The sequence below is a fragment of the Streptomyces californicus genome, assembly GCF_000717645.1.
Taxonomy (GTDB): Bacteria; Actinomycetota; Actinomycetes; order Streptomycetales; family Streptomycetaceae; genus Streptomyces; species Streptomyces californicus.
Window position 1 is genome coordinate 169164 of sequence record NZ_JNZZ01000011.1, and the last position, 48668, is coordinate 217831.

General features: G+C 73.1%; 47 protein-coding genes and 1 pseudogene (1 of these 48 only partly in view). 23 read left to right on the top strand and 25 right to left on the bottom strand.

Annotated elements, in window-relative coordinates; all coding sequences use genetic code 11:
* The 3 genes from IF19_RS0116545 to IF19_RS1000000138680 all read right to left on the bottom strand — a co-directional run.
* Positions 1-219: the start of a hypothetical protein gene (locus IF19_RS0116545; RefSeq protein ID WP_030119011.1), read on the bottom strand. The gene continues 498 nt to the left of window position 1, outside the view; only the first 219 of its 717 coding nucleotides appear in the window; it begins with the start codon at positions 217-219; its stop codon lies off the left edge, out of view.
* Positions 220-255: 36 nt separating this feature from the next.
* Positions 256-825, bottom strand: a complete 570-nt coding sequence (locus IF19_RS0116550; RefSeq protein WP_030277800.1) for a helix-turn-helix domain-containing protein — start codon at positions 823-825, stop codon at positions 256-258.
* Positions 826-1172: 347 nt separating this feature from the next.
* Complete coding sequence (locus IF19_RS1000000138680; protein WP_257135506.1) at positions 1173-1295, bottom strand: hypothetical protein; 123 nt, start codon at positions 1293-1295, stop codon at positions 1173-1175.
* Positions 1296-1630: 335 nt separating this feature from the next.
* On the opposite strand from IF19_RS1000000138680, the gene IF19_RS0116565 reads away from it, so the two are divergent.
* Positions 1631-2551, top strand: coding sequence for a GNAT family N-acetyltransferase (locus IF19_RS0116565; RefSeq protein WP_030277792.1), 921 nt, complete (start codon positions 1631-1633; stop codon positions 2549-2551).
* A gap of 74 nt (positions 2552-2625) precedes the next feature.
* On the opposite strand, the gene IF19_RS0116570 is transcribed toward IF19_RS0116565, so the two are convergent.
* A complete protein-coding gene (locus IF19_RS0116570; RefSeq protein WP_030119016.1) occupies positions 2626-3351 on the bottom strand; it encodes a class I SAM-dependent methyltransferase in 726 nt (241 codons plus the stop codon).
* 110 nt (positions 3352-3461) lie between these two features.
* On the opposite strand from IF19_RS0116570, the gene IF19_RS0116575 reads away from it, so the two are divergent.
* The 3 genes from IF19_RS0116575 (at position 3462) to IF19_RS0116585 (ending at position 6429) form a co-directional block, all read left to right on the top strand.
* The gene (locus IF19_RS0116575; protein ID WP_078580575.1) at positions 3462-4115 is read left to right on the top strand and encodes a helix-turn-helix domain-containing protein; all 654 of its coding nucleotides are present in this window, start codon (positions 3462-3464) and stop codon (positions 4113-4115) included.
* Positions 4112-5368: an MFS transporter gene (locus IF19_RS0116580; RefSeq protein WP_030119018.1), complete on the top strand. Its 1257-nt coding sequence runs from the start codon at positions 4112-4114 to the stop codon at positions 5366-5368. The genes IF19_RS0116575 and IF19_RS0116580 overlap by 4 nt, the downstream gene beginning before the upstream one ends.
* A 179-nt stretch (positions 5369-5547) precedes the next feature.
* Positions 5548-6429, top strand: coding sequence for an alpha/beta fold hydrolase (locus IF19_RS0116585; RefSeq protein WP_030119019.1), 882 nt, complete (start codon positions 5548-5550; stop codon positions 6427-6429).
* 111 nt (positions 6430-6540) lie between these two features.
* Here IF19_RS0116585 and IF19_RS0116590 read toward each other — a convergent pair whose 3' ends face one another.
* Positions 6541-6897 carry a hypothetical protein gene (locus IF19_RS0116590; protein WP_030119020.1) on the bottom strand — a complete coding sequence of 119 codons (357 nt, stop codon included), beginning with the start codon at positions 6895-6897 and terminating at the stop codon, positions 6541-6543.
* A gap of 375 nt (positions 6898-7272) precedes the next feature.
* On the opposite strand from IF19_RS0116590, the gene IF19_RS0116595 reads away from it, so the two are divergent.
* The 4 genes from IF19_RS0116595 (at position 7273) to IF19_RS0116610 (ending at position 12214) form a co-directional block, all read left to right on the top strand.
* Positions 7273-8283: a peptidoglycan-binding protein gene (locus IF19_RS0116595; RefSeq protein ID WP_030119021.1), complete on the top strand. Its 1011-nt coding sequence runs from the start codon at positions 7273-7275 to the stop codon at positions 8281-8283.
* 220 nt (positions 8284-8503) lie between these two features.
* Positions 8504-9235 carry an HAD-IA family hydrolase gene (locus IF19_RS0116600; protein ID WP_373681602.1) on the top strand — a complete coding sequence of 244 codons (732 nt, stop codon included), beginning with the start codon at positions 8504-8506 and terminating at the stop codon, positions 9233-9235.
* Positions 9236-9336: 101 nt separating this feature from the next.
* Positions 9337-10137 carry a phosphotransferase gene (locus tag IF19_RS0116605; RefSeq protein WP_030119023.1) on the top strand — a complete coding sequence of 267 codons (801 nt, stop codon included), beginning with the start codon at positions 9337-9339 and terminating at the stop codon, positions 10135-10137.
* A gap of 208 nt (positions 10138-10345) precedes the next feature.
* Complete coding sequence (locus tag IF19_RS0116610; RefSeq protein ID WP_030119024.1) at positions 10346-12214, top strand: leucine-rich repeat domain-containing protein; 1869 nt, start codon at positions 10346-10348, stop codon at positions 12212-12214.
* 128 nt (positions 12215-12342) lie between these two features.
* On the opposite strand, the gene IF19_RS01000000134795 is transcribed toward IF19_RS0116610, so the two are convergent.
* Both IF19_RS01000000134795 and IF19_RS0116620 read right to left on the bottom strand, forming a co-directional pair.
* Positions 12343-12972: a TetR family transcriptional regulator gene (locus tag IF19_RS01000000134795; protein WP_050491093.1), complete on the bottom strand. Its 630-nt coding sequence runs from the start codon at positions 12970-12972 to the stop codon at positions 12343-12345.
* A gap of 307 nt (positions 12973-13279) precedes the next feature.
* Positions 13280-14092: a TetR/AcrR family transcriptional regulator C-terminal domain-containing protein gene (locus IF19_RS0116620; protein ID WP_050493815.1), complete on the bottom strand. Its 813-nt coding sequence runs from the start codon at positions 14090-14092 to the stop codon at positions 13280-13282.
* 142 nt (positions 14093-14234) lie between these two features.
* Here IF19_RS0116620 and IF19_RS0116625 point away from each other — a divergent pair, with 142 nt between their 5' ends.
* Positions 14235-15392, top strand: coding sequence for an ATP-binding cassette domain-containing protein (locus IF19_RS0116625; RefSeq protein ID WP_078580571.1), 1158 nt, complete (start codon positions 14235-14237; stop codon positions 15390-15392).
* Positions 15385-16224: an ABC transporter permease gene (locus tag IF19_RS0116630; RefSeq protein ID WP_030119030.1), complete on the top strand. Its 840-nt coding sequence runs from the start codon at positions 15385-15387 to the stop codon at positions 16222-16224. Before IF19_RS0116625 ends, IF19_RS0116630 begins: the two co-directional genes overlap by 8 nt.
* A gap of 163 nt (positions 16225-16387) precedes the next feature.
* Here the strand turns inward: IF19_RS0116630 and IF19_RS0116635 are convergent, their stop codons facing one another.
* Genes IF19_RS0116635 through IF19_RS0116645 form a run of 3 tightly spaced genes read right to left on the bottom strand, consistent with a single transcriptional unit; the run spans position 16388 to position 19356 of the window.
* A complete protein-coding gene (locus IF19_RS0116635; protein ID WP_030119031.1) occupies positions 16388-17641 on the bottom strand; it encodes a GNAT family N-acetyltransferase in 1254 nt (417 codons plus the stop codon).
* 24 nt (positions 17642-17665) lie between these two features.
* A complete protein-coding gene (locus IF19_RS0116640; RefSeq protein ID WP_030277786.1) occupies positions 17666-18652 on the bottom strand; it encodes an asparaginase in 987 nt (328 codons plus the stop codon).
* Between the two features lie 50 nt (positions 18653-18702).
* Entirely contained in the window at positions 18703-19356 is a 654-nt protein-coding gene (locus IF19_RS0116645) for an RsiG family protein (RefSeq protein ID WP_202479640.1), read from the bottom strand.
* Positions 19357-19471: 115 nt separating this feature from the next.
* On the opposite strand from IF19_RS0116645, the gene dtd reads away from it, so the two are divergent.
* On the top strand, positions 19472-19921 hold the full coding sequence (gene dtd / locus IF19_RS0116650; protein WP_030119035.1) for a D-aminoacyl-tRNA deacylase: 450 nt from the start codon (positions 19472-19474) through the stop codon (positions 19919-19921).
* Positions 19922-19940: 19 nt separating this feature from the next.
* Here dtd and ygfZ read toward each other — a convergent pair whose 3' ends face one another.
* The 3 genes from ygfZ to IF19_RS0116665 all read right to left on the bottom strand — a co-directional run bounded on the left by ygfZ (position 19941) and on the right by IF19_RS0116665 (position 22098).
* Positions 19941-20906 (bottom strand): CAF17-like 4Fe-4S cluster assembly/insertion protein YgfZ, encoded by a 966-nt coding sequence (ygfZ, locus tag IF19_RS0116655; RefSeq protein WP_030119036.1) that lies wholly within the window; start codon positions 20904-20906, stop codon positions 19941-19943.
* A 9-nt stretch (positions 20907-20915) separates the two neighbouring features.
* The gene (locus tag IF19_RS0116660) at positions 20916-21404 is read right to left on the bottom strand and encodes a Fur family transcriptional regulator (RefSeq protein WP_030119037.1); all 489 of its coding nucleotides are present in this window, start codon (positions 21402-21404) and stop codon (positions 20916-20918) included.
* A gap of 121 nt (positions 21405-21525) precedes the next feature.
* Positions 21526-22098 (bottom strand): heme-binding beta-barrel domain-containing protein, encoded by a 573-nt coding sequence (locus tag IF19_RS0116665; protein WP_030119038.1) that lies wholly within the window; start codon positions 22096-22098, stop codon positions 21526-21528.
* Between the two features lie 399 nt (positions 22099-22497).
* Here IF19_RS0116665 and IF19_RS0116675 point away from each other — a divergent pair.
* Positions 22498-22821, top strand: a pseudogene (locus IF19_RS0116675) (DsrE family protein); the annotation flags it as partial.
* Between the two features lie 45 nt (positions 22822-22866).
* Here IF19_RS0116675 and IF19_RS0116680 read toward each other — a convergent pair.
* The 8 genes from IF19_RS0116680 to IF19_RS0116710 all read right to left on the bottom strand — a co-directional run bounded on the left by IF19_RS0116680 (position 22867) and on the right by IF19_RS0116710 (position 28786).
* Positions 22867-23124: a DUF3099 domain-containing protein gene (locus tag IF19_RS0116680; protein ID WP_030119040.1), complete on the bottom strand. Its 258-nt coding sequence runs from the start codon at positions 23122-23124 to the stop codon at positions 22867-22869.
* A 186-nt stretch (positions 23125-23310) separates the two neighbouring features.
* Positions 23311-23598, bottom strand: a complete 288-nt coding sequence (locus IF19_RS0116685) for a DUF1416 domain-containing protein (protein WP_003968135.1) — start codon at positions 23596-23598, stop codon at positions 23311-23313.
* Positions 23599-23640: 42 nt separating this feature from the next.
* On the bottom strand, positions 23641-24480 hold the full coding sequence (locus IF19_RS0116690) for a sulfurtransferase (RefSeq protein ID WP_030119041.1): 840 nt from the start codon (positions 24478-24480) through the stop codon (positions 23641-23643).
* Between the two features lie 184 nt (positions 24481-24664).
* Complete coding sequence (locus IF19_RS1000000138930) at positions 24665-24745, bottom strand: putative leader peptide (RefSeq protein ID WP_350797220.1); 81 nt, start codon at positions 24743-24745, stop codon at positions 24665-24667.
* A 301-nt stretch (positions 24746-25046) separates the two neighbouring features.
* On the bottom strand, positions 25047-25736 hold the full coding sequence (locus IF19_RS0116695) for an LmeA family phospholipid-binding protein (protein WP_030119042.1): 690 nt from the start codon (positions 25734-25736) through the stop codon (positions 25047-25049).
* 215 nt (positions 25737-25951) lie between these two features.
* Positions 25952-27595 (bottom strand): hypothetical protein, encoded by a 1644-nt coding sequence (locus IF19_RS0116700; protein ID WP_030119043.1) that lies wholly within the window; start codon positions 27593-27595, stop codon positions 25952-25954.
* A 10-nt stretch (positions 27596-27605) separates the two neighbouring features.
* Positions 27606-27860 carry a MoaD/ThiS family protein gene (locus IF19_RS0116705; RefSeq protein WP_030119044.1) on the bottom strand — a complete coding sequence of 85 codons (255 nt, stop codon included), beginning with the start codon at positions 27858-27860 and terminating at the stop codon, positions 27606-27608.
* Between the two features lie 59 nt (positions 27861-27919).
* Positions 27920-28786, bottom strand: a complete 867-nt coding sequence (locus IF19_RS0116710) for an alpha/beta hydrolase (RefSeq protein ID WP_032748512.1) — start codon at positions 28784-28786, stop codon at positions 27920-27922.
* 426 nt (positions 28787-29212) lie between these two features.
* On the opposite strand from IF19_RS0116710, the gene IF19_RS0116715 reads away from it, so the two are divergent.
* From IF19_RS0116715 to IF19_RS0116735, 5 genes are all read left to right on the top strand, one after another.
* On the top strand, positions 29213-30076 hold the full coding sequence (locus IF19_RS0116715) for a response regulator transcription factor (protein WP_030277776.1): 864 nt from the start codon (positions 29213-29215) through the stop codon (positions 30074-30076).
* 24 nt (positions 30077-30100) lie between these two features.
* Complete coding sequence (locus IF19_RS0116720) at positions 30101-31144, top strand: LacI family DNA-binding transcriptional regulator (protein WP_030119047.1); 1044 nt, start codon at positions 30101-30103, stop codon at positions 31142-31144.
* A gap of 234 nt (positions 31145-31378) precedes the next feature.
* The gene (locus IF19_RS0116725; protein ID WP_030119048.1) at positions 31379-32476 is read left to right on the top strand and encodes a S1C family serine protease; all 1098 of its coding nucleotides are present in this window, start codon (positions 31379-31381) and stop codon (positions 32474-32476) included.
* A 78-nt stretch (positions 32477-32554) separates the two neighbouring features.
* Positions 32555-33295 (top strand): response regulator transcription factor, encoded by a 741-nt coding sequence (locus IF19_RS0116730; protein ID WP_030119049.1) that lies wholly within the window; start codon positions 32555-32557, stop codon positions 33293-33295.
* A 272-nt stretch (positions 33296-33567) separates the two neighbouring features.
* Entirely contained in the window at positions 33568-34965 is a 1398-nt protein-coding gene (locus IF19_RS0116735; RefSeq protein WP_030194464.1) for a HAMP domain-containing sensor histidine kinase, read from the top strand.
* Between the two features lie 59 nt (positions 34966-35024).
* Here IF19_RS0116735 and IF19_RS0116740 read toward each other — a convergent pair whose 3' ends face one another.
* Positions 35025-35954 carry a phosphatidylinositol-specific phospholipase C gene (locus IF19_RS0116740; RefSeq protein ID WP_030119051.1) on the bottom strand — a complete coding sequence of 310 codons (930 nt, stop codon included), beginning with the start codon at positions 35952-35954 and terminating at the stop codon, positions 35025-35027.
* A 470-nt stretch (positions 35955-36424) separates the two neighbouring features.
* On the opposite strand from IF19_RS0116740, the gene IF19_RS1000000135425 reads away from it, so the two are divergent.
* Positions 36425-40246, top strand: coding sequence for a DNRLRE domain-containing protein (locus IF19_RS1000000135425; RefSeq protein WP_050493817.1), 3822 nt, complete (start codon positions 36425-36427; stop codon positions 40244-40246).
* Positions 40247-40369: 123 nt separating this feature from the next.
* On the opposite strand, the gene IF19_RS0116750 is transcribed toward IF19_RS1000000135425, so the two are convergent.
* Positions 40370-41011 carry an SMI1/KNR4 family protein gene (locus IF19_RS0116750; protein ID WP_030119053.1) on the bottom strand — a complete coding sequence of 214 codons (642 nt, stop codon included), beginning with the start codon at positions 41009-41011 and terminating at the stop codon, positions 40370-40372.
* 277 nt (positions 41012-41288) lie between these two features.
* The gene (locus IF19_RS0116755) at positions 41289-41930 is read right to left on the bottom strand and encodes a maleylpyruvate isomerase family mycothiol-dependent enzyme (protein ID WP_030119054.1); all 642 of its coding nucleotides are present in this window, start codon (positions 41928-41930) and stop codon (positions 41289-41291) included.
* Between the two features lie 304 nt (positions 41931-42234).
* Between IF19_RS0116755 and IF19_RS0116760 the strand changes: the two genes are divergently transcribed.
* From IF19_RS0116760 to IF19_RS0116770, 3 genes are all read left to right on the top strand, one after another.
* The gene (locus IF19_RS0116760; RefSeq protein WP_030119055.1) at positions 42235-42708 is read left to right on the top strand and encodes a hypothetical protein; all 474 of its coding nucleotides are present in this window, start codon (positions 42235-42237) and stop codon (positions 42706-42708) included.
* 508 nt (positions 42709-43216) lie between these two features.
* Positions 43217-44542 (top strand): LPXTG cell wall anchor domain-containing protein, encoded by a 1326-nt coding sequence (locus tag IF19_RS0116765; protein WP_030119056.1) that lies wholly within the window; start codon positions 43217-43219, stop codon positions 44540-44542.
* Positions 44543-44779: 237 nt separating this feature from the next.
* Positions 44780-45292, top strand: coding sequence for a hypothetical protein (locus IF19_RS0116770; RefSeq protein WP_030119057.1), 513 nt, complete (start codon positions 44780-44782; stop codon positions 45290-45292).
* A gap of 51 nt (positions 45293-45343) precedes the next feature.
* Here the strand turns inward: IF19_RS0116770 and IF19_RS0116775 are convergent, their stop codons facing one another.
* Positions 45344-46360, bottom strand: a complete 1017-nt coding sequence (locus IF19_RS0116775; RefSeq protein ID WP_030119706.1) for a GlxA family transcriptional regulator — start codon at positions 46358-46360, stop codon at positions 45344-45346.
* Positions 46361-46548: 188 nt separating this feature from the next.
* Here IF19_RS0116775 and IF19_RS0116780 point away from each other — a divergent pair, with 188 nt between their 5' ends.
* Together IF19_RS0116780 and IF19_RS1000000138275 are read left to right on the top strand one after the other, a co-directional pair.
* Positions 46549-47130, top strand: coding sequence for an isochorismatase family protein (locus IF19_RS0116780; RefSeq protein ID WP_030119060.1), 582 nt, complete (start codon positions 46549-46551; stop codon positions 47128-47130).
* A 623-nt stretch (positions 47131-47753) separates the two neighbouring features.
* On the top strand, positions 47754-48668 hold a 915-nt coding region (locus IF19_RS1000000138275), incomplete at its 3' end, for a hypothetical protein (RefSeq protein WP_248782505.1).

Sequence of the window (48668 nt, forward strand, 5' to 3'; positions counted from 1 at the left end):
GGCCTGGGCCTCCTTGGCCTGCGTGGTCACCTTCTCCTGCACGGCCTTGGGGTCGGTGTTGCGCACGGCGTCGATCCGCTCGGGCGCCTCGGCCCGCAGCTGCTCGATCAGCGCCGGGATCTTGAGCGCCTGCTGCACGGCCAGGTCGGCGGTGCCGGCGGCGAAGTAGAGGGGGGTGGGGTCGGTGAGGGTCTTGCGCAGGTCATCGGTGATGGCCATGACTGTGGTCCTCCCGGATCATCGAACCAGCCGCTGTCAGCTGTGAGGGTCGTGGTCTTTGCCGGCGTCCGCGTCGGGCCCGGCCTGTACGTGGGGCCCGGCGTGCGTCCCGGGCGCGGCTTCCGCGCCGGAGCCGGCTTCCGCGTCAGCGCCGGCCTTCGTGTCGGAGCCGGCCTTCGTGTCGGAGCCGGCCTTCGTGTCGGAGCCGGCCTTCGTGTCGGAGCCGGCCTTCGTGTCGGCTTCCGTGTCGGGCGCGGGGGCGTACCCGTTCTCGCGGCGGAAGGAGTCGTAGATCTGGAGCAGAACGCTCTTCTGCCGCTCGTTGATCGACGGATCGGCCAGGATGACCGCCCGCGTCTCCAGCTCCTCCCGCTCCCGCTCGTCCAGAATCCCCGCACGCACGTACAGGGTCTCGGCCGAGATCCGCAGCGCCTTGGCGACCTGCTGGAGCACGTCCGCACTGGGCTTGCGCAGACCGCGCTCGATCTGGCTGAGATACGGGTTCGACACCCCGGTCGCATCGGCGAGCTGCCGCAACGAGAGCTGCGCCGCACGACGCTGCTCCCGCAGGTACTCCCCGAGATTGCCGACGTTGAGTGATGCCATGACTCGATACTGCACACCCCTGCTAACTATTGCAAGCAGCCGCTTGCAAAAGTGTCCCACGCCACGGTGTGAGGCGGCGGCGACGCGCAGCGGCGGTCGGCGCTTCGCAGGGGATTTCCGTCAGCGGTCGACCGGCCACTGCCCCGCTGTCGGCTCGTGGTCCGCCGTGGCCGAGGCGCTGGATCGGATCGGGATCGATCGACCGCCCGGATTCACGCACGAGGTGGTCTTTCGCCGGTGCCGCTCCTGCCGGAAGCTCGACATCGTGCGGGAGGAGGACCTCGTCTGCGTCTTCTGCGGCGAGGACCTGCCGAGGGAGTGGAACATGGGGGAGCACGGGTGACTGGTCAGACCGCGAGGACCGCATCGCTCTGCGCGTGCGGCGGCATGGCCGTGCGGCGGGTGAACCAGTTCGTCCTCCAGGACGAGTTGTGGTGGGACTCGGAGTTCTCCTGCGGGTCCTGTGACACCCACCTGTGCGAACACGCCGGCCCGGGACCGGCACCTGATCACGTGCGCGAGGCTCTCCTCGCGGCGCACGGGCCTGCCAGGCTGCGGTTGGCCGGTGCGGTTCCCAGCCCCGTCCCCGCTCTGAAGGTCTTACGGGAGGTCACTGCGGCCTCGTTGTCGCGGGCCCGTGACCTGGTCGGGGAACTGAGCCGCGATGGCCTGGTGGGGACGTTGCCGGAGATGGAGTTCCTGATGGTCCGACTGCGGGCGCGTGGCGTCCCCGTCGACATCGACGGGCCGCCGTGCCCCGGAGCCGCGTCCGGTGCCACGGGTCCCTCGTGATGGGATGAGCCGCATGGGCGAACCGACTCTGCGTGACCGCATCGAGCTGTACTACGCCACCGTGCCGTTGGGGTTCGCGGATGCGGAGGAGTTCGGGCCCCTGCGGCTCTTCGTACGGAAGGGGGAGGGCGCCCCGTACTACGGCGGCCCGAACCACGCGTACCCCGTCCCCGCCGGTCCGGCCCCCGTCTCCGCCGGTTCCGCTTCCGGTGGTCCCGCCACCTGTTCCGCTTCTTCCGGTCCTGTGGGCACGGGCATCACCGCCGCCGATATCGCCCGCGTGCGCGCCCGGCAGCGCGAGCTCGGTGTGGCGGAGTCGTTCGAGTGGCTCGCCGAGGTGACACCGTCCCTGCGCGCTCTCGTCGAGGCGGCCGGGCTCCCGGTGGCGGAACGTCCGCTGATGGTTCTCGACCCGCACCACCCGCTCCCCCCGCAGCCCCTGCCCGAGGGCGTCACCATCCGGGTCCTGGACGCGGACGACCTGGGCCTGCCCGCCGTGCTCGCGCTCCCCCGGCTGGCCTTCGCGGACGTGGGTACGGCGGTCGGTCCGGCAGGCCGGGCCGAATTGGCGGCTGTGGCCGAGAAGCTCGTGGCGGACGGCACGGTGGAGACGATCCGCCCCACGCTCCTCACCGGCCACAAGGTCCTCGCCGCCGCCTTCGCCCCGGACGGCACGCCTCTCGCTGCGGGCCACTACCACCCGGCGCGGGGCATCACCGAGATCGGCGGGATCGGCACGCTTCCCACCGCCCGCCGCCAGGGCCTCGGCGCCGCGGTCATGGCGGCCCTGGCCACCCATGCCCGCGAGCACGGCGTGCACACCGTCTTCCTCGCCTACGCGGAGGCCGCCGTCGCCCGCATCTACGCCCGCCTCGGCTTCCGGCCGGCGGGCACCACCCTGCTCATCGCCGACCAGCCGGCCCGGGGACAGTAGCCGTGGCGCGGTGGATCCGGCAGCGGTGAGCGCGCCGAACGCGTAACGGGAGCGGCACCCCCGCCGGCACCGGCTCACGGGCGGCGCGCGACGAAGACGAACTCCTTGCCCGGCCGGTCGGGTGCGTCGCGTACGTCCTCCACCGTGAACCCCTGCGCGGTCAACTCCGCCTCGCTCTCCTCCCGTTCGCGGAAGCGCAGCGTGGAGTCCGAGATCAGCGTCTCCCCGTCGGCGGCGAACACGTACGTCCAGCGGAACGACACCAGCGGCTCGTTCACCTCCGTCACCTCCACCCAGCTCTCGACCGCGCCGACGCCCGGGATCTGCGTCACGCGGCGGGACGCGTCGCGGTTCCAGCCCTCCCAGGCGCGCACGGCCGGGTTCCGGGTCTCGAAGACCAGGCGGCCGCCGGGCCGCAGCACTCCGTACGCGCCGCGCAGGGTCGCGCGCCACGCCTGCGGATCCGCGATCTCCTGGGCGACGTTCGCCGTCATGGTCGCCAGGTCCGCCCGCATCGGCGCAACGTCCGTGGCATCGCCGCAGATCCAGCGCACGCGCTCGCTCCCCGGTTTGGACCGCGCCACGTCGATCGACGCCAGGGCGGGATCGACGCCCACGACGTCGAGCCCGCGGCGGGCCAGCAGCAGGGCGAACTCCCCTGTCCCGCAACCGATGTCGAGCACGCGGCGCGCCCCGAACTCCTCCGCCATCGCGTCGTACGCGTCGAGGTCGCCGCGGTCCGGGTAGAGGTGGTCGTAGATCGCGGCGAGCCGTGGATGCCCGAAGCATGCGTCAGCCATGGGTCCGAACGTAGGGCCGCCGAGCCGGAAGGCCCACTCGTTTTCCTCGCCGGTCGCCATGGTTCACAACATCTCTTTCGAAACAACTGTTGCAGGTTTAGTCTGCCCCCATGACCTCCTCGCCCGCGCCCCCCGACGACTCCGCCCCGGAAAGCACCGAGAACGCTGAGAGCACCGAGAGCACCGGGCACAGCGCCCGGCTCGACACCGCCAGGTTGCGCGTGCTCGCCCACCCGTTGCGCGTGAACGTGCTGACCCTGCTCCGCCAGCGCGGCCCGTCGACAGCGACCCGGATCGCCGAACAGCTCGGCATCAAACCCGCCGCAGCCAGCTACCACCTGCGACGCCTCGCCGCGGGCGGGCTCATCGTGGAAGCGCCGGACCGCGGCACGGGACGCGAACGGTGGTGGAAGTCCGCGCACCACCAGTCGATCCACGATCCGGCCACCGAGCCCCCGGAGCAGCGCGAGGCCGGACGCGCCTACGCGCAGGCCGTCGCCCTCGCGTCCGTGGACCGCCTGCACCAGGCCGCCCAGGAGGTGCCGTCGCTGCCGGCGCAGTGGTACGAGGCCGCCGTGTACGCCGACTTCGCCCTGTGGCTGACCCCGGAAGCCGTCGACCGGATGCGCGCAGAGATCTTCGACGTGGTCGCCCGCTACCGGCACAGCGAGGCCGAAGCGCCGCCCGGGGCCTCCCCGGTGTCCCTGCAGGTGCAGGCGTTCCCCGTACCCGGCACCGTGGACCTGGACACGGGCGGCCGATGACCTCCTACGACATGGCGGCGCCCGGAATACCCGCGTACCGGGACCTCAACGTCCTGCGCTGGCTCGCCGCCTACACCGCCTCCGTCATGGGCGACGTGGTGTACTTCCTCGTCCTTTCGTGGTCGGCCACGCGGGCGACCGGACCGTCGCAGGCCGGACTCGTCATCGCCACCGGGGCGTTGCCCCGGGCGGTGCTCATGCTCGGCGGCGGAGTACTGGCCGACCGGTTCGGGCCGCGCCGGGTGGCCGTCGCCTCCGACGCGACCCGCTGCGTCGTCATCCTCGCCGCCGCGTTGTCCGTGGTGCTGATGCCGCCGAGCCTCTGGCTGCTCGTTCCGGTGGCCCTGGTGTTCGGCGTGGTCGACGCGGTGTTCATGCCGGCGGTGGGCGCGCTCCCCCCGCGTATCACCGCCCCGGAGCAACTCGCCCGGGTCCAGGGGATGCGCGGACTGTCCATCCGGCTGAGCAATGCCGTGGGCCCACTCCTGGCGGGCGTCGCGCTCGCGGCCGGAGGGGCCGCGGGCGCGTTCGCGACCGCCGGCACGCTGTTCGCCCTCTCGCTGGCCGTCCTGCTCACCGTACGGGTGTCCGCTCTGCCGCCGACGGACCGACGAGCCGCCGGGCGGGCCGAGTTACGCGACGGGCTGCGCTACGTCCGCCGTCACCGCGTGCTCGCGCCGCTGATCGCGGTGATCGGTCTGAGCGAGATGTGCTTCAGCGGCCCGGTCGCCGCCGGCCTGGTGCTCCTGGCGGACGAACGCGGCTGGGGCGCCGCGGGCATGGGGTGGATCGCGAGTGCGTTCAGCGTCGGAGCCGCGGCCGCCGCGCTCCTCCTCACCGTGCGCGCACGCGTCCCGCGCGCCGGGCCCGTGTTGTCCGGCGCGTTGTGCGTCACGGCCGCGGGGGCGGTCGCCCTGGGACACGCACCGGCTCTCCCTTCCGCTGTGGCGTTCGGCGGGCTCATCGGGCTGGCCAACGGGATCACCGCGACGGTGACGGGCGCCCTGGTCCAGACGGAGACCGACCCCCGGTACCTGGGCCGGGTCACCTCGGTCACGACCCTGTGCTCCCTGGGCCTCGCCCCGGCGCTCTTCCCGCTCGTCGGTGTCACGGTGGCCGTGTGGGGCGCGGCGATGTTCTTCACCGTGTGCGGGGGCATCTGTCTGGTCGCGGCCCTGTTCAGCGTCTCCGCGCCCGCGCTGCGCCGGGCGGAACTCCACGGCCCCGGGACCGAACGGCCGCCGGAGCGGTGACCGTTCCCCTGTCGGCCTGCCCGGACCACCGGCCGATCGGCACGTCAGCAGCTCGGCACATCGGCAGGTCGGCAGGTCGGTCGGCAGCTCGGTCGCCCGGTGGGTCAGCCGGCCGACCGGCCGCACCCCCTCGCGCCCCGGACCTTGTCCGGGTGATCGTTCTGTTGGGAGGGTGAGGCATGCAGACATCGCCGACCTTCGTCCTCGTCCACGGAGCCTTCGCGAACTCCTTCTCCTTCGCGCCGCTTCAAGCCGAACTCGCCCTGCTCGGGCACCGGTCGGCCGCGGTCGACCTGCCCGGCCACGGTTTCGGGGCCACCTTCCCCGCCGCGTACCAGACTCCGCAGGACCTCGTGGGCCTCGCCTCGGAGCCCGGGAGCATCAAGGGGGTCACGCTCGCCGACAACGTCGCCCGGGTGATCGAGGCCCTGGAGCGGGCCAGGCGGAACGGACCCACCGTCCTGGTCGGCCACAGCAGGGGCGGTGCGACCGTCACCGCCGTCGCCAACGCCCGGCCCGACCTCATCGACCGCATCGTGTACGTCTCCGCGTGGTGCCCCGTGGAGCTGGACGTGGCGGGCTACTACGCCGAACCGGAGATGGCCGACGTCGACGCGGGCGCCTTCGCCTCCGCTCTTCTCGGCGACCCGGGCGAACTCGGCCTGCTGCGGGTCAACTTCCGCACAGCCGACCCCACGGCGCTCACCGCGTTCCGGCAGGCGTTCGCCGCCGACCTCACCGACGACGAGTTCCGCACCTTCCTCAACACCTTCCAGCCCGACGAGAACCTCGACGCCGGGACGTCCGCCGACCGGGCGCAGGCCGCGACCTGGGGCACGGTGCCCCGGACCTACGTACGCCTGGCCGCCGACGCCAGCCTGCCGCCCGCCGTGCAGGACCGCATGATCCGGGAGGCCGACGCGCTCACGCCCGACAACCCCTTCGACGTGCACACCCTCGAAGGCGGCCACCTGCGCTGGCTGGTCCACCCGAAGCCCGCCGCCGAACTGCTCGCCGGTCTCGCGGATCTCACCGGTCCCACGGACCCGGCCGGGTCCTGACGCCGGGTCCTGACGCCGGTCCCGCCCTCCGAGCCGTCACCGGCCCGCCGCTCACGTGGGCGGCGGGCCGGGACCGGCCGCGTCAGGCAGACGCTCAACTCTCCCGGTGAGTCACGGAACTTCGGGGAGGGTCAGCGCCTTGGCGTACGGCATCCCCGCGCGTTCCGCGTACGTCATGCGCTCGCGGACCTCGAACAGCGTGCGCGGGCGGTATCCCGGGCCGCCGCAGCAGCTCTTGTGGAACCGGACACCCGCGTTCAACAGCACCGAGAGCGTCCGCCAGGCCGCCCGGTCGCGGCGCGGAGGCGCGGCGAACGCCGATCCCACGTGGATGAGCGCCCCGGCGCAGCGCGGGCACACCCGCGCCCGGCGCGGAGCGTGCGGCTCGTGCCGCACGGCGGGCTCGTAGGGCTGCTTGTACGAGGCCCGGCACGGCAGGCAGACGTACGAAGTTTTCGACGGCGGCATGCCGCGATCGTAGGCGGCGTTCCACGGACGGCCCCAGCGGTTTTCGCCTCATCGGTTCACCTCATCGGCTTTTGCCCCACCGGCCTTCGCCTCACCAGGTTCGCCCCATCGGCTTCGACCCACCGGTTTTCGGCTTCGGCCCCGGAGCCCGCCCCTCTCGCCCGCTGGCCCTGCCCCGGTGGGACCCGCCCCCCCGGGCCCTCTCTGGGCCCTGCGCTGGGCCCTCTCTGGGCCCCGCCCTGGGTCTGTGGGCCCCTGACAGACCCGCCGCCTCCACCTAGCGTCTATGCGGGTAGACCCCCGCACCCGTCGCCCCGCACCCCCGTGCCCGTACGTGGCTCACCCCCACGCCCCGACCGCTTCGAGGGAGATCCGATGTGCCAGTCCTGTGCGGCCTCCGCCGCTCCCGCCCCTCTGCACGCTGACGCGTCCGGCCCGTTCCGAGGGCTGTCCCGGCGCGGGCTGCTGGCCGGTGCGGGCCTCGGCGCCCTCGCCGTACACCTGCCGACCGGTAGCGCGGCAGCCACGGAACCCGAGGCGGCGGCGGAAGCCGAGGCAGCGGCGTCGGCCAGAAACGGGGCCTGGGCCTGCCCGGCCCTCGGGCGGTTCCCGGCCGGGGGACACTACGGCGCACCCCGGGGCGGCGCTTCCCACGCCGGGCAGGACGTCAGCAACTCCACCGGCACCGCCGTCCACGCGGCCGCCGCCGGCACGGTCGTCCGCCGCTCGTGGGGTGGCGGGCTGCCGGGCCGGACGGGCAACGCCCTGGTGATCGCGCACGGCGGCGGCCAGTACACCTACTACGGGCACCTCAGCGCCTACCGCGTCGGGCTGAACGCCGAGGTCGGAGCCGGTCAGCGCATCGCCGACATGGGCGCCACCGGCAACGTCACCGGCCCCCACCTCCATTTCGAGACGCACACCGGCCGCCTCGGCACGACGGTGAACCCGGTCTCCTTCCTGGCCGCCCGGGGCGTGGACCTGTCCGGCGGCTGGTCGCGGATCGACCCGGGGGCGAGCGGCGCGACGGTCGTCGTGATCCAGCACCTGATGAACCGACGCGGCTACGGCCTGGTCGTCGACGGGGCGTACGGTTCCGTCTCCGCCGACGCCGTCAAGCGGTTCCAGCGCTCCCAGGGGCTGACCGCCGACGGGCAGGTCGGCCCGGCCACCTGGCCCGAGCTCGTGTACACGCTGCGGCAGGGCGCCGACGGCTCCCACGTCCGGGCGCTCCAGACCGCGCTGAACAAGCGCGGCGCCGGGCTGGCGGTCGACGGCGGGTTCGGGTCCGTCACCAGGAGCGCCGTACGCGCCTACCAGAGCGTCAACCGCCTGGTGGTCGACGGCGAGGCGGGCCCGGTGACCTGGCGGGCGCTCACCGGCTGATCCGTTCGACGACGCGGGGCCCGCCGCCCCGCCCAGCAGACATGGGACGGGCGGCGGGCCGCCCGACCGACGTGGGGCCCATGGTGACGCGTGGTGCCTCGCGGGGCCGCCCGGGAGGGCGGCAGTGGTCGGCCCTGAACGGTCCGGCGGCCGTTCAGGGCCGACCGTGTCCCCCGCACCACCGTCGCACCACGGCGACGGCCACCGCAGGAGCCCCGGCATGATGACACCCATGATCGACGCCCCCGACCCCGCCCGTTCGGCCGGCACCCGGGCCGCCGAACGCGCCCCCGCCCCTCGCGCCTTCGACGCCGTGCTCTGCGATCTCGACAACGTCGTCCGCTTCTACGACACCGCCCCGCTGGCCGCCCTGGAGCGGGCCGCCGGTCTGCCGGAGGGCACCACCGAGAGCGTCGCCTACGCGCCCGAGGTCGATCTCCCCCTGCTCCTGGGCCGGATCACCACGGACGCCTGGGTCGAGTCCATCACCGCCGGGCTCACAGGCCGCGTGGGCGAGGAGCGTGCCCGCGCACTGGGCCGGGCCCTCGCCGACGCGCCGTTCCGGGCCGACGAGGAAGCCGTGTCGCTGCTGCGCCGGGCCAGGACCCATGTGCCGTTGGTGCTCGTCACCAACGCGACCCTCCAACTGGAGCACGATCTCGCCCTGTTGGGGCTGGCCGATCTCGCCGACGCGGTGGTGAGCAGCGCGGTGGAGCGGGTGGCCAAGCCCGATCCGGCCATCTACCGCATCGCGGCCGAGCGGGCGGGCGTACCGCTGGACCGGTGCCTGTTCGTGGACGACCGGCAGGAGAACGTCGACGCGGCGGCCGCCCTCGGCATGACCGGCGTCCTCTACCGCGAACCGGGCGACCTGCGACGGGCGTTGGGCCCGTGCGCGGAAGCGGCGGAGGCCACGGGGACGGCGGCCCCGCGCCCGGAAGGAGCGCGCTGACCGTGGCCGGACCGAACGCGGCGGCGGGCGAGCCCGGGAAACGAAGGCCGGGGACACGGAACCCCGGGACACCGGACCCGGCAGCAGGCGAGGCCGAGGTCCTGGCGGGCGGGACGGCCAACGCCGGTGCCGTCCTCCGGCGCGGTGACGCCGTCGAGCGCCCCGCCCCGCCGCACGCCCACCTCCTCCACGCCCACCTCCGGGCCCTGCGCGACCGGGGGTTCGCGGACGTTCCCGTACCGCTGGAGGTCTCCGGGCGGCACGAGCGCCTCTCGTACGTCCCCGGCGAGGTCGCCGTCGCCCCGTACCCGGCCTGGGCCTGGAGTGACGCCGCCCTGCACTCCGTCGGGGCGTTGCTGCGGCGGATGCACGACACGGCGGCGGCCCTTCCGGCGGACCGGTCGGCGGGCTGGCCCACCGAACTGGCGGACCCCGAGCCGGAATCGGACCCCGAGCCGGTATCGGGCCCGGGCGGGGAGGCGGGCCCCGGGCCGGTGGTCTGCCACAACGACGTGTGCCTGGAGAACGTGGTGTTCCGGGACGGCCGCGCCGCCGCCCTCATCGACTTCGACCTGGCCGCGCCGGGCCGGCCGGTGTGGGACGTGGCCATGACCGCCCGCTACTGGGTCCCGATGCGCGGGCGCGGCGGCCTCGACCCCGCGCACCGCCTGCGCGTGCTGGCCGACGGCTACGGGCTCGGACGGACCGGCCGGGCCGCGCTGCCTGGAGTGATCGAGCAGGCCACCGCTGTGTGCCGGGCGTTCGTCGAGCGGCGGGTGGCGCAGGGGGACGCGGCGTACACGGCGGCGTACGAGGAGAGCGGGCGGGCGGTGTGGGACCGGCACCAGTCCTGGCTGACGGCCCACCGCCGTACTCTGACCACCGCCCTGCTCGCCGACTGACCGGCCTCCCTCCCGCGCCCGGCGGACGCACCCCGCGCGGGAACGAGGGAGGCCACCGGCGCCCGATCGGAGAAGTCCGCCGACGCCCTCCCGGGACCGGAACCAGCGGGACGGCTGGGCGGCTGGGCGGCTGGGTGGCGGCCTGAACTCCGCTCGCCGCCCCGCCTGTTCGGGCTGTTGTCAGTGCGGGCCGGTAAGGTCCCCGCGCATGACCTCCCCCACCGGTGCCGAGCACCCGCACGACCTCGTGGCCGCCTACTCCGAGCTCCTCGGATCGGCGAAGCGCCCGCAAGCACGCAAGGCAGTACGGGAGTTGGCGGTGATCGCCGACGACGGGGCCGCGCTCGAACTGGCCGCCGCGTTCGCGCCGGTCGCGGCGCTCACCTCGGACACGCTCGTGCGGCTGTGGCCGGAGGCCCATGACCCGGACGGCTTCGCCGCCTCCCTCCTGGCACCGGCCTTCCGCGAGGAGGGCCGCACGGAGTTGAAGCTGAAGCGGGTGGCCTCGCTGACGGGTCTGCGGCACCTCGTCATGCTGCGGGCGCTGACGGTGGAACGCTGCAAGGAGATATCCGACCTCTCGGAGCTCGCACCCCTCACCGAGCTGCGCTCCCTCGACCTGAACGGCTGCGCGGGGATCGAGGACCTGACACCGCTCAGCGGACTGACCCGGCTCACCTGGCTGAGCCTGCACCGGTGCCGTCCGGTCTCCGACGTCAAGCCGCTGCTCACCCTCAGCGGGCTGCGCCACCTCGATCTGAGCATCACGCGGGTCACGTCGGTGGACGGGTTCGCGGAGTCGTTCCCCCTGCTCGAAAAACTCGACCTGCGCGGCTGCCGGTCGTTCCGGTCCCCGTCCCAGCTCTCCGGGCTGACCCGGCTGACCCACCTCGATCTGGGATGGACGGCCCTGCGCGACCTGAGCGGCCTGACGAACGTGCCCGCGCTCACCTCCCTCCACCTGGCGAGCTGCAAGCAGCTGCGCGACCTGACCGGCATCGCGGCGGCGGCGAACCTCTCCGAACTGGTCGTCGAGGAATGCCCCCGGCTCCTGTCCGTCCAGGGCTTCGGGCACCACCCGCACCTGACGGCACTGGAGTTCACGGGCTGCGAGAACCTCTCGGACCTGCGCGGCCTCTCCACGCTGTCGCACCCGGCGACGCTGTCGGTCTCGGGCAGCGAACGTTTGTCCTCCCTCACGGGCCTGGGTCCGCTGCCCGCGCTGACGCAGATCTCCTTCGAGGACTGCCCCCGGCTGGCCGACTTCACCGGCCTGACCGGCCTCGCCTCGGCGTACCGGCTGCACCTGGCCGGCCTCGGCCTGATCCGGGACCTCTCCCCCTTCGCCTCCCTCCCCGGGCTCCGCGGCCTCACCCTCGACCGGTGCCAGGGCCTTGCGGAGCTCACCGGGCTCGACGAGCGCAGCGGCCTGGAGGAGCTGTCCGTCAGCCGCACCGGCGGCTTCAGCAGCCCCGGTGACCTGGGCGACGCACCCGACCTGCGCGCACTGGAGCTCCGCGACCTGCCGGCGCTCACCGACCTCGGGCTCCTGCGCGGCCTGCCCGCGCTCGCCGCGGTCCGCGTCGAGGAGTGCCCCGCGCTCACCGACATCAGCGCTCTCGCCCGGACGCCGGTCACCGAGGTCACGCTCCACCGGACGCCGGCACTGGACTCGCTCCAGGTGCTGGAGGAGTGCCGCGACCTGCGGGTCATGAGCGTACGGGGCCTCCCCGGCCTCCTGACCTTCCCCGCGCTCCCGTCCCTGCACGAACTCGACCTGTCCCGGCTGTCGTGGAAGGACCTCACGCCCCTCACCGGCCTCGGGGCGCTCCAGCGCCTCCGGCTGGAGAGCCTCGACGACCTGACGGACATCAGCGCGCTGACCGGGCTGCCCGAGCTGTCCGAACTGCTCCTCGGCAGCCTGCACTCCTTCACCGAACTCGGGCCCCTGTTGGGCATCCCGTCGCTGCGGCAGCTCACCAAGTCGCCGCAGATGAACGCGGAGATCCTGCAGGGCCGACGCGATCCCGTCCTGGTGGAACTCGCCCACCGCGACGTCGTCTTCGACCGGCGCTGAGGGGCTACCCGGGCGGAACACACACGTCACGCGCTACGAGCGTCACACGCGCATCAGGCGCATCAGGCGCATCAGGCGCATGACATGCATCGGGCACATCGCCCGTGCCGCACGCCGGTCTCCCTCGCTCAGCCGTCCGTCGCCGCGTCCGGGTCCGTCCGCGCTGCCGCGTCCAGGCCCGTCCGGAGCTGGGCGAAGGCCGCGTCGGCCGCCCGTGCCGCGCCGACGCGGACCGCGTCCGCGCTCTCGCCCGCGTCGATCCGCCGCCAGTTGTCCAGGGCCAGGATGCGCAGGACCGCGACGATCTGCCCGGCCGCCAGCCGTGCGGGCAGCCCGCCGCCGAGGGCGTCGGCCAGGGCGGCCTCGGAGCGCCCCTGGTAGGCGTACATCCGGGCGACCAGGGCGGGCGTTCCGTACAACAGCCGCATGAACGCCAGCACTTCGGGGGCGTCGCAGAGGCCGGTCACCGGGTCGCGGCGGTCCAGGCCGTCGAGGAAGTGGCGGTGGAGGGCGTCCAGCGGGCTCTCCCCGGCGGGCCGGGCCGCCACCACCCGGGCGGACTCGTCCTCGTGGTCGGCGAACCGGTGCAGGACCAGGTCCTCCTTGGCGGGGAAGTACCGGAACAGCGTCGGCTTGGAGATGTCCGCCGCCGCCGCGACCTCCGCCACGGACACCTTGTCGAAGCCGCGCTCCAGGAACAGCGCGATGGCCGCGTCGGAGACCGCCTGATACGTGAGCTGCTTCTTGCGCTCCCGCAGACCGACCGGCGCCGACGAACCCTCCCGCGCACGGGCCGAGACCGCGCGAGCCGCGACCGCACGGGCCGAGACCGTGCGCGCGGAAGCCGGCCGACCGGGGGCGGCAGGGTCGGAGACCGTACGGCCGGAGGCGGCAGGACCGGGAGTCTGCCGACCGGGGGCCCCGCCGTCCACGAAGCCGTCCCCCAGCCCGTTCCCGGAACCCGCACCGGGACCCGCCCCCGCTCCGGAGCCCGCCCCGGTTCCGGTTCCGTCCGCGCTCCCGGCGTTCTCTCCGTTCATGACCATGAAGCGTACGCCCTTGGCCTCAAGCGGACTTGGCCCCGTCGCCCCGGTCCTCCGGGCCCCCCGCCCCACCGGCCGCCTTCCGGATCAGCGCCTCCACCCCGCCCAGCAGCACCTCCATGCCGAAGGTGAACTCGTACTCCGGATCGTCCGGCTCGCTCATCACCCCGGTCTCCAGCTGCCGGGCGATCCCGGGGTGCCGCTCGGGGTCGACGAGCCGTTTCAGGGTGCGCTCGTGGGAGGCCATCAGCTCGTCGGACGTCACCCCGCGCGCGACGACGGCGGCCGCGAGGTCGCTCATCATCAGCGCCTCGCTGCGGACGAAGTTGGAGACCAGCAGGATCACCGAGGTCTTGTCGCCCTCACCGAGCCCGCTGTCCTCCAGCGCCTGGAGCCCCTGCTCCCACCACGCGACCGAGTTCGGGGTGGCGGGCGGGCCGCCGATGGGGATCCGGAGCGCCCAGAGGTGCGCGTGGTAGCGCTCGCGCTGCGCCGACGCCCACTCGGTGAGCGCGGCCCGCCAGCCCGCCCCGTTCTCCAGGGCGGCCAGCGGTCCCGGCGCGCCCAGGGCCGACTCCTGCATCAGCACGTACAGCTCGTCCTTGGCGGAGACGTACCGGTACAGCGACATCGTGGACACGCCGAGCTCCTGGGCGACCTTGCCCATGGACACCGCCCCGAGGCCGTCCGCCGCCGCGATGCCCACCGCCGCCGCCACGATCCGCTCCAGGCTCAGACCGGGCTTCGGGCCCTTCGCCGGGCGGTCCCGCAGCCCCCAGGCCGCCTCCAGGCTCGCCGGCAGGTCGCCGCCGGCCGCGCCGTTCTTGTCCGTCACCGCACCGTCACCGCATCCCCTTCACCCGGCGCCCCGGCCCATGCCCACGCCTGCCCGCGCCCCCGTGCGCCTTGACCCCATCCTAGAGATGCGTAACACTTACGCAGTAACGCGTATGACATACGCAGAAGGGGGTCCGGAGATGACCGAGCCGATCCGGCCGAACGGGTACGCACCCGCCGCGCCCAGCACCACCACGACGGGCACCGCCACCGCCGCACCCAGCACCACCACGGCGGCCACCGGCCCCGCCGCCATCGAGGCGCACGGCCTGACCAAGTCCTACGGAAAGCCCGCCGTCCGCGTGCTCGACGGCCTCGACCTCCGGGTCGAACGCGGCGCCGTCTTCTCCCTCCTCGGCCCGAACGGGGCCGGCAAGACCACCACCGTGCGCATCCTCGCCACGTTGACCGAGGCCGACTCCGGCACCGCCCGCGTGGCCGGCCACGACGTCGTCGCCGAGCGGGGCGCGGTACGCCGGTCGATCAGCCTCACCGGCCAGTTCGCCGCCGTAGACGAGACGCAGACCGGCGAGGAGAACCTGCGGATGATGGCCCGGCTCACCGGGCAGTCGCGCTCCGCCGCCAGGAGCCGGGCGGCACAGTTGCTGGAGCGCTTCGACCTCACGGCGGCCGCCCGCCGCCCCGTCCGGACGTACTCCGGGGGGATGCGCCGCCGTCTCGATCTGGCGGCGGGGCTGGTCGGTTCACCGGAGCCCGGGGTGTTCTTCCTGGACGAGCCCACCACCGGGCTCGACCCGCGCAGCCGCCAGGAGCTGTGGGAGGTCGTGCGGGAGCTGGCCGCGCGCGGCGCGACGGTGCTCCTCACCACCCAGTACCTGGAGGAGGCCGACCGCCTCGCCGACCGGATCGCCCTGCTGAACCAGGGCCGGATCGCCGCCGAGGGCACCGCCGCCGAACTCAAGTCCCGCGTCGGCGGCCACCGTCTCGACCTGGTCCTCACCAGCCACGACGCCTATCTGCGGCTCGCGTCGCTGGCCGTCCACCACTCCCCCGAGACGCTGACCCTCGGCCTCCCCACCGACGGCTCGGCGGCCCAGGTGCGCGCCCTGCTCGACGGGCTCGACCCGGACGGGCGGGACGTCGAACGCTTCAGCCTGCACTCCGCGACCCTCGACGACGTCTTCCTGACCCTGACCTCGCCCGCCCCCGCCGGGACGGCCGGAGAACCGGCCGCCGGCCGCGCGCCCGCCGCCCGCCCGGCACCGGCCACGGGCACCGCTCCGCGCCCCGCCACCGAGGACGCGTCCACGAACCCGGAGGCACCGACCCATGTCTGACACCGCCGTCCAGCCCCGGAGAGCCCCGGCCCGCCCCACCGGCACGGTCTCCGGACCGCCCGGCCGCGCGCCCGGCCCGCTCACCCACACCGCCGTCATGACCGCCCGCGCCCTGCGCCTCAGCAGCCGCAACATCGACGCGCTGATCACGTCGCTGGCGCTGCCGATCATGCTGATGCTGATCTTCGTCTACTTCTTCGGCGGCGCGATCGACACCGGGTCGGAGTACGACACGTACGTCATGTACGTCGTCCCGGGCGTCCTGCTCCTCTCCGCCGGGTTCGGCGCGGCGACCACCGCCACCGCCGTCAGCGAGGACATGAAGGGCGGCATCATCGACCGCTTCCGCTCCCTGGACGTGGGCGGTACGCCGGTGCTCGCCGGGCATGTGGCGGCCAGCACCGTCCGCAACCTCTGCGCCACCGCCCTGGTCTTCGGCGTCGCGCTGCTGATCGGCTTCCGCCCCGCCGCCACCTGGAGCGGCTGGCTCCTGGCGGCCGTCGTGCTGATCGCCTACATCGTGGCCCTGTCCTGGCTCTCGGCGGCGATCGGCCTGCTCGCCCGGACCCCGGAGGCGGCGAGCGGCTTCACCTTCTTCATGTCGTTCCTGCCCTATCCGAGCAGCGCGTTCGTCCGGACCGAGTCGATGCCGGACTGGCTGCACGGCTTCGCCGACCACCAGCCGATCACCCCGGCCATCGAGTCCCTGCGCGGACTGCTGCTCGGCCAGGAGATGGGCGGCACGCCCTGGATCGCGCTCGCGTGGGCCGCGGGCATGCTCACCGTGGCGATCGCGGCGTCCGGGACCCTGTTCCGCATCCGGACGCGCTGACCCGCACCGCCGGAACGGCCGGGCGCACCCCGCCGGGGACCGCCCGCACGGCTCCCGGCCCGGACCGCTCCACGGAGACCGGCTCCCGACCCCCGGCCCGGACCGCTCCCCGGAACCGGCTCCCGGCCCGGCGGGCCGCCCCCGGCGCACACGGCGACCGGGCTCAGAACACGTCCGGGCACCACGGTCGCCGGCCCGTACGGAACACCGCGTCCGCCGTCGTCACCGCACCCGCCCGCAGCTCCTCCGCCCGGCCGAGGTCCGCCAGCCGCCGCACGGACTCGTCGCCCAGGTACAACGTCGCCAGCTCCTCCACGCCCAGGGCGAGATCGGCGCTCCGCGTGGTCGGGACGCACCGCGCGCCGTCCTCCGCCACCTCCAGCAGGAACCGGCCCCCGGCCAGCCCCGCCCCGTCCCGGACGTCGAGGACGAGGGAGGCGCCGACCGCGTACGTCCGGGCCTCCAGCGCACGCGGCACGTCCAGCAGGCGCAGCCACAGAAAGTCCGAACCGCCGACCAGGCGGGCCGCACGGGGGTCGGGGAGCAGCAGCGGGAGCAGGTCGTCGGGGGCGCGGTCGCCCGAACGGACCGCGGTGACCCAGTCGACCGAGCAGAGGTAGTGCCACAGGGCCCGCTCCGCCGCCGGGTTCAGCGCGATCATGTCCCGTACGGAGGCGGTGTTCTGCGGCTGGTTGCCGTCGCCCCACTTGTCGTCCGTGCCGTAGATCATCAGGCCGTCGACCTCGCCGTCGGCGGCGCGGTGCATCACGTAGAACGGTTCGGTCCAGGTCTCCTGGGGCGTGCGGGGCGCGACGCCCGTGGCCTGCCGCCACCAGCGTTCGCCCCGGCTGACCACGCCGGGGCGCCGGGCCGCCAGCGCCGCGTGCACCTCGGGGCCGGCCTTGCGGACGTCCTCGCCGTCCACCATCTCGATCCGGCCGCCGTCCGCCGGCTGTCCGGAGCGGCGCGGGTCGAGCCCGGCCCGGGGTACGGAGACCTCCCACTCGGCGGTCCAGGCCGCGGGGCCGAAGCCGTACCGCCCGTAGATCGGGTACTCGGCGGCGATCAGCGAGGCGACCGGCTCGCCGCGCTCCTTGGCCTCCGCCAGGTCCGCGGCCATCATCCGGCTGAGCAGTCCGCGGCGGCGGTGCGTGGGCGCCACGGTCACCCCGGTGATCGCGTCGGACGCCACGGTGGCCCCGCCGACCACGGTCAGCCGCTGCTCGAACGAGCGGAACGTCGCCACGCACCGCCCGCCGTCGAACACGCCCTGCACGCGGGAGAGGTCGACATCAGCGCGGCGGTCCTCGACCACCTCGTCGCTCGGCAACCCCCCGGCGGTCAGGAAGCCGGCCCGCACCGCCCTCATCCAGCCGGGGAACTCGGACGGGGCGACGGTGCGGACTTCAAGGCTCATCCCTCCACGCTAGGCGGGCTCCGCTCAGAATGTCGCGCGAATTTCCCCGACCTCGGCCGCCCCGCCGAACAGCGGCGACCGTCCGATCCGGGCGACCACCGGGGCGTCCACGCCCAGCAGCTCCAGGGCGCGGGCGAGCACCGGGCCGAGCGCGCGGGCGGAGCCGTCGTCGATCTTGAAGGCGAGGGCCCGGCCGTCGGCCAGGGCCACCGCCTGGACCGCCTCGGCGCCCATCTTGGAGAGCGTCCCCGGCACCTCGCGCATCAGCCAGGTGTCCGGGCGCCGGGTGCCCGCGACGTACTCCGGGTGGGCGCGCATCGCGTCCGCGACCCGGCGCTCGGCGCTCCCCGGCGCGGCCAGCACGAAGGACCGGAAGGCGCGCGCCAGGCCGGTCAGGCCGATCGCCATCAGCGGGGCGCCGCAGCCGTCCGTGCCGAGCGCGGCGACGGGCTCGCCCGCGGCCTCGGCGACGACCTCGCCGACGAGCCGCTGCAGCGGGTGGCCGGGGTCGAGGTAGGTGGCGGTGTCCCAGCCGTTGCGGACGCAGACGGCGAGCATGGCCGCGTGCTTGCCGGAGCAGTTCATCGTGATCCGCTCGCGTACGTTCCCGGCCGCGAGGTACGCCTCCGCCTCCACCGGGTCCAGCGGCAAGTCCGGCGGGGTCAGGAGGTCGTCGGTGCTCAGCCCGTGCTCGGCGAGCATCGTGCGCGCGAGGTCGAGGTGGAACGGCTCGCCGGAGTGGCTCGCGGCGGCCAGCGCCAGCCGCTCGCCCGAGAGGTCGAGGCCGGCCCGGAGGATCGCGGCGGCCTGCATCGGCTTGTTGGAGGAGCGGGGGAAGACCGGCGCGGCCGGGTCCCCGATGGTGTGCTCCACGGTGCCGTCGGCGGCCAGGAGGACCAGCGACCCCCGGTGGTGTCCCTCCGTGAACCCGGAGCGCACGATCTCGGCGAGGACGGGCGGTGCGGGTACGGGGGAGGTCGGTATGGCGGACGGGGCGCCGGTGGACGTCATGGGGGCCTTCCGGGGACGGGGGTGCGGGACCCGCGCCCGGAAGGATCGCTTCAGGCGAGCAGGTCGTCTACTTGTGCTTCCCCGTCACGGTACCTGCGGGCGATCTCCGCCCCGCACCCGTCGGCGGTGCGCTGGAGTTCGTGACGGCGGCGCGAGACCTGCTGCTCGTAGCGGACGAGCCGGCCCATCGCCGTGTGCAGCTCCTCGTCCGTCCGGGCGTCCAGGTCGGACAGCTCGACCTCGGCCAGGGTCTCGGCGGCCAGTCTGCGGAACTCGTCGCCGCGCGGCGTCGTCAGCGTGACGTGCCGGGCGGAGGTGCGGTGCCGGGACGGGGTGTCGGCCAGGATCTCCGGGAGCCGGCTCACCACCGCCGCGTCCTCCACCGGGGCCTCCGGGCCGTGCCGCCGGGCCAGTTCGGCGCGCAGGATGTCGATCCGGCCCTGCACCAGCCGCCGTACGTAGCTGAGATCGGCCTCGTCGCGCTGGGCGTCCCGGCGCAGCGTCCGCAGCTCCGGGAGCCGCAGCCCGCCGAAGCCCGCGTCGCCGCCGGCCTGTCCGGGCACGGTGGCGGGCGTGGACGCCGCCGCCGGCCGTGCGGGAAGCTGTCCCGGCAGACTGCGCTGTACGGGTGAGCGCAGGGTGCCGGAACCGGTGCGGGCCCCCGGTACGCCTCCGGGAGAATGTCCGGCTCCATAGGTACTCATGCTGTTCCGTCCCCTCGACCGGTGCGTCGGCACACCGACATCGTGCATGGTGCCACCCATCCCCGTGCCCCCGCTGACGTCTTGTACCCGTTCAGCCCAAGATAGGTTGGTCTGTATGCGTGCAGTGGTACAGCGAGTCGATGGCGCCGGCGTCTCCGTCGCCGGTGCGACGGACGACCCGTCGGCGCCCGGGGTCGTCGGGGAGATCGTCGGCGAGGGCCTGTGTGTGCTGGTCGGGGTGACCCATGACGACACCCCGGAGAAGGCGGCGCGGCTGGCCCGCAAGCTCTGGTCGCTCCGCGTCCTGGAGGGCGAGAAGTCCTGTTCGGATGTGAACGCCCCCCTTCTGGTGATTTCTCAGTTCACTCTCTACGGGGACGCCCGCAAGGGCCGCCGCCCCACGTGGAACGCGGCGGCGCCGGGCGAGGTCGCCGAGCCGCTGGTGGACGAGGTGGTGGCGGAGCTGCGGGCGCTGGGGGCGCACGTGGAGACGGGCCGGTTCGGGGCGGACATGCGGGTCTCGCTCACGAACCACGGCCCGTTCACGGTGATCGTCGAGGTGTAGGGCGGTACGGGGCCGGGGGCTACGGTTCGACGACCGTCTCCTGGGCGGCGGCCGTGTCCCCGGCGAGCAGCTCCGCGTCCACGGGAACGTTCCGCTTGACGAGGGCCAGGGCGATCGGGCCCAGCTCGTGGTGGCGGACCGAGGTGGTGACGAAGCCGAGCTGGCGGCCCTCCTCGCCGTCGGAGGCCAGCCGTACCGGGGTGCCGTGGCCGGGCAGGTGCACCTCGCTGCCGTCCAGGTGGAGGAAGACGAGGCGGCGCGGCGGCTTCCCCAGGTTGTGGACGCGGGCGACGGTCTCCTGCCCCCGGTAGCAGCCCTTCTGGAGGTGGACGGCGGGGCCGATCCAGCCCAGCTCGTGCGGGATGGTGCGGTGGTCGGTCTCGAAGCCGACGCGCGGCCGGTGCCCCTCGACGCGCAGCGCCTCGTACGCCAGGATCCCGGCGGCCGGGCCGTGCGCGGCGGCGAACGGCTCCAGCTCGGCGCGGGGCAGGAACACGTCCCGGCCCTGCGGGGTCTCCCGTACGGTCGCCCCGTCCGGAGCCTCCGCGATCGAGCCGGCCGGGAGGTGGACGAGGGCGGTGTCCCCGGTGCGGTCGGCGACCTCGACGCGGTAGAAGAACTTCATCGACTCCAGGTAGGCGATCAGAGCCTCCTGGCTGTCCGGCTCGACGTGCATCCACACCGTCGTCCCGTCGTCCACCAGGTACATCGCGTGCTCGATGTGCCCGTTGGCGGAGAGGATCAGGGCCTCGGTGGCCCGGTGCGGGGCGAGGTCGCTGACGTGCTGCGTGAGCAGCAGGTGCAGCCAGCTCAGCCGGTCGTCGCCGGTGACGGTGACGACGCCCCGGTGGGAGAGGTCGACGAAGCCGGTGCCGTCGGCGAGGGCGCGTTGCTCGCGGAACAGATCGCCGTAGTGCGCGGCGACACCTTCGTCGCGGCCTTCGGCGGGGACGGCGCCGGGCAGGGACAGCAGGGGGCTCTTCATGCGCCCAGCCTACGACTTGGCGGGGGCGTCCTCCCCGGCCGTCTCCGCGCCGGCGTGCGCGGTCGCCTTCTCGGCCGTCCGCGCCGCCGTGCACTCCGCGCAGCGGCCGAAGATCGCGAAGTGCTTCATGTCGGTGTCGAACCCGAAGTCGGCGCGCAGCTTGTCGGTGAAGTCGGCGACCACGGAGAGGTCCGCCTCGATGACGTCCTTGCAGTCCCGGCAGACCAGGTGGATGTGGTGGTGCCGGTCGGCCAGGTGGTAGGTGGGCGCGCCGTGGCCGAGGTGGGCGTGGCTGACCAGCCCCAGCTCCTCCAGGAGCTCCAGGGTCCGGTACACCGTGGAGATGTTCACCCCGGAGGCGGTCTTACGCACCTCGCAGAGGATGTCGTCCGGGGTCGCGTGCTCCAGGGCGTCGACGGCCTCCAGGACGAGCTGGCGCTGCGGCGTCAGCCGGTAGCCGCGCCGGCGGAGGTCGGTCTTCCAGTCGGTGGTCACCACACGCCCCAGTCTAGGGCGTGCGGCCGGGCGCCGAAGGGGCCCGAGGCTGCACGCGGAAGCCGGCCCGCCCGCCGGCCCGGCGTGGAGAACCCGCCGGGCCTACTCGAAGAATCTGGCGGGCCTACTTGAAGAAGGCGATGCCGTCGTCGGGCATGTCCTCGAGGTTGCGCGCCATCTCGGCGACCTCCTCGGGGGTGACGACCTTCTTCAGGTGCGCCGACATGTAGGGGCGCAGCTCGACCTCGGGGGTGGCCTTCTCGCCGACCCACATGAGGTCGCTGTTCACGTACCCGTAGAGCCGCTTGCCGCCGCTGTACGGGCCGGAGGCCGCCGTCCGGGCCACCGCGTCGGTGACCAGGTCGATCTGCGGCTTCTGGTCGGCCAGCTCGCCGTACCAGATCTCGATGACGCCCTGGTCGCGGGCCATGACGACCTCGACCTTGCGGTCCTTGTCGATGCGCCAGTAGCCGGTCTCGGTCTCCAGCGGCCGGACCTGCTTGCCCTCGCCGTCCAGGACCCAGGTGCGGGAGCTGTACTCCAGGAAGTCCCGGCCGTCGTGGCTGAAGGTGACTTCCTGGCCGAAGTTGCACTTCTCGGCGCCGGGGAAGTCGGACACGCCCGCGCCCGCCCAGTTGCCGAGGAGGAAGGCCAGCGGGACGAGGTCCGGGTGGAGGTCTGACGGAATCTCGATCATGGGCGCTCAGGCGATCTGTGAGGGTGCGGGGAGGTGGGGAACCGGGGCGGCGGAGGTCAGCGCTGGCCCTGGTACAGCTTCTTCACGGTGATCGCGGCGAAGGCGGTGACGCCCACGCAGACCAGGACCAGAAGGGCGGTGAAGAATGCCTCAAGCACAGGGGGCTCCTCGTGACGAGCGGGTGGCGGCGGCCACAAGGCCGGGCCCCCAGCCTAATGGGTGGGCGCCCGGCCTTCTCGTTCAGGTGGGCCCGGGGCGGGGCCGGACGCCGGGCGGGTGGACGGGCCGCTGAGCCGCTGAGCCTCCGGGCCTCCGGGCCTCCGGGCCTCCGGGCCTCCGGGCCTCCGGGCCTCCGGGCCTCCGGGCCTCCGGGCCTCCGGGCCTCCGGGCCTCCGACCCGAGGCCGCCGAGCGCTGCTCGCAGGCGTTCACCGTGGCGGCCGTGGGCGTCGCCAGCGGGGTCGAGGTCTCGCTCTGGCTGACCGGGGAGTCGTCGTGGTTCGCGCTGCCGGGCCGGGCCGCCGAGTTCGAGCTCCCGCACGCCGCCCCGCTGCCCGACCTGCTGGACTCGCTGCTGGCGGGCGGCCGGGTCACCCTGTGCACCCAGTGCGCGGCCCGGCGGGACATCACGGAGAAGGACGTGCTGGAGGGCGTACGCATCGCGGGGGCGCAGGTCTTCGTGCAGGAGGCCATGGCGGACGACGCCCAGTCGCTCGTCTACTGATACCGGCTTCCGTTCGTTGATACCGGCTTTCGCCCGGCGACGGTCTCAGCGGCGCTTCCTGCCGTCCAGCTCGTCCCACCACTCGTCGGACTTCGGATCGCCCGAGGGGTCGTCCCACCAGCGGTCGTCCGGGCCGCGCCGGTTGGCGACCATCGCGGCGACCGGCGGGATGACCATGGCGACGACGCACATGCCGATGGCCACCGGCATGGACCACAGGCGCACGACGGCCCAGGCGGACACGAAGAGGACGACGCATCCGCCCATCATCAGGAAGTAGTTCCGCCTGCGTCGGGCGTACATGCCTCCAGCGTAGGACCGCGGGCCCCGGACGGCAGCGGTGCGGAGGACGTCGCGGACAGCACGGAGGGCCGCACCCCGCGTCAGGTGGCGTCCAACCCCCTGGGGTGCGGCCCTCCGGCCGGTCCGTGTGCCGTAACGCGACGGGCGTGCCCGGGGCGCGTACGGCGTGCCGTGGATCCCGGGGGATCAGACGGCGATGGCGACCTCGGAGAGTCCGCCGGTCTGCGCGACGACCGTGCGGTCGGCGCTGCCGCCCGGCACCAGGGCGCGGAGCGTCCAGGTGCCCTCGGCGGCGTAGAACCGGAACTGACCGGTCGCGGAGGTCGGAACCTCGGCGGTGAACTCACCCGTCGAGTCCAGGAGGCGCACGTAGCCGGTGACGGGCTCGCCGTCGCGGGTCACGCTGCCCTGGATGGTGGTCTCACCGGGCTTGATCGTCGAGGCGTCGGGGCCGCCGGCCTGTGCTCCACACATGGTGTTCTGTCCTTCGGGTCGAAGCGGTGCTGGTCGGGCGGGTTACTTGGCGGGGCCGAGCTCGATCGGCACGCCGACGAGGGAGCCGTACTCGGTCCAGGAGCCGTCGTAGTTCTTGACGTTCTCCTGGCCCAGGAGCTCGTGGAGCACGAACCAGGTGAGCGCGGAACGCTCACCGATGCGGCAGTACGCGATGGTGTCCTTCGACAGGTCGACCTGCTCGGCCTCGTAGAGGGCCTTGAGCTCCTCGTCCGACTTGAAGGTGCCGTCGTCGTTGGCGTTCTTCGACCACGGGATGTTGCGGGCGCTCGGCACGTGGCCGGGGCGCTGCGACTGCTCCTGCGGGAGGTGGGCCGGGGCGAGCAGCTTGCCGCTGAACTCGTCGGGCGAGCGCACGTCGACCAGGTTCTGGTTGCCGATGGCCTTGACGACGTCGTCGCGGTAGGCGCGGATCGACTCGTCCTGCGGCTTGGCCGTGTACTGGGTGGCCGGGCGCGTGGGGACGGCGTCGGTCAGGTCGCGGGAGTCCAGCTCCCACTTCTTGCGGCCGCCGTCGAGGAGCTTCACGTTCTCGTGGCCGTACAGCTTGAAGTACCAGTAGGCGTACGAGGCGAACCAGTTGTTGTTGCCGCCGTAGAGGACGACCAGCGTGTCGTTGGCGATGCCCTTCTCGCTGAGCAGCTTCTCGAAGCCGGCCTGGTCGACGAAGTCACGGCGGACCGGGTCCTGGAGGTCCTTCGTCCAGTCGATCCGGATCGCGTTCTTGATGTGGTTCTTCTCGTACGCCGAGGTGTCCTCGTCCACCTCGACGATCGCGACCTGCGGGTCGTCGATGTGGGCCTCGACCCAGTCGGCGTCTACCAGGACGTCGCTGCGGCTCATGCTGTTCTCCTCCGGGGCAGTCTGCGGCGGGGTGGTGCGAGATGCGGAGTTGCGGGGTGCGGCTGTACGCGCGGAGGCACGGAACGCGGCGCGTACGAGGCACGGGGCCGGCCGGGTGACGGTCGGGGGCCGACGGTCGGAGGGCCGGGGAAACGGGACGGCTGCGGTGGTACGAGCGTCCCGCTCAGAGCGCGCGACAGAGCATGGCGGCGACGCGGCACAGGTCTACTGCCCGCCGCTTCGTGAGATCCGCCTGTCGCTTCATGCGTCCGATCGTAGGGAGGTACGGACGGAGATGTCACCGTCGTGTCGGATGGTGAGACGGGATCATCCGCGATGCGAGACGCGAGCGGGCCCGGGGCGGCTTCCGTCCGCTCCGGGGCTCCGGTGAGCCTTCCCCGTATCTACGGACCGGACGCGGGCGTCTCACTATCCGGATCGGGGCGTGCGCGGGGGCTGCGAGAGGGGCCGTGGGGCCGGTGGGGGGCGGGTGGTGGGTCGCTGAGCCGGTCGGGCGGTCGGCCGGCCGGGAGGTCGGCCGGTTAGCCGCTCAGCCGGTCAGCCGGTCAGCCGGTCAGGGAGACATTCGAGCCGGTCACGGTGATCTCCAGGCCCTTCTCGGTCACCTCGACCTCCTGGAGCTCCAGCCCCTTGGGCAGACCGTCGATGTCGCCCTCGAAGTCGGTCCGCTTGCGGATCAGGTCCTCGACGCCGGGAATCCCCTCGCCCGGGACCTTGTCCGCACGCACCTTGACCGTGTGGCCGTCGACGCGGGTCACGGTGGAGAGCACGCTGCGCGAGATCGGGCGGCCGAGGATCTCGACCGTGCCGGTGACCTTCGCCTTGCCCTTGCCGCCGTACTCCACGACGACGCCGTCGCTGGCCGCCGCCGTCAGGTCCTTGTAGGTGACGAGCGCGGTGCCGGTGGCGCGGGCGGCCGTGGCGGTGCGGTAGCCGGAGCCGAGCTTCACGTCGTGGAGCTGGGCCCGGACCTCGCTGACGCGCACCGCGCGACCGCCGGCGCTGGTCTCCATCCCGGTGAGTTCGAGATCGACCCGGTCCAGGCGCGACGCGGCGACCTGGGTGAGGAAGGGGAAGCCCTTGATCGAGATCTCGGTCGAGGCCGCGCCGTCCGCGCTCATCGCGACCCGGTCCTCGGCCTCCGACTCGGCGAAGTAGACCGCCGCGCGGTCCACGGCGAGGAAGAGCCCGCCGAGCAGCACCACCAGGACCAGCAGTATTCGCAGTGCGCGCATGTGTGTCGTTCCCCCACCCTGAGCCGTCGGTCCCCCTGGCGACCGTGAAGCCTACTGCGGCTGGAGTGGACGCCCCCGGGTGATCGACGTACGACGGCCCCCCGGTGGTTCCCGGGGGGCCGTCTGCGGTCGGGCGGAGCGGGCGGTGACCGAGGTGATCACCGTGGTCACCCTGATCACCGTGACCGCCGTGGTCACTGATCGCCGTGGTCGGATCAGAGCAGCGTGCGACCGAGCAGGTAGACGGCCGGGGCCGCCAGGGTCAGCGGCAGCGCGACGCCCGCCGTCATGTGCACGAACCGGGACGGGTAGTCGTAGCTCGCCACCCGCAGCCCGATCACCGCGCACGCGCCGGCCACCAGGCCGACCAGCGCGCCCTTCGTGCCGAAGTCGGTCAGCGCTCCGACCGCGAGCCCCCCGCCCGCGCCCGCGAGGAGCGCGACCGCGACGGAGACCGCACCGGGCAGCGGGAGGGCGCGGACCAGCGTGGCCGCCGCGACGGCCACCCCGCCGACCACCACCGCGTCCGAGGCCGCCGCGAGGTGTCCGCCGGCGAGCACCGCGAGGGACGCGGAGACGACCGTGGCCATCAGGCCGTACATCCGCTCGTCGGCCCCCGCGTGGCTGCGGAGCTGGAGCACGACGGTGAGCAGCACCCACACGCCCAGCGTGCCCAGCAGCGCGGCGGGGCCGTGCTCCCGGCCCGCCGCGAGCAGGACGACGTCGGCGACCAGGCCCCCGGCGAAGGCGAGGGCGATGCCCTGGCGCGCGGGCCACATGCCGTTGAGCCGGAACCAGCCGGCCGCGGTCACCGCCTGGAGCAGCACCACGGGCACGAGCAGGGCGTACGCCCCGATCGCCGCGCCGCCCGCGAGCAGCAGGCCGAGTACGGCGGTGAGCGCGGCGGGCTGGATTCCCGGCGCGATGATCGGGGAACGCCCCTCGGCGCGGGCGCGCTGGGCGTCGGTGATGCGGGCGTTGCCGAGCGTGGTGGGCGTGCTGTACCCGGTGTCGTCGGGCCCGGCCTGCGCGGCGGGCCCCTCGGACCCCGGTCCGGCCCCGGGCGCCGACGCGGAAGCGGAAGCGACCGGCGGGGCGGGGGTCACGGGCGGCGCGGGGGCGACCGGCGCGGGGGCCGGGGCCTCGGGCGGCAGCGGCATGGAGAGCGAGGCCCCCTGCGGCGGCAGATGGGCGGTGTCGGCCGCCGCAGGGGTCGCGGGAGTCGAGTACGGCTCCTGCGGGTGCGGGTGCGGGTGCTGGTGCTGGTGCTGGTGGGGCTCCGGGGACGGCGAGGGCTGCTGCCCCTGCTGGTAGTGCTGGTACTGCGGATACTGCTGCTGCCCCTGCGACTCCTGGTACGCCTGCGGCTGCTGGTACTGGAGATGCGGCTGCGGCCCGTGTCCCTGCCCCGGCCCCTGGAAGTGCGCCTGCGACTCCGGTGCCCCGTACGTGCCGGGCTGCGGAGCCCCGTACGAGCCGGTCTCCGGCGCCCCGTACGTGCCGGGCTGCGGGGCTCCGTACGGGCCGGGTCGGGGTGCCGCGTGCCCCTCCGGCTGCGGCGGGGCGCTGTCCCGGCGGATCGTCGGCTGGTACTGCGTGTCCCAGGTCGGCGCCTGCCACGTCTGCGTCGCGCCCTCATCGAACCCGCCGGGCTCCCCGTGCGCCGAGGGCTGCCCGGCCGAGGTCCCGTCGGGCCAGTGCGGGGACGCGGGCGGTTCGGGGGCGTACGGCCGGTGCTCCGCGTCGTACGGACCCGGCCGCGCGTCGGAGCCGTACGGCTGCGCCTGCCGACCGGGTTCGTGCGGCTGCGGCCGGGGCTCGTACGGATACGGGTACTGCTGATCGCTGCTGCTGCTCATGGCCTGCGGTTCACCCTCCTGCGAACGGCGGGAGCACCTCGACCGTGCCGCCCTCGGCAAGGCGTACGGTCTCATGCCCGCGCGTCCCCACGGGATTCCCGTCGATGAGGAACGAGCACCGCCGGAGCACCTGGCTCAGCTCGCCCGGGTGCCGTTCGCGCACCGCGTCGAGCGCCTCGGCGAGGGTCGCCGCCGCGTACGGTTCCTCCGCGGTGCCCGCGGCGGCCTTGGCCGCAGCCCAGTAGCGGATCGTCCCCGCTGCCATGGCGCCACTCCTTCGGTCGGTTCGTCCGACGCGCTTGTGCGTCAGCTCTCCATGATGGGTCACGCCGTCGTCCCGTCCGTCGCCCAGGCGGCGATGCGGTCCAGCAGGGCGTCGTCCGCCGCGTTCTCCGCGTGCCCCATCCCCCGCTCCACCCACAGCTCGGCGCCGTCCGGACCGGCCGCCTCCGCCAGCATCCGCGGGTGGTCCAGCGGGAAGTAGAGGTCCCGGTCGCCGTGGACGAGGAGCAGCGGGGCCGGGGCGATGCGCGGGACGGCGGCGACCGGCGGGAGCGGGACGGGGTCCCAGTCCTCGGTGGCGATCCGGGTCCGGAACCCGTACCGCCCGACGAAGCGGCCCGAGGGCCGGGTCACCACCCAGTGCAGCCGGCGCATCGGGGCCGTACCCCGGTAGTACCAGCGCGCCGGGGCGCTGACGGACACCACGGCGTCCGCGTGCGCCCCCGCATCCGCGTACGCGCCCGGATCAGCCGAATCCGTACCCGGCCGCGCGCCCGCGTGCGCCGGGGCGTCGTACAGGGCCCCGTGCCGGAGCACCACCGAGCCGCCCATGGAGAACCCGACCGTCACCACCCGCCGGTGCCCCAGCTCCCGCGCCCAGGCCACCGCCGCCGCCAGGTCCAGGACCTCGCGGTCGCCCACGGTGGAGCGCCCGCCGGAGCGCCCGTGGCCCCGGAACGAGAACGTGACCACGGCCGCGTGCCGGGCGAACACCCGCGCCGCCCGGCGTACGGCCGGGCGGTCGACCGCCCCGGTGAACCCGTGTGCGACCACGATCGCCGTGGTGTCGGCGGGGCCCGGTGCGGAGCCCTCCGCCGTGGTGTCGGCGGGGGCCGCGCCACGGGACCCGGAACGTCGCGTACACGGCTCGTACACCGCCTCGACCGGCACGCCGTCATCCGTCAGCAATGTCACGCATTGCGGGGGTGGCGTGAGCAAGGAAACAGAGGAACGGCGGATTCGCCCCTCGGACGCGGAACTCATGTGGGCTATTCTGCTGCGATGAGGACCTGGGCAATGCAGCCCCCGGGTCCTTTTGTGCTTTACCGGCGTTGTTACGGCGACGTTTCCACAACCTCAGCGGTTCCGGGGCGCGGAAGATCACCGGGAATGACGCCAGGACGTTCGACGCGGAATGTCCGAAGCTTGACGCAGGACCGCGGGACGGCAGGACAGCAGGACCGCGCGATGCAGGACGCAGGACGTACGAAGCAGTGCCGCATACTCCCCCGGGCCGGGCCCGGGAGTGCCCCTCTCGCAGGGAACGAGGAGGACCGACGTAATGGGCGAGCGAACCGTGCAACACGATCGACCGAGCCAGGCAGGTGGGCGGCGATGAGTTCACTGCTGCTTCTGACCAACGCACTCCAGCCGTCGACGGAGGTGCTCCCCGCCCTCGGACTTCTGCTCCACAGCGTGCGGGTCGCCCCCGCCGAGGGCCCGGCCCTGGTGAACACCCCGGGCGCCGACGTGATCCTCGTGGACGGGCGCCGCGACCTTCCGCAGGTCCGCTCCCTCTGCCAGCTGCTGCGGTCCACGGGCCCCGGCTGTCCGCTGATCCTCGTCGTCACCGAGGGCGGTCTCGCGGCCGTCACCGCCGACTGGGGCGTCGACGACGTCCTGCTGGACACGGCGGGCCCGGCCGAGGTCGAGGCGCGGCTGCGCCTGGCGATGGGCCGCCGGCAGATCACGTCCGACGACTCCCCGATGGAGATCCGCAACGGTGATCTCTCCGTCGACGAGGCGACGTACAGCGCGAAACTCAAGGGCCGGGTCCTGGACCTGACCTTCAAGGAATTCGAACTGCTGAAATACCTCGCCCAGCACCCGGGCCGGGTATTCACCCGCGCCCAGCTCCTCCAGGAGGTCTGGGGCTACGACTACTTCGGCGGTACGCGAACGGTCGACGTCCACGTACGGCGGCTGCGGGCCAAGCTCGGCCCCGAGCACGAGTCGCTGATCGGCACCGTGCGCAACGTCGGCTACCGCTTCGTCACCCCGGAGAAGCCGGAGAAGTCCGAGCGGCTGGCGGAGGAGGCGAAGGAGCGGGCCGCCGCCCGCCGGGAGGCCGCCGGGCCCGCCTCGCGGACCACCCCTCCGGCCCCCTCCCCGACCCCTTCCACGACCGTCGCCCGTTCGGAGCAGTCCTCTTCGGCCACGGCGGCGGAAGAAGCCCCGGTGGAGACTGCCAAGAGGTAGTTCCATCCGCGTAGACTGCCGCGCGTGGCCAAGGTGACGCGGGACGATGTGGCGAGACTGGCGGGGACGTCGACCGCGGTCGTCAGCTACGTCATCAACAACGGACCCCGGCCGGTCGCCCCGGCCACGCGTGAGCGGGTGCTCGCCGCGATCAAGCAGCTGGGCTACCGGCCCGACCGGGTCGCCCAGGCCATGGCCTCGCGCCGCACGGACCTCATAGGCATGATCGTGCCGGACGCCCGGCAGCCGTTCTTCGCGGAGATGGCGCACGCGGTCGAACAGGCCGCCGCCGAGCGCGGGAAGATGGTCCTCGTCGGCAACTCCGACTACCGGGACGAGCGCGAGGTCCACTACCTGCGGGCCTTCCTCGGGATGCGCGTCTCCGGGCTGATCCTGGTCAGCCAGGGTCCCAGCGAGCGCGCCGCCGCCGAGATCGAGGCGTGGGACGCCCGGGTCGTCCTGCTGCACGAGCGCCCCGAGGCCATCGACGACGTCGCCGTCGTCACCGACGACGTGGGCGGCGCCCAGCTCGCCACCCGCCACCTGCTGGAGCACGGCCACGCGTACGTGGCCTGCCTCGGCGGTACGGAGGAGACCCCCTCGGTCGGCGACCCGGTCGCCGACCACGTCGAGGGCTGGCGGCGGGCGATGCAGGAGTCGGGCCGCTCCACGGAGGGCCGGCTGTTCCAGGCCCCGTACAACCGCTACGACGCCTACCAGGTGGCGCTCGGCCTGCTGTCCGGACCCGACCGGCCGCCGGCGATCTTCTGCGCCACGGACGACCAGGCGTTCGGCGTGCTGCGGGCCGCCCGTGAGCTGCGGATCGACGTGCCGGGCGAGCTGGCGGTGGCCGGCTTCGACAACGTCAAGGAGGCGGGTCTCACCGACCCGCCGCTGACCACCGTCCACTCCGACCGGCCCGCGATGGCCCGCGCGGCGGTGGACCTGGTGCTGGACGACGCGCTGCGGGTCTCCGGGTCGCGGCGGGAGCGGCTGAAGCAGTTCCCGTCCGCGCTGGTGGTCCGCCGCTCCTGCGGCTGCGGGGAGCCCTCGGGCCCGGTGCTCTGACACCGGGGCACCAGTTCCTCTGGCACCGGGACACCGGGCTCTCCCGTACCGGGGCTCCCCGGCACCCGGTTCTCCGACCCCGGCGGATGTCCTCCGACCCCGGCCGGGTCGCGCCGCTTCCCCCGGACCGGGGCGCCGGGGCCGCCGGGTCTTTACAGCGGGCATACGCGGTTCTACCGGGCTTCTCAGGACGTACTCAGCTCTCTCTCATCTTCGCCGCCCAGCCTGGTGGACATGACGGAGAACCTTCGCCCGAGCGGCGCGCACTCGACGGACCAGGACCCGACCTCGTACCCGTACGCCTCCCCGTCGCACCCGTACGGCGGGGCGGCGCACAGCGGCACGGCGCACGACGGCACCGCGTACGCCGGTACGACCGGGGGCTACCCGCCTCCGCCCCCGTACGCCCCCACCACCCGGCGCAAGGCCAAGCGGCCCGTCGCGCTGCTGGCCGCGGTGGCGATCGCGGCGGGCGTGATCGGCGGGGGGACCGCGACCCTCGTCGGGCAGCTGAACGGGCAGGACTCCGCCGCCACCGGCTCCAGCGGCGTGGTCAACGGCACCACCGTCTCGCAGAGCAGCAAGGGCACCGTCGCGGGCGTCGCGGAGGCGGTCTCGCCCGCGATCGTGGAGATCGGGGCGGCCTCATCGGCGGGCAGGTCGACCGGCTCGGGCGTGGTGATCACCGAGGACGGCGAGATCGTCACCAACAACCACGTCATCTCGGGCGCGCAGCAGATCCAGGTGACCCTTTCGACCGGCAAGACGTACACCGCCGACGTGGTGGGCACCGACCCCGACAAGGACCTCGCGCTCATCAAGCTGCGCGGCGCGAGCGGGCTGAAGACGGCGGCGCTCGGCGACTCCTCGCAGGTCAAGGTCGGTGACCAGGTCGTGGCGATCGGCTCGCCCGAGGGGCTGACCGGCACCGTCACCAGCGGCATCGTCTCCGCGCTCGACCGGGACGTCACGGTCGCCAAGGACGACTCCGGCAGCTCCGGCGGCTCCGGCCAGGGCCAGGGCGGTCAGGGCGGCGGCAGCGGGCAGTGGCCGTTCGAGTTCGGCGGGCAGCAGTTCAACGGTGACACGGGCGAGCAGACCACCACGTACAAGGCGCTCCAGACCGACGCCTCGCTCAACCCGGGCAACTCCGGTGGCGCACTCATCAACATGGACGGCGAGATCATCGGCATCAACTCCGCGATGTACGCACCCAGTTCGGCCGCCGCCGGCAGCGGCTCCTCTGCGGGCAGCGTGGGGCTCGGCTTCGCGATCCCGGTGAACACGCTCAAGGCCGACCTGGACACCCTGCGCGCGGGCGACGGTTCCTGATCCCGCCCGGGCCCCCGGCCGTGCAAGGCTGGGACGGCCCCCGCAGTCCGGGTCGACACGAGAAGAGGACCACGAGCGATGAGCCCCGCCGAAGACGATCCCCAGCGCATCCTGATCGTCGACGACGAGCCGGCCGTACGCGAGGCACTGCAACGCAGCCTCGCCTTCGAGGGATACGGGACGCAGGTCGCGGCCGACGGGTACGACGCCCTGGCGATGGCCGAGGCGTACGCCCCCGACCTCATCGTGCTGGACATCCAGATGCCCCGCATGGACGGCCTCACCGCCGCCCGCCGCATCCGGGCCACCGGTTCCACCACCCCCATCCTGATGCTGACCGCCCGGGACACGGTCGGGGACCGGGTCACCGGTCTGGACGCCGGGGCGGACGACTACCTGGTCAAGCCGTTCGAGCTGGACGAGCTGTTCGCCCGCATCCGGGCCCTGCTGCGCCGCAGCTCGTACGCGGCGTCCGCCGCGGCGGGCACGGACGCCCCGGACGACGACGTCCTCTCCTTCGCCGATCTGCGGATGGACCTGGCGACCCGCGAGGTCACCCGGGGCGGGCGGCGGGTGGAGCTGACGCGCACCGAGTTCACCCTGCTGGAGCTGTTCCTCTCCCATCCGCGCCAGGTACTGACCCGCGAGCAGATCCTCAAGGCGGTGTGGGGCTTCGACTTCGAGCCGAGCTCCAACTCCCTGGACGTGTACGTGATGTACCTGCGCCGCAAGACGGAGGCGGGCGGCGAGCCGCGCCTCGTGCAGACCGTGCGCGGGGTGGGCTACGCGCTGCGTACGGACGGGAGCGGCGAGGCGTGAGTTCGGCACACCCCGGCGGGGACCCGGCGCGGCGGCCGTCGGACCCGCCGCAGCACCGGCCTGCCGATCCCGGTCCCGGGCCGGCACCGGGACCGGTCCCCGCGTCCGGTCAGGCTCCCGATCCCTGGCCCGCGTCGGGGCCGGGCCCCACGTCCGGCCAGGCTCCCGCATCCGGGACGGGCTCCACGTCCGGTCAGGCACCCGCTTCCGGTCAGGCACCCGCTTCCGGACCGGCTCCCGCCCGGAGGGGGCTCGTCCGCCGGTTCCGGGCGCTGCCGTTGCGGTCCCGGCTGGCGCTGCTGGTGGCGACGGCGGTCGCGGTGGCGGTCGCGGCGGTGGCGGTGGCGTGCTGGTTCGTGACCCGGGAGCAGTTGGAGGACCAGCTCGACGACTCGCTGCGCAACGCCAAGATGGACAACGCGGCCCTGCGCGACCTGCTGTCCTCGTGCCTGAGCGGCGGCCAGCTGCCCGCCCAGGAGTTCCCCGGCCAGTACACCGTGCAGATCGTCGCGGCCAACGGCGACTACTGCACGGCCCCGAACACCACGCCCGTCCCGGCCCGGCCGAGCGACGTCGCCGTGGCGGCGGGGCGGCGGGCCGACGCCCTGCACACGACGGAGAACGACGCGGGGAAGGAGATGCGGGTCTACACCCGCAAGCTGCCGCCGGTGGTCGGCTCCGGCCAGGCCAACGACGACCTCGCGGTCTCGGTGGCCCGCCCGCTCGGCGAGATCGACGCGCCGCTGTCCACGCTCGCCTGGGTGCTGGCCCTCGTCGGCGGCATCGGTGTCCTCGGCGCGGGCGCGGCCGGGCTGTGGGTGGCGCGGGCGGGGCTGCGGCCGGTGGACGAGCTGACCGAGGCGGTCGAGCACGTGGCGCGCACCGAGGACCTGACCGTGCGCATCCCGGTGGACGGCGAGGACGAGATCGCCCGCCTCTCGCACTCGTTCAACTCGATGGCCGCCCAGCTCGCTTCCTCGCGCGACCGGCAGGCCCAGCTGATCGCGGACGCGGGCCACGAGCTGCGCACCCCGCTGACCTCGCTGCGGACGAACGTGGAGCTGCTGGCGCGCAGCGACGACACGGGCCGGCAGATCCCGGCGGAGGACCGCAAGGCGCTGATGGCGTCGGTGAAGGCTCAGATGACGGAGCTGGCCGCGCTGATCGGGGACCTCCAGGAACTGGCCCGCCCGGACGCCGCCCAGCCGGGCCCGCTCCAGGTGGTGGCCCTGCACGAGATCACCCGCACCGCCCTGCGCCGCGCCCGCCTGCGCGGCCCGGAGCTGACGATCACGGAGGACCTGGCCCCCTGGTACGTACGGGCGGAACCGGCGGCCCTGGAGCGGGCGATCGTCAACGTCCTGGACAACGCGGTGAAGTTCAGCCCGCCGCGCGCCGCGATCGACGTGACGCTGCACCGGGGCGAGCTGACCGTACGGGACCGGGGCCCCGGCATCCCCGCCGAGGAACTCCCGCACGTCTTCGAACGCTTCTGGCGCTCCCCGTCGGCCCGCCAACTCCCCGGCTCCGGCCTCGGCCTGTCCATCGTGGCCCGCACGGTGCACCAGGCGGGCGGCACGATCGCCCTCCGCCGGCCCCCGGACGACGGACCGGGCACGGTGGCCACCCTCACCCTGCCGGGAGCGCCGACACCGCCGCCGGGGGGATGAGCACGGGGCCACGCCCCGCCGTCCGACGGCTCCGCGGCCCCGCCGGAGGCCGACCTCCCTCACCCCGCCGGGTTGTGCCGGATCAGTGACTCCACCAGGCCGCCCCGCTGGTTCGGGTAGTCCAGCGGGACGATGCCGAGGCCCGTCCAGCCGGACGTCTCGGCGCGTTCCAGGAACGCGTGCACCTGCGGGTTGAGGCGGTCGGCGTTCCAGCGGGGCGGCATCAGGGCGGCCGTGGAGACGTAGTTCATGTAGAACTTGCCCGGCTGCGCGGCCGCCTTGCGGAACTGGGCTTCGATCTTGGGGTACTTGGCGAACGGCTCCGCCATGTAGTCGTCCTGGATGTCGAAGAGCGCCGCGTCTCCGTACCGCACGCCCGGCAGGCCGCCGTTGTCCGCCAGCAGCACCACCTTGCCCCGGGCCGCGCCGAGGTCGGGCAGGGTGGAGTCGAGGCGGAAGAGTGAGCGCCAGCCCCGCCGGTCCAGGTAGTCGTCGAAGACCGACCGGAACGCGGCGTCGCTCTCGGAGGAGTACTCCTGCTTGACCCGCATCAGCACGGTCTCGGTCGGGCGCGTGGCGAGGAAGTCCCGGCAGGCGACGAGGACATCGCCGAACATCAGGTTCTGGAACGACGCCCCGTGGTGGATCGCGAACGACCCGTCGATCAGCCGGCACCGCACGTCGAGGAAGCGGATGCCACTCGTCAACTGCTGCGCGATCGTGGTGTTCTGGCACTCCGACCAGGGCCCGCCGAACCGCGCCCCCGAGTCGTGCGTACCCGGGATCGTCAAGCGCTGGAGCGCCGTACGGTCGGGCAGCGCGGCCATCCAGTCCTGCGTACCGCGAACCGCCCGCCGCCCTTCCCGCGTGGCGGCGACGGCGGGCGCCGCACCGACGACCGCGGTGGCGGACACAGCGAGAGCACCGGCCAGGAAGCCCCTGCGGGAGGGCCGGAGCGGCGATACGGGCGTACGCGCGGGGATGGGCATGCGGGTGCCTCCAAGGAGCATGGGGGAGCCTGGATCGACCGGTCCGAGCGCCCCGATTCTGTCGCGTGCACGTCATACAGAAAAGGGGGCGCGGTGGACCGATCCCGTACCGACCGCGCGCCCAGAAGCCGCCGCTTGCACGCCCTTTGGGATCGCCGCCGAGCAGATTGGGGGCAACTCCGGTCAGGACGCTGGAAGTCGGGCAGGCGGACGCCCTCGCGACAGCAGACGACGAAGCAACAAGCAGGTTCTCGCTACCCAGTTGACCGCGATCCATGATGACCGGCGACGGACCATCACCTGATGGTCACTTCACGCAGGCGGTGTTCACAAGAACTGCACCGCCTCTGGCGCAACCGTGTTCATGATCATGCGGAATCTTTGATTCCACACACAGAGTCCCCACAGATTCCCTCTACGTTCCCCTGGTGATCCAGCCGACCGGCAGGATCGGAAGGGAGGACACACCCGTGTCCGCATACATCACCGGGCGTGCGCGCTCACGACGCCGAAGAGGGCGCATAGCCCTGGCGTCGATCCTGGTTCTGGCGGTCGAAGCCGCCCTCGTATCCGGTCAGACGGCCACCGCCGCACCGGACGAACCGGCCGCCCCCACCGCGAAGGTGTCCGGCGAACCCCCCTCCGAGCGGGACGTCCTGGAGTCGGACCTGGCCTGGGCGGCGCAGCACGCCAAGGGTTCGACGGCCTGGGCGATCACGGAGGCGCGGAAGACCGGGAAGAAGGTCGTCGCCACCGACGAGACGACTCCCACCACCCACACCGTCGCCAACCCGGACGGCACCCTCACCACCGAACTCACCGCCGGCCCCGAGCGGGTCTGGAAGAACGGGACGTGGCAGAAGGTCGACGTCACCCTCGCCCGGAGCGCCGACGGCACCGTCGCCCCGAAGGCGCATCCCCACGGGCTGCGCCTGGGCGGAAAGAGCGGGACTCCGGCGAAGTCGCTGCGCGCCGCGCAGGACGACAGCGCCCGCGACCTCGTCACCCTCAGCACCGGCGACGACCAGGTGACGCTCCAGTGGAAGGGCGGCCTCCCCGCCCCCGAGCTGGACGGCACCCGCGCCCGCTACCGGGACGCCGTGCCCGGTGCGGACGTCATCGTGGAAGCCACCCGCAGCGGGTTCGAGCAGTTCGTCGAGATCGAAAAAAAGCCGGCCGCCGGCTCCTACTCCTACACCCTCCCGGTGAAGGCTAAGGGGCTGAAGGCCCGGGCCAACAAGGACGGTTCGGTCACCTTCAGCGACGCCGGAACCGGCGTCGAGAAGGCCACCATGCCCGCCCCGGTCATGTGGGACGCGGCCGTCGACCAGGCGTCCGGCGAGCACACGAACCGGGCTCGCGTCGACATGAAGGTCGTCGACAAGGGCCCCGGCGAGATCGACCTCGTCGTCACCCCGGACCCCGGCTTCCTCGCCGACCCGGAGACGACGTACCCGGTCACCGTCGACCCGTCCACCTCGGCGCTGTCGAACACCTTCGACACGTACGTACAGCAGGGCGAGACCGTCGACTGGTCCAGCGACACCGAACTCGACTTCGGCAACCCGGGCACGAAGAACCCCGACGGCACGCCGCGCACCGCGCGCTCCTACATCACGTGGAACACCACGCCGATCCAGGACGCGCTGATCATCGACACCAACCTGGCGTTGTGGAACTTCCACTCGGGTAACACCGACTGCAGCGCGCAGAAGTGGACCGTCTGGGACACCGCGGCCCCCTCCACCTCGTCGCGCTGGGCCTCGCAGCCCGCCTGGAACCAGGAGTACCACTCCTCCACCGAGACCCGGGGCAACACGGACTGCGCCGCCACCCAGCCCGACGGCTGGATCAACGCCGACGTCGACACCCTCGTCCAGTCCTGGGCGTCCAAGAAGGCCACCCGCGGCCACCTGGGTCTGCGCGCCGCGACCGACGACACCAAGAGCTGGAAGCGGGTCAACTCCGCGAACAACGCGGCGAACCAGCCCAAGCTGTCCGTCACCTACAACTACCGTCCCTCGGACGGAACGGACCGGCAGGCCGGCGCCCCGTTCAAGTCCTACGCCGGAGTGTGGGCGGTCAACACCACCACCCCGGTCCTGCGGGACACCTTCACCGACGCGGACGGGGACAAGGTCAACGGCTCCTTCCAGGTCTACGACGCCGCCACCAACACGCCGATCACGACCCCGGTCGGTGAGGGCCTGATCGTGTCCGGCTTCGTGGACTCCGGGAAGCCGGCCTCCGTCACCGTCCCGGCCGGGCAGCTGAAGGACGGCAGGACGTACAAGTTCCGCACCAACGCCTACGACGGCACCCACTACAACCTCAACTGGTCGCCGTGGACCCAGTTCGTCGTCGACACCACCGCGCCGGGCGAACCGCAGTCCATCGTGTCGTCGACCTACCCGGAGAACGCGGGCGGCCCCTCGGGTGTCGCGGGCGGCTTCGACGTCACCACGGGCGCCCCTGACGCCGCCGAAGTGCGGTTCCGTGTCGACCCGTACGAGGACGACGCCCCGGACCGCGGCTGGAGCACGGTCCGCACCACGACCGGTCTTGCCAGGGCGCCCGCTCCCGACGCCTCGTACACGGTGACGCCGGCCGCCGACGGCAACCACTCCGTGGAGACGCAGACCGTCGACCGGGCGGGCAACGTCGGCCCGGTCAAGGACTACGGGTTCACGTCCGGAACGCGCGACTACAACCGCGCCCGGAAGATCGACATCGCGATCCCGCCGCTCGACAAGGACGCGCTCGACCCGAACCAGCCCAACAGCCCGCAGGAGGCCGGGCTGCCCGGCTTCAAGCCGCTGTCCGGCGCCCGCGCCTTCGAGAGCGGCAGCTCCGATGTGACGCTGACACCGAAGAAGGAGCGGTCCCTGGAGGGCACCCGGAAGTCGGCACGCGCGCGGATGGCGCGCGCCGGCTCCTACCCGGACCCGATCATCAAGGACTCCTGGTGCCAGCCGACCCTGTCCGGAGCGGCGCAGAAGTCGCTGATGACCCGCACCGAGGCGTGTCTCTTCTACGACCTGCACTACCGGGCGAAGGCCGAGTTCACCGACGGCACCGTGCCGGTGGAGTACAACGCGCACTTCGAGGTCGCCTACCAGGTCAAGGTCGACTCCCAGGGCGACAGCATCAAGACGTGGATCGAGCTGAACCCGATCTCGAACGACTTCCCCGCCGAGGACCGGGCGGTGCTCTTCGGCGACGGCAACCCCGTCGCCATGATCGACTCCCTGTGCGCCAGTGACGGCTGCGGCAACGCCGACGGCCAGCAGCAGAACTTCGACTTCTACAACGACCTGTCCTGGGACGGGGGCATGGACGGCAACCAGCCCCGGGACGGCCACATGGCGACCGGCACCGCCTCCCACACGTGGAACGGCTCGGTCCACGACGCCTCCGGCAAGCGTGACGTCGACCTGTCGAAGTCGATGCCCGTGGGCTTCGTGTCCAACCCCGAGACCGAGGTCACGCCCCCCATGGGGCTGAACGGCAAGCGCGGCAAGTGGGTGGACGGCGGCCCCGGCTTCTCCCCCACCGTCACCGTCCGCTGCGACAAGGTGTCGGCGAACGGCGCCAACAGCGGCTGCGTGATGCCGCAGTACTACCCGAACTACACGTTCAACACGGCGAAGTACCCCTCCGCCGCCGCCCACGTGTGGCTGATCCAGAACAAGTCCAAGTCCAAGGGCACCGGCAAGTCGCTCGCCGATCCGTTGCAGTACCTGCCGGCCAAGGACCGCAACGAGAAGAACTACGAGCGGGAGAACAACCGCGAGAAGGTGATGTGCCCGAAGTACAGCGGCTCCCGGTCGGACGGCTGGGTACCGCAGAAGCGCTTCGCCAAGCACTCGTGGACGTTCCTGCACCCGGAGCTGGACGGCGCGCCGGAGACGATCTCGTGCGACGAGTTCCCGTTCTCGGCCACCTACCAGTCGCCCGGCGTCCCCGTGGCGAACGGCGGGGTCAACACGGCCGGCAAGAACGGTGGCGCCGAGTGCATCCAGACCGTGGCGGCCAAGGTCGACGACGGCAGCGAGCACCTGCTCGACGACACCCGCTACGACGCCCCGACGTTCAACGAGAAGTGCGGGCGTTCCTCGATGTCCCTGAAGGTCAACTCCGGTTCGATGAAGGCGGAACTCTTCTACGAGGGGTTTCTCAAGAAGTTCCGGATCCTCGACCAGGACCGCTACACCGTGAACCCGGGCAACAGCTGGTTCACCGCGTGCGACCCGTCCAAGGCGACGCTCATCTGCGCGATGAAGAAGCCCTGACCGGCGTATGACACCCAGGTCCCCCGTCCCGCACGCGCGGGGCGGGGGACCTGCTGTTCAGTCGACGCCGGGGTCTGCTGCCCGGTGGGCGGGAGGCTGCCGGTCAGTGGCCGGGCCCGCTGCTCAGTGGACGGGCGTCCAGTGCTCGAACGCCTCGTCCAGGCCCGGGTTCTCCGGGTCGTCCCAGACCAGGCAACCCCACACCAGGCCGGGCACATCGGAACCCATCAGGCCGGCCGGCCCCTCGGTCAGCGTGCGGTGCACGGCTTCGAGGTACGCGGTGGCCGACGGGTACGCGGGCTCCGACACCGGCTCGTCCACCAGGTTCCACCGCCCCACACCGATGTCACCGACGTAGTGGCCCTGCAAGGGCCCCGCCTCGTCCCGGGTCAGCCACGGGACCACGCGGGCGCCGCCCCAGCCGTCGTGCCCTCCCTCCGCCGGGAGCCGCAGGCCCAGCGCTTCGGACGGGACGAAGAGCACGCCACCGGGCAGAAACGCCCCCGAGCCGACCTCGCCCTCCTCGTCCGCCTCGATGATCTGGTGGCGCACACCGCCGCACAGCCGCCACAGTGCGGCGAGTTCGACGGGCAGCCCGTAGCCGAGCCGGTCACGCAAACCAGCGTCCACGGCGGCCAGTTCGTCGTCCGTCGCCGGCGGCAGGAGGGAGGCGTGGGACACGGGAGCGTGCGCGGCGAGCCAGTTGGTCAGGGCATGCCAGACCTCGGTGACCGACTCGGCCGTACCGTTCTGATGATCAGCCATGCGGCAACCCTAGCGAGCCCGTACGCGACCGACGGCCGGACCGCGTGAGACCGGCCCGCGCTGGGCGTACCGGGCTGCCTTGGGCGTACCGGGGCGCGTCGGGCGTACCGGCCTGTGCTGGGCGTACCGGGCCGCGCCCCGCACCGGGCCCGCCTCCTCCGCCTCCGGTTCCGCTTCCGGTTCCGCTTCTGCTTCTGCGTCCGGGCTCAGGCGGCGGGCCCCGGCTCAGGCGGCGGGCTCAGGCGGCGGGCTCAGGCGGCGGGCTCAGGCGGCGGGCTCAGGCGGCGGGCTCCGTGAGCGCCGCGACCCCCGGGCCGTCGAGTTCACCGAGCGCCACCCGGCGGCCGGACACGGCCAGGAGCAGGGGCAGGGCCGGGCCCGCCGCTTCCGGCCCCTCCCCGATCGACAGCCCGGCGTCCGTCGCCGTCAGCCGGACGGCCGCCACCATCTCCTTCGCCCCGCCGAACGACGCCGGCGTACGCGCCTGAAGGCGCAGCGCCCGCACCACCGCCTCCTGCGGGTAGACGCGCTCCAGGCCCACGACCCGCCGGATGTCCTCGCCGTGGACGACCTCCTCGACCAGCCGGGTGTCGAGCGAGGCCGGCGGCGTCGACGTCCGCGACACCACCCGCCGCAGCCGGGCCAGCGTCTCCTCGGGCGAGTCCCCGCGCCACCGCTCCACCCCGCGCCTGTTCTGCAGGTCGAAGTCGAACCGCGCGCGGACGAGCCCGGCCACGAAGCCGGTACGGGTCGTCAGGGCGGTGTCCACCAGGTGGGCGGCCACGTCGTGCACGGTCCACCCCGCACAGAGCGACGGCGTGTCCCACTGCTCCGGCTCCAGCCGCGCGAGGTCCTCGACCAGCGCGGCGCGCTCGGCGTGCACCATCCGCCAGATGTCGCGCTTCGTGTCGCTCTTCACAGCTGCCTCCGCCTCGAACCGCTGACCACCTCTGCCGTATGAGACCCCGGGCCCCGCCGAAACTCATCGCTCCGCCGGGCCCCGGAGTGTCGCGCCGCAGGTCACCGGACCACGGCCGGGACGTGGTCGGAAAAGACGATCTTGTCCCTCTGTGTCATGAATTCGTAACAGCGCGCCGCCGGTACAACTCCCCCGCGTCACGGCCTGTCCGACTAGGTGTGACCCACACCACTGCGGTGGAGCGGGGAGCCGCGCGCCCGACCAGGCGTCGCGCAGTGACCGAAAGAGAAACCGGGGAAACAACATGATCAACATCCGACGTGCATCGGCCATCGGGGCCGCCGTCACCGCCACCGCCTGTGCGGCGATGGCCCTCGCACCGGCCGCCGTCGCGGCCGAGCCGACCGCCCAGCGGGCCGACTCGGCGAAGAAGGCCGCCGCCGCGCAGTACAACGGGGCCTGCGGCAGCGGCTACTCCGTGGTGAACTCCGCCCAGATCGGCACCAAGGGCACGGTCTTCCTCACGTACAGCTCCGCCACCGGCAAGAACTGCGTGGTGACCGTCCGCACCAAGCCCGGCAAGGCCGTGCACATGACGGCCTCGCTCGGCTTCGCCTCGCCCACCACGACGGTCACGGACACGGGGTACTTCACCACGTACGCGGGACCGGTCTACCTCGACGCGCGCGGCCTGTGCGTGACGTGGCGCGGCGAGATCTCCGGCGAGGTCGCGGGCAAGAACGGCACCAACTGCGGCTCCCTCGCCGCGAAGCGGTGACCGGCCGACCCGTCCAGCACTGAACTGAAGCGGCCCGTCGCGTGGTGTGCGCACACCACGCGACGGGCCGCATCCGGTCGCCCACCCCCGACGCACACCGGCCCCACGGGCGAGACCCTCGCCGCCCGGTCGGACCCAACCACCATCCGCGTCCCCGTGGCCTTCGTCACAGCGGAAACATGGAGATCGAGGGCAACTGCACGCTTTGGCGACTTCTGTCCTCCGCGATCGGCCCCGCCCCGCCCCCGGGCCCGGGATATTCCTCGGGTGCCGTCACAGGTTCCCCATACGATCATCACAGGCAGCCCGCGTGATCCGTTCCGCCGTGGCAGCCGTTCCACCCGTAGGCGCGCCCCGGACCGGCGGTCGCACCGTACGGGCCGACGCACCGCCGACCACGACGCACTGCCCGGACGACGCGACACCGGGACGACGTACCGCCCCCGCACGCGCCTCCGGGACAACGCACCGCCGCTCCCTCTCCTTCGGAGCCGACCCAAGGAACCATGTGAAGATTCGCCGCGCTCTCGCCACCGCCGTCGCGCTCGCCGTGACCACCCCTGCCGCGCTCCTCGCCGTCTCGCCCGCGTACGCCGACACCAAGCCGGTGACGCAGACGCAGGAGAAGAAGAGCAAGCCGACCATCAAGGAGCTGGAGACGGCCGTCGCCGAGGCGAAGGAGGCGTACGAGAAGGCCGCCAAGGCGAAGGCCGACGCCCTGGTCGAGCTGAGGAAGACGCTCGACGAGCTCGGCAGCACCCACCCCCTCGCCGTGACCGCGGCCGCCGCCAAGCAGGCCGCCAAGGACGCCGACGCCGCGAAGACCGCCGCCGACCAGGCCGTGACCGACGCGAAGGCCAAGCTTGCGGACCTGCCCGAGGACGCCACGCCCGAGCAGAAGACCGCGGCCGAGACCGCCGTCACCGAGGCCGAGGCGACCGCGGCGAGCGCCGCCACCGCCAAGGCCGCCGCCGACGCCAAGGCGACCGAGGCCGTGACGGCGGTCGACGACGCACGGGTCGCGGCGGTCCGCGCCTACAGCGTGCTCGACAAGGCGGCGGACGACGCGCTCGCCGCGAAGATCGCCGCCGAGGCCGCGCTGGCCCAGGCCGTCAAGGAGGCGGGGGAAGAGGAGGAGGAAGAGGGCGACGTCTGCGAGCCCGAGAACGACCTCACCGCCGAGGTGACCGGCCTGCCGAACAAGCTCGTCGCCGGGACGACCACGGACTTCGCCCTCCGCGTGACCAACGGTTCCGACCGGAACATGGACGAGATCATCGCGTACACCGGGGTCTTCGCGACGGACAAGACCGGCATCAAGGAGACCGGCAAGTTCTTCCGCCTGCAGTGGTCCACGAAGTCCTCCCCGAAGTGGCAGAGCGCCGACGAGGACGACTACATCGACGGCCTGGGGCCGTTGAAGCCGGGCAGCCACACCGATGTGAAGCTGCGCCTCACCCTCGACAAGGCCACCCCGGCGGGGAACGGTGTGGCCTTCATCGCCGCCGACTTCTACAACAAGGACGGCAGCTGCGGCGGCATGACCGACCTGAACATGTACGAGTTCGACGTCAAGGCCGCCGGCAGCAAGCCCGGCAAGACGGAGGACGCCAAGCCCTCCAAGGCCCCGAAGCCCGGCGCGGGCAACACCGGTACCACGCCGCTGGGTTCGTCCTCGGGCACCCCGGCGCAGACCGGCACCGGCGGCAGCCTCGCTGCCACGGGCTCGTCCTCCGCCACCGGCTCGATCGCCCTCGCGGGCGGCGCGGCCGTGCTGCTCGGAGCGGCCGCTGTGTTCGTCGTCCGCCGCCGGAAGGCCGGTTCGGCCGCCTGACGGTGACGTGGTGAACGGTGAGGGGGCGAGCCCGGTCGGGCCCGCCCCCTCACCCGTACCGCCGGTGCGCCTGCCGCCTGCCGCCTGCCGCCTGCCGCCTGCCGCACGGTGCACCCGCCGTTCGCCGTCCGCCGCCACCACACGGCCCGCCCCCTCGCCACTCGCCACCACACGGTCCGCCCGCTTCGACCGGAGGCCATCCCCGTGTTCACCGCCCGGCCGCGTCCCACCGCCCCGATGCTCCTGGCGTCCCTCGCCCTGTCCCTCCCCGCCCTGTCCGGCTGCTCCTCCTCCTGGTTCTGCCAGGACACGACCGCCGAGCGCGGTGAGGCCGGCCGGAAGGTACAGGTCGTGGACACGGACGGGCAGAATCTCGGCGTCACCGTCGAGGTCGTCGGCTGGCGGCTGACACCGCATCCGCAGGTGCCCGCCGACGGCGACAAGGTCCACCTCGACTACCGCTTCGACGGGACCGACGAGCCACGCGGCCCCGTGGTGGACGCCTGCGCCGTCGACCAGGACCGGGTGGCGCTGCGGTGCACGACGGTGGACGCGGCCGGCGCGTGGCCGGAGCCGGACGGTACCCGCACGGGTGACGACTGGCTCGGCGTCGACCACCCCCGCCGGGTCGCCGCCGTGCTCTTCCTCCCCAACGACCAGTCCTACGACCGCCCGTCCTGCGCAACGGACCCCAAGGACGGCGGCGGCAAGCATCCCCCGAAGTCGGCCTCCACCGGCGACCAGTTGTAGGAGCCGGGCCGCACGCGCCGCCCCGGCTGACGGGCACGGGGCCCGGGAGCGTCAGTCCGTCCGCGCGGACCGTGCGACGTCCCGGCGGGTACGGAAGCGGCTGCGGTACTCCGTCGGCGTCGCGTTCAGCCGCCTCCGGAACGCCCGTACCAGCGTGTCCACCGTGCCGAACCCGCAGACCGCCGCGACGCGTTCGAGCGTGGCGTCGGAGGACTCCAGCTCGTGGCGCGCCTTCTCCACCCGTACCGACTCGATGTAGGCGTACGGGGTCATGCCCAGCTCGGTCTTGAAGAGCCGGGTCAGGTGGCGGTCGCTGACATGCGCGTACGCCGCGAGGTCGGCGACCGTGAGCCGGCTGCCGAGGGTGCGCAGGATGTGGTGGCGCAGGTCCTCGATGCGCCGCGTCGCCGAGATCTGCTCCAGCGGAACGCTGAACTGGCTCTGGCCGCTCTGCCGCTTCACGTACATCACGAGCTGCCGGGCGACCCGGAGCGCGATCTCCTCCCCGAGGTCGTCGGCGATGAGGGCGAGGGACAGGTCGAGGCAGGCACTGATCCCGGCCCCGGTCCAGACGTCTCCCTCGCGGATGAAGATCGGATCGGCGTCCACCTCGATCTCCGGGTGCTCGGCGGCGAGTTGGTGCGCCGTCGACCAGTGGGTGGTGGCGCGCTTCCCGTCGAGCAGCCCGGCGGCGGCCAGCAGGTGCGCGCCCACGCAGACGGACGTGACCCGCCGGGTCCGTGAGGCGAGGGCCTTCACCCGCTCCACCAGCCCGGCATCGACCACGGCACGGACCCGCCGCTCACCGTCCGCCTCCACCGAGCCGGGGACGATGAGCGTGTCGATGCTCCGCCCGGCCGCCTGGTCGAAGGTGACGTCGGGAAGGATGCGCACCCCGGCGGCGGTGGTCACCGGCTCCAACGAGGCGGCAGCAAGCACGACTTCGTACGCCGCGGCATCACCCGCCTCACGTCGCGCGAGCGAGAACACCTCCGGCGGACCGGTGACGTCGAGCAGGTCGACGCCCTCGAACACCACGATGACGACGAGCCGCCCGGTGGTGGGCACCATCCGGTCTCCTCTCTCCGCTCTCTCCGCCGGGCTCGCGGCAGCACGGAGGCACCACGGCACGGCACGGCATGTCGGTATCTGCATGTTAGACGTCATTGCCGACATGCACGGCGACTCCTAGCGTTGGCCCCAGCCCGCCGCACCGAGCGGGCGAGCACCTACCGAGACCTCAAGGCGGTACCCCCATGACCAGCACCACGCTGCGCGAACTCATCGGCTCCGACCAGACCCCCGCCACGCTCGCCGACGCGGCCCTGCTCCTGGTCGACTTCCAGAACACCTACACCGAGGGCGTGATGGAGCTGGAGGGCTGGCAGCCGGCCGTGGACAACGCCGCGGCCCTCCTGGAGCGGGCCCGCGCCGCCGGAACGCCGGTCATACACATCGTCGATCGCGGTTACGACCTCACGTCGGAGGCGGGACAGATCATCCCCGCCGTGAAGCCCGCCCCGGGCGAGCCGGTGGTCGAGAAGGAGTTCCCCAACGGCTTCCACGACACGACTCTCGCCGACGAGGTGCGCAAGACCCGCAGGAAGAACGTCATCATCGCCGGATTCATGACCCACATGTGCACCCTGGCCACCGCGCAGGGCGCGTTCGTCAACGACACCCCCGCGACCGTCGTCGCCGACGCCTCGGCCACCCGCTCGCTCCCGCTGAACGGAACCCCGAACGGCGTCACGGCCGAGCAACTCCACGCATCGGCTCTCGCCACCATCCAGGACCTGTACGGAGTGGTCGTCCCCACCCAGGATTCACTGAGCTGATCGCCCTCCCCTCTTCCGGGACTCTTCTGAGACGTGCGGGGACCTGCTTCGGATATCTCTACGGTCCCCGACAAGGCACCCCGTCTGCCATCCGGCTACCCGGAGGATCGGAGGTGGGGGAAACGCCCTCTTCTTCCGGGTGAACCCGACGCCCTCAGCCGCCGGACACGAACCCGTGCGCCGCCAGCAGCCCCGGACGTCCGTCGGCTGGGTCGTGGCCGCACCCACCGCGACGCAGCCGGCGGTCAGCGGCCAGACCTGCTCCCAGACGCCCAGCTCAGACCGGATCGTGCGATACCGCGACCCGGTGGGGCCCCGTGCCCACCGACACGCCGTCACCGGATCGCGCCCGGCCGCGACGCGGTGACGCGGGACATCAACCACCCAAAGAACCGGGGAAAGAACCCAACCCGACCCCACCCTCCCGGCAACCAGCTGAACCTTCCCGGGGCGTCCGCGGGCCTGGTCACCCACACGGGTGAGTTTTCCTAACTCAGCTCGCTTTGGGGCCCGTTGTCCGGCATATGCTCACGCCAGACCACATGCCCCCATACGTCGGCCCCCGGCCGGGACTCGGAATCCCGATCGAGGGCCTGACCACCAAGGAAGTCAGGAGCTTCCCGATGGATACCCAGCAGAATACTGCCCTCACCCGCGCCCTTGCGGAGATTCCGGGGCCTCTCCCCACCCGGGGCGTCGTCCACATCACCCTCCCGCACACCGACCGCTTCACCGTCGTCGGCAACCACCTCGCCCAGCACCCCGAACTCAGCCTCGCCGCCATCGGGCTCGCCGTGCGCATCCAGTCCCTCCCCCGAGGCACGGACATCAGCGTCAAGACCCTCGCCGCCCAATGCCGCGAAGGTGAACGGCTGATCGCCTCCCGCCTGCGCGAACTCGAAGCCTGCGGCTACCTCCAGCGCGCCCGCGAACGCCGGCCCGACGGCCGCATCACCACCCGCACCCTCTACTGCAACCACCCCGCAGCGCTGACCGCCCACCACGCCCAGGCCCGGCCCGGCACACTCCCGCGCCACCGCTCGATCCCGCACCAGCGCTCGGTGCCGCTCGACCGCCCGGTTTCGCACCACCGCCCGGCCCCGGCCCCGCTCGACCGCTCTTTCCCGGCCCCGCACCACCGCTCCGGCCCGGCCCCGCTCGACCGCTCGATCCCGGCGGCCGACCCCGAGCACCACGCCGTCGCCGCCCCGTCGCCCGTGCCTGCACCAGCACCAGCACCAGCACCAGCACCAGCACCAGCACCAGCACCAGCACCAGCAGAACGCTCCGCCCCGGCCCAGGAAGCCGTCCGGCAAGCCGTCCCCCAAGCGGACCGGACCGAGGCCCCCGAGCCCGCGCCCCCGCGCGAAGCCACCCCTGCCCCGGCGCGCGAAGCCGCACCCGAGCCCGCCGTCGTACCGACCCAAGGCCCCGCACCCGAGCCCGCCGCCGTACCGGCCCAAGGCCCCGCACCCATGCCCGTACCGGCCGAGAACCCCGCCCCCGAGTCGGAGCAGACTCCCGCCCCTGCCCAGCCC

Bases quoted from the DNA above. Each gene is read 5' to 3' on its own strand.
- IF19_RS0116550 (WP_030277800.1), bottom strand. From the start codon at position 825: ATGGCATCACTCAACGTCGGCAATCTCGGGGAGTACCTGCGGGAGCAG.
- IF19_RS0116565 (WP_030277792.1), top strand. From the start codon at position 1,631: ATGGGCGAACCGACTCTGCGTGACCGCATCGAGCTGTACTACGCCACC.
- IF19_RS0116570 (WP_030119016.1), bottom strand. From the start codon at position 3,351: ATGGCTGACGCATGCTTCGGGCATCCACGGCTCGCCGCGATCTACGAC.
- IF19_RS0116575 (WP_078580575.1), top strand. From the start codon at position 3,462: ATGACCTCCTCGCCCGCGCCCCCCGACGACTCCGCCCCGGAAAGCACC.
- IF19_RS0116580 (WP_030119018.1), top strand. From the start codon at position 4,112: ATGACCTCCTACGACATGGCGGCGCCCGGAATACCCGCGTACCGGGAC.
- IF19_RS0116585 (WP_030119019.1), top strand. From the start codon at position 5,548: ATGCAGACATCGCCGACCTTCGTCCTCGTCCACGGAGCCTTCGCGAAC.
- IF19_RS0116590 (WP_030119020.1), bottom strand. From the start codon at position 6,897: ATGCCGCCGTCGAAAACTTCGTACGTCTGCCTGCCGTGCCGGGCCTCG.
- IF19_RS0116595 (WP_030119021.1), top strand. From the start codon at position 7,273: ATGTGCCAGTCCTGTGCGGCCTCCGCCGCTCCCGCCCCTCTGCACGCT.
- IF19_RS0116600 (WP_373681602.1), top strand. From the start codon at position 8,504: ATGATGACACCCATGATCGACGCCCCCGACCCCGCCCGTTCGGCCGGC.
- IF19_RS0116610 (WP_030119024.1), top strand. From the start codon at position 10,346: ATGACCTCCCCCACCGGTGCCGAGCACCCGCACGACCTCGTGGCCGCC.
- IF19_RS0116625 (WP_078580571.1), top strand. From the start codon at position 14,235: ATGACCGAGCCGATCCGGCCGAACGGGTACGCACCCGCCGCGCCCAGC.
- IF19_RS0116630 (WP_030119030.1), top strand. From the start codon at position 15,385: ATGTCTGACACCGCCGTCCAGCCCCGGAGAGCCCCGGCCCGCCCCACC.
- IF19_RS0116635 (WP_030119031.1), bottom strand. From the start codon at position 17,641: ATGAGCCTTGAAGTCCGCACCGTCGCCCCGTCCGAGTTCCCCGGCTGG.
- IF19_RS0116640 (WP_030277786.1), bottom strand. From the start codon at position 18,652: ATGACGTCCACCGGCGCCCCGTCCGCCATACCGACCTCCCCCGTACCC.
- IF19_RS0116645 (WP_202479640.1), bottom strand. From the start codon at position 19,356: ATGAGTACCTATGGAGCCGGACATTCTCCCGGAGGCGTACCGGGGGCC.
- dtd (WP_030119035.1), top strand. From the start codon at position 19,472: ATGCGTGCAGTGGTACAGCGAGTCGATGGCGCCGGCGTCTCCGTCGCC.
- ygfZ (WP_030119036.1), bottom strand. From the start codon at position 20,906: ATGAAGAGCCCCCTGCTGTCCCTGCCCGGCGCCGTCCCCGCCGAAGGC.
- IF19_RS0116665 (WP_030119038.1), bottom strand. From the start codon at position 22,098: ATGATCGAGATTCCGTCAGACCTCCACCCGGACCTCGTCCCGCTGGCC.
- IF19_RS0116680 (WP_030119040.1), bottom strand. From the start codon at position 23,124: ATGTACGCCCGACGCAGGCGGAACTACTTCCTGATGATGGGCGGATGC.
- IF19_RS0116685 (WP_003968135.1), bottom strand. From the start codon at position 23,598: ATGTGTGGAGCACAGGCCGGCGGCCCCGACGCCTCGACGATCAAGCCC.
- IF19_RS0116690 (WP_030119041.1), bottom strand. From the start codon at position 24,480: ATGAGCCGCAGCGACGTCCTGGTAGACGCCGACTGGGTCGAGGCCCAC.
- IF19_RS1000000138930 (WP_350797220.1), bottom strand. From the start codon at position 24,745: ATGAAGCGACAGGCGGATCTCACGAAGCGGCGGGCAGTAGACCTGTGC.
- IF19_RS0116695 (WP_030119042.1), bottom strand. From the start codon at position 25,736: ATGCGCGCACTGCGAATACTGCTGGTCCTGGTGGTGCTGCTCGGCGGG.
- IF19_RS0116700 (WP_030119043.1), bottom strand. From the start codon at position 27,595: ATGAGCAGCAGCAGCGATCAGCAGTACCCGTATCCGTACGAGCCCCGG.
- IF19_RS0116705 (WP_030119044.1), bottom strand. From the start codon at position 27,860: ATGGCAGCGGGGACGATCCGCTACTGGGCTGCGGCCAAGGCCGCCGCG.
- IF19_RS0116715 (WP_030277776.1), top strand. From the start codon at position 29,213: ATGAGTTCACTGCTGCTTCTGACCAACGCACTCCAGCCGTCGACGGAG.
- IF19_RS0116725 (WP_030119048.1), top strand. From the start codon at position 31,379: ATGACGGAGAACCTTCGCCCGAGCGGCGCGCACTCGACGGACCAGGAC.
- IF19_RS0116730 (WP_030119049.1), top strand. From the start codon at position 32,555: ATGAGCCCCGCCGAAGACGATCCCCAGCGCATCCTGATCGTCGACGAC.
- IF19_RS0116740 (WP_030119051.1), bottom strand. From the start codon at position 35,954: ATGCCCATCCCCGCGCGTACGCCCGTATCGCCGCTCCGGCCCTCCCGC.
- IF19_RS0116750 (WP_030119053.1), bottom strand. From the start codon at position 41,011: ATGGCTGATCATCAGAACGGTACGGCCGAGTCGGTCACCGAGGTCTGG.
- IF19_RS0116760 (WP_030119055.1), top strand. From the start codon at position 42,235: ATGATCAACATCCGACGTGCATCGGCCATCGGGGCCGCCGTCACCGCC.
- IF19_RS0116770 (WP_030119057.1), top strand. From the start codon at position 44,780: ATGCTCCTGGCGTCCCTCGCCCTGTCCCTCCCCGCCCTGTCCGGCTGC.
- IF19_RS0116780 (WP_030119060.1), top strand. From the start codon at position 46,549: ATGACCAGCACCACGCTGCGCGAACTCATCGGCTCCGACCAGACCCCC.